The sequence below is a fragment of the Nocardioides zeae genome (assembly GCF_010686755.1).
Classification (GTDB): domain Bacteria; phylum Actinomycetota; class Actinomycetes; order Propionibacteriales; family Nocardioidaceae; genus Nocardioides; species Nocardioides zeae.
In genome coordinates, this window is sequence record NZ_JAAGXA010000012.1 from 1 (window position 1) to 46474 (window position 46474).

A 46474-nucleotide genomic window follows, 5' to 3' on the forward strand; every position below is an offset into this window, starting at 1 on the left:
GCTCGGGCTGGTCGGGCTGGTCGGACCCGGCGGGCGGGGCCCACGGATCGCCCGAGGGCGCCTCGGCCCGGGGCTCGGCCCGCGGGGCCGGGGCGCTCGCGCCGTCGGAGTCGGTGGCCGGGGGCTGCGCGGGGCGCGGCGGGGTGGTGCCGCCCGACGCGCCCGGGTCCACGATCGCCTCGATGCGCCAGTCGAACCCGAAGGTGCGGACCGTCGCCTCCTGCACGACCTCGATGCTGCCGCCGGACTCGAACGACGAGCGGGCTCCGGCGTTGGCGAACCCGAGCGTCAGGACGCCGTCGGAGAACGCCACGACCTGGGCGTTCTTCGACAGGTGGATCCAGGTGACCCTCCTCATCGACTTCGTGGCCTCGACGACCTCGGGCCACAACCGGCGTACGTCGGCGAGCGTCATGCCACCCGACGACGAACCCGCGCCGGACGGGGCCGGCTCCGGAGCGGCAGGCGCCGGCGCCGGGGCGGCCGGGGACGGGGCGGCCGGGGACGGGGCGGCCGGGGCCACTGGGGTCGCCTGGGCGCCGCCGGGCACGACCGCGGTGGGCCACCCGTCGTCGGTGGTCGGGGCGTCGGCGTACGCCTGCTCGCCGGGACGCTCGCCCGGCCGGTCCGCGGGCGAGCCGGCGGGTGCGGCCGACTCGGTGCGCTCCGGCTCCGCCGGTCGGGGAGACGGCTGGCCGCCGTCGCGCTCCCCGGGGCGGTCGCCGGGACGGTCGCCCGTGGGCGCCCGGGGAGGCACCGGCGGCGGCTGGTCGGCGACGGGACGCGGGTCGCGGCGCTCGGCCGGGCGCTCGGGTGCCGGGCGCCTCGGCCGGGCGCTCGGGTGCCGGGCGCTCGGGTGCCGGGGGCGCGGCAGGGGCCGCGGGCTGGGCCGGCAGCGCGTCCGCGAGCCGCGGGCGCACGGTGCGCGGGGGGGCGGGGGCAGGGGCGGGGACGCCGTCGGCCTCGGCCGCGATCGCGGCACCGCCGGGCATCGCCATCCGCCGCTCGATGCGGTCGAGGCGCGCCATGACGCCATCGCTGGTGGAGTCGGCCGCGGGCAGCAGGACGCGGGCGCAGATGAGCTCGAGGAGCAGCCGGGGCGCGGTGGCCCCGCGCATCTCGGTGAGCCCCGCGGCGACGAGATCGGCGGCGCGGCTCAGCTCGGACGCCCCGAACCGGGCCGCCTGGGCGCTGAGGCGCTCGCCCTGGTCCTCCGCGACCTCGAGCAGGCCGGTCGCCGGGGCGTCGGGGACCGCGGCGATGATGACGAGGTCGCGCAGGCGGCGCAGCAGGTCCTCGGTGAAGCGCCGCGGGTCCTGGCCGACCTCGATGACCTTGTCGACGACGCCGAAGACGCCGGAGCCGTCACCGGCGGCGAAGGCGTCGATGACCTCGTCGAGCAGCGTGTCGGGGGTGTAGCCCAGCAGTCCGGTGGCCAGCGCGTGGGTCACACCGTCGGCTCCCGAGCCACCGATGAGCTGGTCGAGCACGGAGAGCGTGTCGCGGGCCGAGCCGGCGCCGGCCCGCACCACGAGCGGCACCGCCGCGGGCTCGATCGGCACGCCCTCGCGGTCGCACAGCTCCTGCAGGTAGCCCGACAGCAGCTTCGGCGGGATGAGGCGGAACGGGTAGTGGTGGGTGCGCGACCGGATCGTCGGGATGACCTTGTCGGGCTCGGTCGTCGCGAAGATGAACCGGAGGTGGGGCGGCGGCTCCTCCACCAGCTTGAGCAGCGCGTTGAAGCCCTGCGTCGTCACCATGTGGGCCTCGTCGATGACGTAGACCTTGTAGCGGCTGTGGACGGGCGCGAAGAACGCCTTCTCCCGCAGGTCGCGGGCGTCGTCCACGCCACCGTGGGAGGCGGCGTCGATCTCGATGACGTCGATGGAGCCCGGGCCGCCGCGCGCGAGGTCGCGGCACGAGCGGCACTCGCCGCAGGGGTCGGCGATCGGCGCCTGCTCGCAGTTGAGGGCGCGCGCCAGGATGCGGGCGCTCGTCGTCTTGCCGCAGCCACGAGGGCCGGAGAACAGGTAGGCGTGGTTGACCCGGTTGCTCGCCAGGGCGGCGCGCAGCGGCTCGGTGACGTGGTCCTGGCCGATGACCTCGGCGAACGTCTCCGGGCGGTAGCGCCGGTAAAGAGCGAGGGGGGAGTCCACGAGAGGCACCCTAACGAGAGGCGCTGACAAACCTCGACCGCAGCGGTCGGGGGACGAAAAGGCCCCCCGTGCACCCGGCAGAGCTCACTTACCCTTGCTGCCTTCCGGCCCTGGGGGAATTGGGCGAGGTGCCGCCACACGGGGGGTTGGCAGCGAGTGTAGGCGACCCCCCGAGCGAGCGACAACGCGACCACTCCGGACGGCGGAGCGCGGCGGACCGCGCCGTACGGCGGGTGCGTGCGCGCGCACCGGATTTCACCGGTCTCAGGGGAACCAGTACGCTCCTCGGCGGAGGTATCGCCTAGTGGCCTATGGCGCACGGCTGGAATCCGTGTTGGGTTAACGCCCTCGGGGGTTCGAATCCCCCTACCTCCGCCAAATGAGACACGTTCGAACCCTCGCCGAGCATCAGCCCGGCGGGGGTTCTTGCGTCTCCCCCCTCCCCGGTGGCCGAGCCTGTCCTGGCCCTGCCCGTGGGACTCACAGCGGCCCCGTCTCCCAGGACGGCGCCCACGGGCGCGGTGAAGGCCGCGGTGGCCGCCACACGCGCCGACGTGGCCGGGGTTGGCCTCTCCCCCGGCGCGCCCTCGCCCTCGGCGTCGGCTCGGAAGTCGAGGTCGAACGGTCCGAAGACAGCGGAGTTGAGCAGCTCTCGCGCTTCCTCACCCACCGAGGCGTAGAGCCGGTCGGCGTGGGTTAGGAGCGCGATGACCTGCTCCAGACGGGCGAACACCTCGTCGCTGGTGGTCTGTGCGTTGGCGATCAAGCGCTTGGCGTCAGCGATCTCCGCTTCCACCTGCGTCTGACGCTGCTTCAGCACCTCGACCGACACGGCATCGATCATGAAGGCGTCAAGCAGCTTCTGGCGGTGGCGCTCGAGCTCGGCGAGACGGCGGCGTTGGTCGACGATCAGGCGGCTGCGCGACTCAGCAGAGCGATGCAGGTCGCCACGCGCGCGCTTGCTGAACGCCTCGATCTGGTCATCGGAGAACCGGACGACGCTCCACCTGCGCTCGATCGCTTCCTCGACCTCGATCACCGACAGGTACGGCAGGTCGCACTGCGTGCGGCTCGTGTGCCGGGCGATGCAGTAGAAGTAGTCGTACTCCTCCGACTTCCCCTTGGCGGGAGCGAACCCCATCCGTGAGCCACACCGCGCGCAGCGCAGCGCGCCCTTGAGGTAGTGCTGGTGCCTCCAGGACCGGTCCCCCGCGATCCGCCGCGTGGCGAGGATGTCTTGAACACGCTGCCAGGTGACGTCGTCGACCAGCGGTTCGTGCGCACCGGCGTACATCGCCCCGTTGAACAGAACGAACCCCTTGTAGTAGGGGTTCGTCAGCAGTCGGTGGAGCTGGCCGTTGTTGATCGGCTTACCGACGATCTTGCGAGTGGTGCGTGACTTGAAGCCCCGCTCCTCCAGCTCTTTGCGCAGCGATCCGATGGAGTGCTCGCCGGTCGCGTACTGCTCGAACGCCCACTGCACGTGGTGGGCGCGGTCGGGATCGATGCGCACGGTCCGTACCTCGATGCCTTCGACGCGCTCGATCACGTTGAGGTAGCCGAGGGGGCGACTCCGGGTGTCCCGCCGCGGCGGGCCTTCTCGGCCATCCCCTTCTTCGCCTCGAACGAGAGGTTCTTCGAGTAGTGCTCCGCGATCGCGGCCATGATGCCATGCAGCAGCGAGCCGGACGGCGTGTCGTCGATCTGCTCGCTCGCGGAGACCAACGTGGTCCCTGAGAGGTGGAAGATTGTGGCGATCTCGGCATCGTCGATGCGCGAGCGCGCCAACCGGTCCAGCCTCGTTGCTGGTGCGATCGGCGTAGCTGTCGAGTTCCTCGTCGGTCGCGACAAGGAGGCAGCAGAGACGGAGCGGATTAGGTCCGCAATGAAGGAACTGACCACAGAATTTCGCGACGCCGTCATTGAGGGATTCGCCAACTCGCCGGAGGGTATGCGAGGCGTGGCTACTGACCAGACGCTAGACAAGCTCGCAGCTAACGCACTGACGCTTCGGTTGGGCGATGATCAGCTGGCCGGCGAGCTCTAGGCCGAAATTCGCGATCAGGCCATCGGCGCCGAGCGGTGCGGCGGCCGCTTAGCGGCAGCTCCTGATGGGTCTTGTCGATACTAAGAGAAAAACCAAGAATCAGACCGCTCGACGTCAGGGAACTGCCCGGCAGCAGTCTGTTCCAGAGACTCGGGAACTTCGCCTTCCCAGTCATCCTGGAGAACAATTCCCAAGTGTAGGCGACGAGGTGCTCGCCTACGGTTACAGGGTAAACCGGCTCAGTGTTCCGCTGGAGCAGCATGCTCGATGGCAGCGTCTCGGCGAAAGTCACCATTTCGGAGATTCGAATCATTGCAGATAGATTATTGAGCTGTTTTTTGACCATACTGTCTACTTCTTACCAGAATTAAGCCCTAGTAACGCGACCGGTTCAAGATGCCAGAAAGAGGTCCGACACCGTTCTTCTTGTTGTACGGGATTGCTCCATCGTCGTCACGAACTACGACAATGTCACCCCATTCATTGATGCCGACGTGGACCTTCTTCTTCTGGTCTCGTTCACCAATGATCCCAGAGTAGAAATCTGTTTGCATAGTCCCGGTGTCACGACCAAAGCAGAAGCCGTATTTCTCCCATCGCGGGATACGATCGACTATCTCGATATTGCCATTCTTGCCACGGTAAATCTCAGTTGCGCCAACAAGCTCGGGATCATCGCCGACCATCGCAATTACGCCGCCACGTATGACGAGCAGGTCATCTGTGCCATTACCACTTCCATAGAGCACATGCGTGTCATCACGACAGGCAATGTATGGCCAAACTCCCCTCTCCCCCGTGACCCTTCGCTCGACGAACCCATCTGCGTCTCGGTTTGTTAACTTCGCCATCGTGCATCACCTTTTCAGTGAATTAATCATCGGCGAGTTGGACCAAGTAGTCTCTCACAAATTGGGCATCACCGTCCTCCGCACTGACGTCGTGCTGCACCCATACCGCTTCGCCAGTTGCTTCCATCCCCACCCTTTCGGACAGGTCGTGACCGGCGTCGGTGAACTCGTCGAACAACAACCGGTAGCCGAGCTCGGGGTCCTCGCGGTGACGGTCGAAGATCGCGTTCGCGGGGTAGGCCTCCCGAGTTCGCTGTCGGTGACGGATGGCGTCGCCGGCCGCGGTTCATCTAAGGATGAACCGCGTGGGCGTTGCGAAGAAAGGTGACGATCACCTCGAGCGCGGCCCGCACTTCTGGATCCCGAACAGATGACGGCTCGAGAGGGTCGCCCGCCGACGCGATGATGAGGTCGGCTGCGGCACGAATGGGTCGCGACTCCCGGACCCGGCAGACATGCCCCGCGGCCACCACCAAGAGGTACGGACCGCCGCGCGGATCGTCTATGACCTCGAGCAGGCTTGGGTCTCTGAGGACGACCGGTCCCGCGACGCCGACCGCGGTTGATAGCGGGGGCACCACACGAAATCCTCCTGCTGTCGCCCTCCGGACGAGCGAGTGGTCGCCGGACATCTTGTCGCCGCCGTGGTGGAGTGCGCAGTGGAAGCTGAACCCTGGGCGGCCGTCGGAGCGCGCCGCATGCCAGTACGGATGCCTCCACGAGAGGGTGGAGCCCGCGTCCCCCCGCAGTACCGCGGAGGGCGCAGGAAAGACGCTCGGTGCACTTCGGAGATTGTGGTGGGAGCGGACCAGATCCGGCCCGCCGTTCTCCGCTAGGTGCGCCAAGGCATCAAAGTCCCATAGAAGCATCTCTTTAGTGCCGCAGAGGACCTGCATCCACGTGTCCGCCGAGTCCTTATGCACGGACGTGGGCCCATCACGGTACTTTCCCAGCACGACGAAACAGTCCAAGAACTGCCCGTCCCTAATTTGGTCAGTCCCCAGCAGCAGACCTAGCTCCCTCGCCCAGTTGCGCACTTCGGCGAATACTCGCGCGTCGAAGGACTGAACGGAGTTCACAACCAGGCACCATTCGCCCGAGTCTCCGATTCTCGCGTCAATTCTGTCGATGAAGCTGGCGAGTCCGGAGTCCTCGGGTCGAGGCAGGAACGCCTCGACCTCTGGAAGCATGCTCGTTCCCTGGAACAGCTTCCAGTCACCTCGGCGGGCGTGAGGCGCCCCCTGCGCCACCGCCGTGGCGCCCGAGACCAGCGCACTCCACAACTGCTCTGGACTCGCAACGAGCGGCACGTCTCGGCGCGAGAAAAAGGAAGCCGAGTCGCTCATCGGCTGCTCGTCCGGAAGTAAGTCAACGACGAGCTCTCCCGCTCGACTGCGCCCTCGTCGACCATCAGTCTCCGCAATGCAGCGAAGTCATCAAAGTAGAGCGCCAGCAGACTGTTCAGCTCTGGCTCGCCGATCCCCTCTTCCGGCACGAGCGTTGCCGCCAATGCTGCAAGCTCGCTCCGCGCGTGCCGATCCTTCGGCAATGAACCCAGGCGTCCCAGGGTGAACTTGTTCGCAAGTCGCGATCCAGGCTCCAGCCTGGAGTCCAACCCGTGCGAGCGAGCCAATTGCGAGGCAAGCGCGTCCGCGAATCCCAACGTGGCGCGCACGCCTCCCTGGCCGAGGTCGAGCAAGCCCGCTGACTGGAGTCGCGACACATCCTTGACGACGGTCCGGACCGGAACCCCTAGCCGTTCAGCAAGGGCATCGAGGGTGATCCCCGGATCCTGCGAAGCGACGAACAGCACCTGCAGCCTCTGCGGTCGAGACAGAGCATGAAGCACCTCGGCCGCTCTTAGGCACTCGTGGACCATCTTGCCTCCCTTTCACCGGACGATCTCGAACGTGGTCTCGGCAGACCGCTCGATACGACGAGCCACCGCAAGCAACTCCTCTCGACGCACGCCATCGATGCCTCGCAGCAGCTCTTTGAGTTCATCGATCCCGAAGTGCCGCGGCGGATCTGCCAGCCCATGAAGCCCTCCGGCGAAGCTCAGCGCACTGCTCGCGTCGAGCCACGAACGTTGGAGGATGATTCGGGCCACCCCTCTCGCGCGCTCAAGCCGCGGAACCGGCACCTTGTCGACCGTGCTCTCCGACAGAACCTCTCGCACCAGCCCGCGAAGTCGGTCAACGTCACCCGGACCCACTTCGGCCACGACCACGAGCACACCGTCCAGCAACTCAAGGCGGCAGTCCCAAACGTAGGTCATCGCCAGTTGTTCACGCGAGCGTTCTGCAGCCAATGAGCCGTAGGGCCCCAAATATGCAGCGTTCCACAACATGAGCGTCGCCATCTCACCGAACCGCGTACTGCCCAGATCCAGACGACATTGGTAGTGCAGAAGCTCCCCCGTCGCGCCCTCGCTGCGTTCACGACACACGCCGGGCGAAAACCCACCGTCGGCCGACTTCCGCGATGGTTCGATCGACCACCGTTCCGGATCATTGGAGGCGTCGCTCGCCGTCACCGCAGCGAGTTGGCATGGCTCCATCGGGCGGCCCACTGGGTCGTGTGCCTGCACCAAGTGGCGTGTCGTCACGACTCCACCGCATCCCAGCCACGCTGCTAGACGCGCGTGTTGTCGAACATCCATGCGTTTGACCAGGTGCGGCCACTCGTGCGGTTCGACAACCCCGTCACACGCAGATGCGCAGCCGCTCTCGACAAGTTCCACGATGTCATCGAGGGCGCTCGGACAAGCGACGTCGACGTCGATATCCAAAGCCGCGGCGCGGTCGTGCCCAGCCACCGTCACATTCACGCCACGCGGTGCGCACGCCGCGCGAAGTCGGGCATGGCACCGTCTGAGCCAGACGGTCGCCAGCTCGCGATCGTGCGCTGGCCCCGGGGCGAAGTGGAGACGAGCGCGCGTGCGACCGGGGCTCGTGACCTCCACGCCGACAAGTCGGGCCATGATGCTTCACTCACCCGCCTGCGACACTGTCGCCGAGCCGGTCGAAGAACTCATCGGCCTCGCGAACGCTCGGCATCCAGCTCGGTACGCCGTAACCCCGCACGCCGAAAGCCCCGTTCAACGCGCTCGCACGTGCGACGTAGTCCATGCTCCTTGCCCCGCTCGACAGCGGACCCGCCACACGCGACGCCGCGCTCATCTTCCAGACCTGTGCGAGCTGGGCGACGGAGGGCGGCCTGCTGTCCTTTCTCCTAGCCAGGAGAACACCCAACCCCCTCGTGGCCGGGCCAAGTCTCGCACCAGTCCAAACCACTTCTAGGGGCCCACCCGTCGCCCGGGCGACGGACGAGAGCGTGTGCGCGATGCTGACGCCTGCGGGGTCGGTCGCCAGGGGCACGGCCCAGCAGCGCAGCGAGCCGCGGACGGCTTTTCCGCGCCAATCACCCTCCGCCCTTCCTGGGCGGCCATCGAGATCTCGCCGCGCGACGTACCCGGTCAGATCCTCGACCAGACCACGGCAACGATCCCGGGCCTCTCGCACGTGTTGCCGTCCGACGCAGAGCGACAAGGCAACCCCGCCTTCAGTCATTCGCGCCGCGTGGGAGACCACGCTCGCAACATCGGGTGTCCGCGCCGAAGCATGCGACTCTAACGACAGGAACTCGTCGACGATGGCACCGACAGACCATTGCCCCGGGCGCGGCGTCGCACCTCGTGCCTCGAGCCCGATCGCTGCAAAGCAACTTCTCACGGTGGTCGCGTCGATGGACTGACAACGGTCGCGCACCGCGTGGATGATCCGACGCAGGGAGGGCACAAGGTCACGCCATTCGAAGCAGTAATGCCCGATGACGGCGTGGGGGTGCGTCTCACCCCAGTGCACACCAGGCGGCGCGTACGGCGAAGTAAACATCAGGTGCTCCACAAGGTGGGTGAGGCCGTGGACTGGCGGCTCTTCGTCGCCGTATCCGAAGTTGACAGCGACGCAAACCGACACGAGGTCAGCGTCATACGGGTAAGCTTCAACGCTCAGCAGCAAATTCGCCGCCACCCCCGTCCGCCCCAGCGGGAGGCCCCGGCCGACTGATCAGCGCGATACCAGCGGTGGCAAGAGCAACCGTGACAACACCGGCCACCAGAAGAAGGGCCGCCGGGTGGTCTACCGCAATGAGACCCGCCGCCCCATAACCGACGACGAAGCAGCTGTTGACGACAGCACCCACTGCGGCGTGTGCCCGCCCGAGCGCACCATCCGGTACCCGGGTCTGCACCGTTGCCCGGAGCAGGATCGACGTCAGAACACTCCCGACACCAGCCAGTGCGGCGAGGACGACCACGAGGGGGAGCGAGGAGGTCGACCCCCACAAGCCGAGCGAAGCGCCGAGCAGAAGCATCCCGGCTGGAACGAACCGGTGCGGCGGATCCATGTCGACCTTGGACGCCACTACGCCCGCCAGGAGGGCACCGAGGCCCCACGAAGACACGACGAACCCGACCTCCGCTGGACTCCCCCGGAGCACGTCGAGCACGAAGAAAACCAACACGACGTTGACCATGGACGTGACGACGACGGACGCTGCAACTAAGGCCACCACGGCAAGCAGTGTCCTGTCGGCGTAGAGGTGACGGAACCCCGCGAGTGCGCCCTCACGGGCGCTCTGCGAGGCGCGTGTGGGGCTCTGTCGCGGGAGCAACGCAGCGACGAGGACCAACGACAGCGTGCACGCGCCGGCGTAGAACGCCAGGGCGTGGGCGGTGCTGGACACGGAGACGAGAAGGCCCCCCAGCGGTGGCCCTCCAAGTGTGGCACTGCTCCGAGCAAGCTCCAGCGCGGCGTTGGCACGGCTGGCACCGACCCCCGACGCGAGGTCAGGGAGCAGCGCATAGACGACAGGAATCGAGACAGCCTGACAGGACGCCACGACGAGGAGTCCGACTAGCAGTAATATCTCGTGCGAGGCGAAAGCCATGGCCAGAAGCGCAACAACCTGGAGCGAGAGCGCCGTTGACAACGTTCGCGGCGGCGCGAACCGGTCCGCGATTATTCCCGCGAGCGGTGCCAGGAAGATGAAGGGGAGCAACTGCGCGAGCAGCATCGAGGCGACCAGCGAACCCCTACCCGTGCCGGCGAACTCAAGCAGGAGCGCAACACTGGCCACCTCGTCGCCAGCAGCAGCGACCAGGAAGGCCACCCACAGCGCCGCCGGCCGCACGCGCGCCCGACGGCCAGAAGAGATCATGCCGCGCCCACCATCACGTAGTCGCCAGCGCCGCCAATCATCCGGATCTCGCCGAACCCGGCACGCCGCAGGGAGGCTGCCAGGTCCTCCGGCTGCCATACTCGGCGCAGCTGAGTCTCTATCTCTCCCTTCCGCCACTCCGCATCGGCGATCGGTGCCAGCGAGTCGGCGCGGCGACGGACCTGCACGTGCTGACCGCACCGACACCTCGCTCGAGCCTCGAACACCCTCACCTGAAACCCTCGTCTGGGTCCGGAGTCGAGAGTGAGAGTGTGCCGGAGCGACATCGACATGCTCCCGTGATCCTCGCATCGACCAGAAGCACTCAGCGCCACCACTCCCCCGGGTTCCAGGTGCGAGCGGAAGCTGCGCAATGCCTCGCTCGCCGCATCGTCATCGGCGATCAGGCTGAAGCTGTTCAGAGGGCAGTACATCGACGCGTAGCTCCGCAGGCCGGGGGACAACGGTGCGAATTCTCCGAGGTGAACCGGGGCATCCAGACCACGCTCCACCAGCCCCGCTCGACACGCATCGACCATCTCGCTCGAGAGATCGATGCCCTCGACCTTGATCCCGTCTTGCACCAGTTCGATGAGGAGACGGCCATAACCGCAACCCAGCTCCAAGGCCGGCATCGCGGCCACATCGGCGTACGCGCTGAGGACGACCCGGCGGAAGATTCGATCCTCACCGAACTGTCGGCCAGAGGTCTGCTGAACGAAGACATCGCCCAGCAGGCCGCTGTAGAAAGAGTTCACGGACGCTGTGCTCAATAGAGCACTCCTTTGGTGGACGGCTGTGTTGAGGAGTACGTGTGCGCACTCTCGATGTGGGCCGCGTAGGCACTCACGGTTCCTTCGACCACCCCAAACAGTTCATCAGCCTCGTCACGGCTGACCGTTCCTGACTCCGCGATGACGGAAACCGGCAGGTTCGCGTGATCCGCCTCCGTGTCGTCGACCTCGTGATCTCGGAAGCCCTGGAGCACCTCCCCCGGCACCCCGTGCACGTGGTGCAAGCAATCGAGCAAGTCGCGACCACCCTGGAGGTCAAGTCCCGGGGGGAACTGGCTGACCTCTGGTAGCACGAGACTCGCGGCGAACTGATTGACGCCACGACGCGCGTGATACGCGAAGAGCTTCGAGTAGTTCTGAGTCTCAGCAGTACCGCGCTCCGCACGGATGACCTCGACCGGCACGGGCCCCTTGGCCAACCCACCGAGTAGCATCTCCCCGTGGTCCGCCTCGACCCGGTAGAAGTCGGACAGGAGCGCGTGCTGCCGCTCAGTCATCTGGTGATCAAGAACCGCAGAACCCGTCCACGACGCCGACCGGACGACATGGAACGTCTCGATCAACAAGCCGATGGCCAACTCGGGATCTGGCGGTCCGGTGACCAGCCTTTTCAGAACCATCGACTTCCTCACGACGTCGGCGATGAGCCGACGGTATGACGCCACCAGGCGCCAGCCGATGTACTCCGCGTCGAACTGATCCACCTGAGCGTTTCGCGATTCCACCAGCAGGCCGTTCTCCAGGAGGTAGCGCCCAGCCGCGATCGCGCCACCCGGGAACAGGCGGTCAACCGCAGCCCAGAACGAGTCTGCGTCGCGGGTTCCACCGAAGAGCGTGTCCAAGTGGTCCTGCGTTAGCTGCGCCCGAACTTGCACGGTGTGAGAGAAGATCCTGTTGCGCAGCTTGAGGAACGACTTCCCCTCAAGGGTCGACACACTGTCGTCCGTCGTCAGATGCGGTGACAGCAGCCGAAACGCCGCATCCGTCGTCATACTTTCACCCCGATCCTTCCCTGGTTCGAAATTCGTGAGAAGAAGGGTCGAGGTGTCGGCCCCGAGAAGTACTCGTCCACCGCAGCGGTCGGACCGCTTAGTTTCCCGTAGTCATCGATGATCAGGATCCCCCCGGGCCTGAGTCGGGGATAGAGGACCGTGAGCTCCGCCATCGTCGACTCGTAGAAGTCGGTATCGAGCCGTAGGACGGCGATCTCATGGGGTGACTTCGAGGTCAGCTCGTCCTCGACGAAACCTTGGACGGTGTACAGGTTTTCCTCCAACGCACCGCAGGCGAGCATCTTGTTCCGCACATCGACGACACCCGCGCCCCTCATGAAGCAATCGGACACCTCAGCCGGCCGGTAGGAGGCGCCAGGCGCCAGCGTCAAACCGTCTTTGTCGTGTCGCGTCGGCTTCCATGACCACTCGTACGTGTCGTAGAGCCAGAACTCACGAGAGTGGGCTTCACGTCCCGCGGCAAGCGCCATGAGCATGGAGCTACCGCCGCGCCACACGCCGCACTCGGCGAACGCACCGGGAATCCCCGCCCGGACCACGTGCTGCACAGCCGACCAGGTGGCGAACATCGCCGGTGGCGAGGACAGCGTGTCGCCCCGAACCGTGCGGGCGGCCGCAGTGAAATCCGCGTCAGCGTCCAGGTCCGGATAGATACCAACCACCTCAGGCAACTCAGCATGGATGTCCCGGAGTGGTTCGACGTCGCCGATCACGCCGAACTCCCGAAGCTTGTCGAGAGCTGCATCAGACGAACGGTCGCGCTCAACCGCGCCCGTCCTGCCGCTTGCAACATCGCCGATCAACCCGACGACGCTGTGACCGATTCTCAAGGAACAACGAGGCTGGTCGACGTGACCGACGCGATATCCGTCAGACGTGCGAAGCAGATAGGTCCCGACAGCGAGATCCATCATTCTCTCCTACACTCGCTCGATGGCGCCGAATTGATACAGGATGGTGGAGATCGCCCTGACCTCTGCGGCTGAATCACACGCGAGACCGAGATCGCGGGGAACGTCTTCGATAAGTTGCGGACTACGCAAGCGGTCGACGTAGTCCGCGATCGCCGCCGCGTCCAGGTAGCCGTCGACCCGGGCCACGTGACCATTGGCCACCAGAAAGCGGTGACCATCGCGGGCCGTGGTGACGAGGCAACGACTCGGTTCTGTTGCCTGAACTACGTCGGATCCACGGACGCGCCCAGGAATTACGGGCGGGACGACGGAGAAGTTGGACGCGGTCGTGCGTGCAATGCTGCGCAACTCCAGCTTCTGCCGTACCGCATCCGCTGGACCTGGACTAATCAGAAGCTCCAACGCTTGCTCTGACGCGATCCTTTGCGCGGTCTCGTCCTGCGCATACCGAGAGGTACCAAACCTACTCTCACCGATTCGCTGCATCTCGCGAATGATGCTGCGCCAGACGTCAGTGGAGTCGTAGAAGGCGAGGTGCAAAGTTAAGGTATTCGACCAGTCAGATTCAGCGCAGTGCCAGTAGGAGGACGGCCAGAAAAAGACCGAGCCGGGGCCACCCTCCAGGACATGCTCAGCCGGCGGGGCGCTGGCAAGCGTAGGCTCGTCGAGATTGACCTGCGCAAACGAGGCGGCCTCGTCTGGGCGGAACGTCTCCCGTGACCAGAGGTGGAAGCGTTTGAAGCCCGTGACGACGTAGGTGACCACGTCCGCTGTGTCCCGGTGAATACGGGTCGGCGCCTCTCCGTATGCGCTGGCGATGGCGTGGCAGTCCGTTCCGCCCACGGCGCCGTGACCCACCAGGGATGTAAGCGACTCAGCCGTCGCGCGAAGACTCCGCCAGGCCGACCAGTCGAACTGCTGCAGCGAGTTGACAGTTAGCGCGAAGCTGCCTCGGCCACCGGGGTTGATCCGCGCCGCGTAGTCCGCGACATTCCGATCACTACGAGCGGGGAGCGAGGACTGCAGGAAGGAGCCGTTCAGAACCTGGTCGTCCCGGAACATCCGCACATCATTAGGGTCGCGAAGTCCCCGTCTCCGCTCTGAGGCCCGAATCAGTAGCTCGAACACCTGTGACTCGTCGAGAGGACACTCTGCTTCCCACCGTAGGGGAGCCGCCCGCGCGCCTGCGGAACCGGAGCGTCGTGTTTGTGGCGTCGTCAAATGGACTCCTCCACTGCCCGCAGGTATGGCGCAGCGGCAGCATTCTTCGCCACGAGCGTCGCGGCGTGGTCCGCCATGAGCCGGTACGGATCGTCGTACCCCTCGGCGCGACAAAGCGAAACGAAGTCCTCGCCGGTGGCACCGCTCCAGAGCACAGCTGCGAGAAATTGAGCATGTATGTTCGGCACGTACATCCCGGAGAAGACGTCGCGCCGCCTGAACTCGTCCACGACGTCCCGAACCGACTCGATCAATCCATCAGCACGGAGCTCGGACATCCGACGCAGAAGCATCTCCATGTCGGCCTCCGGGATGTCTGCGAGGTCGCGCAGTGCGTGAACGAGAAACGTCGCTGGGGCCTCACGGGCTGCTAAATCCAGTGCATCACGAAACAGCTTCTTGTTTGCACGCAACAGCAACTGCAGTCCCGAGAGCCAGCGCGAGACGGTCGACTCGCTCTGAAAGGCAGCCGGTACGTAACGGAGGCCCGGGACCATGAAGTCGTAAGGGCGGTGCTCGGCATCGGAGGGGTGAGTCCTGCAACGCACCGAGACGGTCACCGCCGGCTTCTCAATCCAGTACAGCTCGTGGGTCAAATTCGGTGATATCTCATGGACGTCCGGCACGCGCATAATCTCACGGAGCTTCTGGGTCAACGTCCCTGTGCTGGTCACGTCGTCCCAGGCCCGCTCGAGGTCGTACTCGTATGCGACGTGAAGACGTCGGCCACGCATCGCTGCGAACGCGCCACACGACACGTGGCTGTGGATCGAGCACGCGTTCTGTAGCCAGTAGATGACGTCGACCCGGAAGTTCTCACTCTCGACCAGAGTGAGTCCCGGGTGACCGAAGTTGTTGTCCCAAGGCTGCGACGGCATGCCTGCCGGGTTGCTGACGATCTCGTGCAGCAGCCTCGCAGGATCCACATTGAGAAGCTCCCGGGACTCTCTCAGCTCGGCAGCAGCGAGGGGTCCGATGTGTCCGCCCTCTCTGGCCTCGGGCTGGGACCGGTCAATCCGTTCTTCAAGTCTTGCAGCGAACTCCTGGAATTGATCGATGAGCATGCCTGTCCTCTCGAGCTGTCAGACCACTATTCCGTCAGTCCATGGGGCACCTAGGAGTGCTCTTCCTCCCCCGTACTCAGCTGGTTCGGGCGCGATCGTCGCGCCGGGTACGAGGACCCGAACTGCATACCAAGCCGGGCCGTTTATCGGGAGATCCACAACGATGACCTCCATTCCTCTTTCTTGAATGCGCCGCGTGATACGAGTCAACTGGGCGCCGGCACTGTCGCTCGTGGCGGCATCAGGTTCGCTGGAGCGCCCGACCGGCTGCGCGTCCAAATACGAACGAATCGCGTCAGTCACCCGCTGACCCGCCCATCGATAGGGGGCGCCGTGCGTCATCGTGCGGACCATCTGCAGATGGATCTGAGACGCTTCGATCACTGATCCGCACGTCGCATCTGCGACAGTTGGGCCGGATCCGCTCCCGCGAGAGAAGGAGTCGTGCTGGGGGTCGTAGATGAAGGAATGCACGCTTTGGACGGGGCAGTCTTCCCAACGGATCGCCCACAACTCCCGTGCACCGAGGTCGATGCCGAGGCGCTCAACGACCCGATTGATGTCGACCCTCACGGCGGGCCGTCGCCACATGAAACCCCTGTAAAAGCTGTCACGCTCCAATACCTCATTCAAGCCGCGGAGCACTGCGTCCTCCCAGCTCGTATGCGCGGCCAGCCCGGTGGTGACCCCTGACGTCGTGGGCACCGCTGCTGTGACCGGCGCGGCAACGACATCGACGGGCACCAGCACGCTCTCGCCCGTTCCGAGGACGACGCCGGGCACGTGAGTTGCGCGTTCTACCCGCGAGTTTCGGTCACTCGAACTAGCGTCGGTCCAGCGAGATCCGTATGGGTGGAAGTCCGCGACGTCGTACACCCTCGTGCCGGTGTCGGCACGACGCAGAGGTCTGCACGTCTGGTTCACCAATAGGGCGGCGCTGCGTTCGACGGCCTCTCCGACCATCGAGATCCGAGCTTCAGCTATTGACACCCCCTTCCCGGAGTTGCCCTCCAGGTGTTCGACTCCCGCCGCCGGCGTACGACAAGAAGCCACGTAAGTTCCTGGAATGGACCCGACATCGAGGCGTGCGTTCCTCAACGCTCCCCAGGTCCAGCTTTGGCGTTCCAGCAGCTGCTGAGGGGAGGAGCGAGACAGCGTGTCGGCCGTTGGAAACTGATGCAGCCGTCCGTCACTGACCGTGACCGCGCTATCGCTGTCTTGGACTGCTGCACGCACCGCACGAGCAACAGCGGCTGGCGCCGCGCGAATGGCGTCGACCATGCCCGTGGGCCTCCGGGTGACACCAAGATCGTCGAGCCTGGTCTCGAATGCCCAGTGCGGACGATCTCCGAATGATCGGCACTGATCTGCGGTGGTAACCAACGGACCGACGTACGCACCCTGCTCAGACGCACCAACGAGAAGGATCCGGAACCGCCGCACCAGCCGCACCATGAGCTCAACATCGCACTCGTTGGTGGAGACGATGAGCAGCATCCTCCGGCGTATCCCACGAGCTGCTGTTGATGATGGAGGTCGGTCGAGCGAGCCCACGCTCGCCGCTTCCCAGTTCAAAGCTTCCGCGAGAGTGACCGCCGCAAATCGGCACGGCGCTTCTGACCAAGCAACGACATCGACGTCGTCACCGACGAGGTCGTCACCGACGAGCGATTCGCTGCAGTCCGCGAGGGGCGGTTTCGACGCTGCGCCAGGTAATTCATCGAGCGGTTCTTCTAACGGCCGTCCGCTCGTCCGCACGAGCCGCATGCCGGGCAGGAGCTCGTACAGCCCGCCACTCACGAGGCGCCCGCTGGCCTCAGTACGGCTTGGGCTGCAGAACAATCGGGTCGTTGTCGAGTTCCACAATCTCGACCTCGAACTCTTCCTTCTCGTCCACCGTCTCGTCTGCCGTGCCCTGGTCGTCACCGGGAATCTCGTCAAACATTCAACTGATCCTCTCGCTTAATGAATGTATGGCCGACGAGGCTAGTTGCCTACGCGCTGGGCGTCAACGATCGAATCCGATGCCGCTTGAGCATGGGCGGGTTTCGACACCGTCCTCCGCACGCACGTCGTACTGCTCCCATACCGCATCGCCAGTCGCTTCCATCCCCACCCTTCGGCGTGCGGCCGAACTGCCTCCGCGATCTGACCGTCGGGACACCGATCTTCGGCTTTCGCAGCCCCACCCCGTTGACATCCAGCCACCGCCGCGCTGTCTCGTGTCGGGAGCCGTACTTCCGACACAGTGCGGCGAGCAGCCGCGACGCCGGCGGAGTTTGCCCCTCACCCAGGCGCCCGTCGGGGATGGCGGTGCGCAACGTCCGCAACTCGACGGTGACGCAAGGGTCTGCTGCACTGATCGGTGACATCTAGCCTGCGTCGATGTGTGTCGGCGCTGGAAGGATGTGCACCATGCCGAGGGCATTCCCCAGAGAGTTCCGCGAGGACGTGATCCGGGTCTTCAAGACCTCGGACGCCTCTATCGCCTAGGTCGCGAAGGACTTCGGCATCTCGCCGTCGCGCCTCAAGCGGTGGCTCACGATCGACGACCGGAACTCGGCCAACCCGTCACCGGTCGCTAGGGCGGCGAACGAGTCCGACGCGCTGCGTGAGGCGAGCAAGCGGATCAAGCTCCTCGAGCAGGAGAACGAGGTCCTGCGCCGCGCCGCCGCCTACCTCTCGCAGGCCAACCTGCGGGGAAAGTGACCTACCCGCTCGTCCGCGAGCTGGCCGCCGACGGCATCCCCGTCGCGGTGACGTGCCGGGTGCTCAAGGTCGCCCGCGAGCCCTACCACCGCTGGCTTCCCTGCCCGGTCACCGAGGCCGATATCGTCGCTGCCTACCGGGCCAACGCCTTGTTCGATGCCCACCGTGACGACCCGGAGTTCGGCCACCGGTTCCTCCTCGACGAAGCAAGAGAAGCCGGCCACGCGATGGCGGAGCGGACGGCGTGGAAGATCTGCTCGCAGCTGGGTTGGTGGTCAGCGTTCGGGAAGAAGCGCGGTCGCAACGGCAAGGAGCCCGGACCGCCGGTCCACGACGACCTCTGCACAGTCGTCGACAAGCACGGCGTGACCCGCCACGAGTTCACCGCCGACGGCCCGAACCGGCTCTGGCTCAGCGACATCACCGAGTACTGGACCAGTGAGGGCAAGCTCTAAGTCTGCGCAATCAAGGACGTCGTCTCGAACCGGATCGTGGGCTACTGCATCGACTCACGGATGAAGTCCCGCATCGCGGTCGCGGCCCTCGACAACGCCGTCGCACGCCGCAACGCCGAAGGTGCGAGTGCGGCTGGCTGTGCCCTGCACGCCGACCGCGGGCCACAATTCCGCAGCCGAAAGCTGGTCCACGCGCTCAACCGGCACCAGATGGTCGGCTCGATGGGCCGCGTGGGCGCGGCCGGCGACAACGCAGCCATGGAAAGCTTCTTCGCACTGCTGCAGAGGAACGTCCTGGACCGCCGACCGTGGGCCACCCGCGGCGCCTTGCGGATCGCAAGCGTGACCTGGGTCGAGAAGACCTACCACCGCCGTCGCCGACAAGCAGCACTCGGCCGATTGACCCCGGTCGAATACGAACTGATCATGCTCCCAACCGCCACCCAGGCGGCCTAACCCAACCTGTCACCAGTTCGTGCAGCAGACCCTGGTCTGTTCATCTACGACGGACTGCCCAGAGTCGTCCAGCCCGCGACCCTGGGCTACACCAGCACCGGGAGGTTGAGCCTCAGAGCCTGTCTAGTCAGCGGTGAGAGCCGGCGTAACTCAATCCCCTGTTGGGAGCTCTACACGGTGGCCAAAATAGAGTCACCGGCGTCAAACGGCGACAGCTTCAGCATGTTCTCGTGCGAGGGCTACACGCGTGGAGACTCCGCGTTCGTAGAGATCATCGCCGAGCCCTAGCCCGCGCTGAGTCCGCCACCAGTGCAGCGATTTGATCTCTGCTCACAACCGGTTCTGCTTATGTCGAAGTTGCGCCGACCGACGTCGCAGACCTCTGGTGTCTCCGGCGCACTAGCTGCCACCACTGCATACTCTCGATCGGAGACATCCTGGTGCCACTGCCGAGTCAGTTGGACCGCCACGTGATCGACGCGAGAACCCCACCGGGGTCGACCCGGCGGGGATTCTCGCGTTCCCGGGGACGTCAGACCGTGATCTCCAGCCGCCGGATGCTGTCGTCGACCATCGTGAAGATCATCCGCAGGTCGACCTCGCCGCCGGGGAAGTTCCCGGACAGGTGCGTGGCCACCTCCCAGACGTCGTCCGCCGGCCGGGTGACCGCGCCCAGCGTCGTCACGACGTCGAACTGCCGTGCCGACTCCTCGAAGACCTCGAGGGTCGCGGCGCGACCCTCGAGGGTGTGGCCGTCGTCGAGGACGGTGACGTCCTCCGCCAGGTAGGTAACGGCCGTGGCGAACTCCTGCGCGACGTGGGCCTCGAGGTAGCGGGCCACCACGTCGGGGAGTGCTGCCTGGTCCAGGTTCGGGATCGTGGTCATGAGTGCCTGCTCTCTGTCGTGCCGCTGGGCGGATGGACGATGCTAGCACCGCTATATGACTTTGCCTAGCACCTTTCTAGCAGCGCTACAGCGTCTAAGGTAACGGCGTGCCCGACTCCGCTGCCGACCTCTCGTCGAAGGACAGGCTGCTCGTCGCGGCCACCAACCTCATGTCGAGCGGGAAGGACTTCTCGACGCGCGAGGTGCTCGCGGCCGCCGACGTCACGGCGCCGACGCTCTACCACCACTTCGGCAACAAGCAGGGCCTGGTCGACGCGGTCGCGCGGCACGGCTTCGCGCAGTACGTGCCGACCACCACCGCTGACGCCGATCCCCTGGAGGCCATCCGCGAGGGGTGGGACCAGCACGTCGCGTACGGCCTCGACCACCCGCGGTTCTACGCGCGGCTCTACGGCAACATCGTGCCCGGCACGCCCTGCGCCGTGACCGGCCCCGCCCTCGACATGATGCTGCTGATCCTCGAACCGGCCGCAGCGGCCGGACGTCTCGCCGTCGACGCGAGGAAGGCGGCCAGCAGGATCCTGGCGGCGAACGTCGGGGTGACCCTGAGCCTGATCGGACAGCCCGAGGGCCAGCGTGACACCGAGCTGTCCCCCGCCGTCCGCGAGGCCCTGCTGCGCGCGACGTTCGTCGAGGGCGACGCCACACCCGCCGCCGACCGCGGCCTGGCCGCCCGGGCCGTCGCGCTCGCGGCAGCCCTCGGGGCGGCCGACGTGCCGTTGAGCGCGGGCGAGCGCGCCATGCTCGGCGAGCTGCTCGACCGCCTCGCGGCGAGCTCCTGAACCGGAACCGGCCGTGCCCTTCGCCGACGAGCTGATCGGCCGTCCCGCCGTCGACGGCCTCGCCGACGTCATGCGCCGCGTCGCGCCGGAACGCGACTGGTCCCCCCTCGAGCTCGCCGCACGCCGACTGGAGGACCTGGGACTGAGCGACCGCGCCCGCGCGGTGGGCGGCGCCCTCCTCGAGGGACTGCCGTCCGACGTGGACGCGGCCGAACTCCTGCTCGACGCCGCACTGGCCGAGGACGACTTCACCGGCTGGGTGATCTGGCCCGTCACCGAGGCCGTCGCCCGGCTCACCAGCAACTCCGAGCCCCGGCGCTTCGACCAGGGGCTCGGGATGCTCATGAGGTTGACCCCGCGCCTGAGCTCGGAGTTCGCGCTGCGCCACTTCCTCAACCACGACCTCGAACGCACCCTCGACCACGCCCTCCGGTGGACCCGGTCCCCGGACGAGCACGTCCGGCGCCTCGCCAGCGAGGGCACGCGTCTGCGGCTGCCGTGGGCGAGGAGCGTGCCGGCGCTGCAGGCCGACCCCGCGGCGACGACCGGCATCCTCGACGCACTTCACCGGGACACGAGCCCCACAGTGCGACGCTCGGTGGCCAACCACCTCAACGACGTCAGCCGGCTCGACCCGGCCCTCGCCGTGGCGACGGCGCGACGCTGGGCAGCGGACCCCGTCGCGACGACCCCGGCGGTCGTCCGCCACGCGATGCGGACCCTGGTCAAGCAGGCCGACCCCGGCGCCCTTGAGCTGCTGGGCTTCGGCACACCGGAGGGGTTGGACGTCACGGGCCCTCGCCTCGGGCGCGACCGGGTGGCACTCGGCGAGGTCCTCGACTTCGCCGTCACGGTCACCAACCGCACGGAGGCCGAGACCCGGGGTGGCGATCGACTACGTCGTCCACCTCCGCCTACGCCGACTTCGTGGACCTGCTCGCCACGGGCAACGGCATCACGGACCGGGAGGCCGAGCAGGGCATCCTCGACTCGCTCGGCGGGGTGCCGCTGGGACGCTTCGCGACGCCCGAGGAGGTCGCCGACCTCGTGGGGTTCCTCGTCTCGGATCGCGCCGCGGCGATCATCGGCGCCGAGTACGTGATCGACGGCGGGACCGTCCGCACGGTCTGATCGCGTGGGGCGCGAGATTCGGACGGGCCGACCGCGGGAAGGTCGGGACCCATGACGGACGACCAGACCACACCCCTGCCTCCACCCTCGTGGTGGGTGCTCCTCGCCGTCGGCCTGGTCGCGATCGCGGGGATGGTGTACCTCGCGTTCGTGCCCACGACGGTCCACCAGACCGTCGACGACGACGACCACCCCGGCTACACGACGACGTGCGCCTCGCTGGTCGCGACCGGGTGGCCCGGCGACGTACACCCGAGCGAGCGCCTGACCTCGCGCGGCATCACGGAGACCGACACCTCCGAACCGCCGTACGACGCCTGCCACGCCCGCCGCACCCTCGCCGCCGCCGGCATCGGCGCGTTGGCGGCTCCCGCGAGCGCGCTCGTCTACCTCGTGGCCGTCGGCCGTCGACGTACGCCGCGGGTCGACGCCCCGGCCTGACGCCCACGCCTCACGGGCAGGCGGTCTCCCGCTGCTGCACGTCGCTGCCACCGATGCGGCCCAGCGGCGTACCGGGGGAAGCGGTGGACGGCGCGAGGTAGCAGCTGTAGTCGCTGCGGTTGAAGCCCTCGAGGTGGAGGTGGGGGCCGGTCCAGCAGCTCTCGTCGTAGGCGATGTCGCCCCCGACCACGCCCAGGACCGTGTCGGTGTCGACGCTGTCGCCCTCGGCGACGCGCACGTCCTCGAGGTGGAGGTAGGCGACCCGGCCGATCTCGGCGCCGCCCTCGCTGACGGAGACCTGCACCCCGTCTCCCCCGCCGCCGTTCGAGCACGAGGGGGCGACCTTGACGACGGTGAGCGTGAGGCCGTGCGGGCCGCTCAGCCGCGGACGTACCGGGGTCCCGGCGGCGACGCCGTAGTCAGCCGACCAGTCGCCGGGGTAGCCCGTCTCGGCGTCCTCGAAGTTCACGGCGGTGTGGTGGCCGTCGGGATGACTGGTGAGGGTCGCGTCGTAGTCGGCCTCGATCGTCACCTCCGAGCCGCCCGCGTGGGCGGGTGGAGCGAGGAGGGCGGTCGAGGCGGCGGTGGTCGCCGTGGTGGCGGCGAGCGTGAGGGCAGCAGCGGCTGCGGTGTGGAGGCGCACGTTGTTCTCCCGAGAGTCGACGTTCGGTCCACCTTCCACGCTACGTCGACGAGCCTCGGTGTCAAGGCCCCCGAGCGGCGTCCGCGGCTCAGTGCCAGTTCTGCGAGCCGCGGGTCGACGTCACCAGGAGCGGACGGTCGCCGAGCAGCCCGGACCACCGCACCGCGAGGGCGAGCGCGTGCCAGAGCAGCGTGCTCGTCCCGGCCGAGAGCGGCTTGCCGTCGTCGTCGACGGTCGTCACGCCGTACGTCGCCGCCGTGCGCCCGGGCCAGAGTCGCGCCACCTGGCCCGAGGCCACGACGGCGCGCTTCTCGAGCAGGTCGAGGCTGGTGTAGCCCATCGGCACGTTCGCCAGCAACGCCTCGTCGGCGAAGTCCGCGAGGTCCCCGCAGCGGGACAGCCCGTGGTTGGTGCGCACGAGGTGGAGCAGCTCGTCGTGCCCGGTCGCCGTCGCCGCGGGACGGCCCGCCAGCCACCCGGACGGGCCCGGGGCGCGGAACTCCTGACGCCCCACCCGCACCGAGCGGTCGTGCCACGCATCGGCGTCGGTGACCATGGGGATGTTCAGCGGTCGCACGTCCCCTCCTCGCTCGCCCGGACCGGTGCCGGAGCTCGGCCGAGGCTAGCGGGAGCGACGCCACCGCCCGGAAGTCGGTGGCGCGCCCGACCCCTCGTCGGTCAGCCTGGTGCGGTGACCTGGACGACGACGACCCTCCGCGCAGCACTCCGTGCCGACCTCGTGGTGGCGTTGCGCGCTCGCGACCGCACCGCGGTCAGCGCCCTGCGCACCACCATCGCCGCGATCGACAACGCCGAGGCGCTGCCCGTCGACGTGGCGGTCCCGTCGACCTCCGGCCCCGTCGCCGGAGCGGTGTCCGGGCTGGGGGCGACGGAGGCGGTACGGCGCGACCTGACCTCCGCCGACCTCGCCGCGCTCCTCACGACCCAGGTCGAGGAGCGGCGCACGGCCGCGGACGAGGTGGAGCGGCACGGACGCGACGCCGACGCCGCCCGACTGCGGCGCGAGGCGGACGTCGTGACGGCGTACCGCGACCGGGCCTGACGGTCGGGGCACTTCGCTGCGGCGACCTCAGGCTCTCCTCGCCTCCCGCGGACCCCGGGCGATGTAGGAGGCGCACGCCCCGAGGAGCAGCGCCACCCAGACCCCCGCGGGCACCTGGGCGAGCGCCGTGCTGAAGGGTCGGTCGATCGCGCCGTCGGCCACCACCGCCAGACCTCCGATGGCGACCGGCACGACCCACGCGGCGTCGCCGATCGCGACCACCGCGACGTACCCGGTCACCAGCAGGAGGCACACCAGTCGCGTCGTGTCGGGGACCCCGTACGCCGCGGGCCACGCCGCGATGACGACGGCCCCGAGCGAACCGGCGAGCTGCACCGCGCGCCAGCTGGTGGTCCGCACGAGGGTGGCCTCCAGACCACCGACGGCTGAGTAGAGCGGCAACAGGCCCGCGCCGGCTCCCGCGAGGGCGAGGACCAGCGGGACGGCGACCGGCCAGTCCACCAGGGGCACGTCGATGACCGACCCGTCCTGCCAGGTCGCGACGACGAGGAGCGCGACCGCGAGCGGGAGGGCGATGTGCCAACGGCCCACGCGGAGGAGCACGAGGACCACACCCATCACCCCACCACGAGAACAGGACCGAGGTCGGGCTCGCAGTCGCTGAGCATCGCGTACGCCGCGACCACCTCGTCGGGAGCAGGACCGTCAACCCCGCCGTCGAGGCGGGCGTTCACCCACTCGGCGACAACGGCCTGGGCATTGAGGAGGTCCTCCGGCGGCTCGTTCGCCGCGTAGGCGAGGCACCGGCGCGGCACGACCAGGGTCTCCAGCACGTCCGCGCGGGACAGGCCCCCACTCGCGACCTGTCCCGGGTCCGCGCTCAGGACACCCGTGTCGTCAGGCATGCGGTTGTCAGGCAGGCCGCGGTCGAACACGTACCGGTCCTGGAGCGGGAGCCCCGAGTCCGACAGCTGGGCGTAGGTCTCCGCCAGCGACGCCTGGGCGGCGTCGACCAGGTGCGGCATCCGCGCGGGCCCACACACCTCGGGGCGGTTCCCGGCGCACGACGTCGCCTCTTCCACCAGGATCCGACTGCCGCTCTCCTTGAGCTGGTGGAAGACCACGAGGGTGGCGATGACGAGGACGAGAGCGAGGCCGACCGTCCCGCGGCGCAGGGTGAACGTGCCACCGCGCAACGCGCCCCCCACGAGCGCGCCGCCCGCGGCGAGCCCGAGGTGGGCCACCACGTGTCCCAGAGTCCAGGCCGGGGAGATCGCGACGCCCGCGAGCGTGCCCAGGCTGCCGCCGGCTTGGAAGAGCCCCATCAGCTCCGCCCGTGGCGACAGCGCGAAGACCGCGTAGACGGCGAGTGCAGCGACCGGGCCGGCCGCTCTGTTCCTGAGCGACGAACCCAGCGCGAACCCGACGAAGGCCGCAGCCACGAGCACGGCGACCACCGACGCCACGACCGGCAGCACGACGTCCGATCGTGGCGCGACGGCGTCGTGACGCAACAGGCGGATGCCCGCAGGCACCATGCCGACCAGCCAGGCCGAGACACCGAGCGCCGCTGCCGCGGCTGGCAGTGCCATTCCCGCTCGCTGGCCTCGTGGCGACGTGTGCTCCAACAGCGTCAGCGTCGGCGCTTGCCTCCACGCGCGGTCGTGCGCGACGAGTCCGGCGACGACCGGTCCCAGCAGGATGGTCGCACTGGCGCCCCAGCTCACGGCCCAGTCCCACTCGGTCTGCCAGCCATCGCGCGACCACGTCGCGAGGACGACGAGCAGCACCAGGCCCGGCCACGCCAGAGCAACAGTGGAGCGACGGCCCCACAGCAGGATCGCGCGGATCACGCCGCGCGGCCCTCGAGGCACACCGACAGGAAGCCGGCCTCGAGCCGACGATGCTCCGTCGTGCCCGCCGGTGCACGGTCCGCGAGGGCCGATGGGGTGCCGTCGAAGCGCACGAGACCCTCGTGCAGCGCGATGATCCGCTCAGCCAGGTCGGCCACGTCCTCCATGACGTGGCTGCTGATGAGCACCGTGCCGGGCAGGGTCTGCAGCAGGTCCACCATGCTGCGGCGCTGGTGCGGGTCGAGACCCGTGCTGGGCTCGTCCAGCAGCAGCACGTCGACCTCGCCCGCGAGCGCCTGCGCGAGAGCGACCCGCCGCAGCATGCCGCCGGACAGCGAGCCGAGCTTGCTCGACCGCCGCGCTTCGAGGCCGACCCGTTCCAGCGCGTCATCGGCAGCCTGTCCTGCCCGCCCGCTGGGGAGCCCCCGCATCCATGCCAGGTAGGCCACGACCTCGCGCGCCGTCAGGTTGGACGGGAAGCGCGGCAGCTGTGGCACGAGTGCCACCCGTCGCAGGGCGGGGCGACGGGTCCGACGTCCGTAGACGTCGTGCCCCGCCACCTCCACGCTGCCTGCCGTGGGTCGGCGACCGCCCGCCACCGCCGTCAGCAGGGTGGACTTGCCGGCCCCGTTGGCGCCGATGAGCGCCGTGATCCCCTCCCCGAGCGCGAACGAGACATCGTCGAGGGCGCGCACCGCGCCGTACTCCTGGACGAGGCCGCGCACGACGGCCCGCGAGGTCATCTCCCGGCCGCTACTCGAGGTCACCTGGCAACCTGGACGTCAGAAGTTCCCGGACTTGCTCCTCTTGCAGGGATCCGTCGCCCATGCACGATCCATGCAGACATCGACGGTCGACCACACATTTGCGGTAGAGCTCCCTGCATACGCGGTGCGCGTCGAGAGGGTGACCCAGCTGCTCTTGCCATCACCTCGTCGCCCGGACTGGACCTTCGCGCGGTTGTTCGTGTTGCCCTCGATGTAGGCCTGCATGTCGTCGACGCGGAAGTCACGCAGGGTCGGCTCGAGGCGAGCACCGTCCCAGCCGACCCCGTAGAAGGACCCCTTTCCAGCGCCGCGGTCCACCCCGTCGTAGGAGACCGTCGTCGGCCCGGACGAGTACGCCTGGGCGGCCCCCGTGCCGAGCAGGCCGAGCATCACCGTGAGTGCCGCTCCGTACATTCCTCGCTTCATAGCTCCCCCGTTGGTAGTAGCCGCTAGTCGGCTCACCCACAGGGGTGGACCACAAGGAAGAATTCACGAGGGTCAGAATCCTGTCAATTGTTGAAACGCGAAGATCGACGCTCAGCGCCGCCGCCACCGACTCGTCGCCGGCCGCAGCACGAGCGCGAGGGCCAGGGCCGCCCCGGCGAGCAGCCCCCACCACAGGAACTCCGAGCGCGACACCCCGAGGTGGTCCTCGGGCGCGCGTGGCGCGCGGGCCTCGACGGTCTCGCCGGGCACCGACGTGCTCGTCGTGACCGTGCCGTCGGGCGCCACCTGCAGCACGCGTGTCAGCGCCTCGACGGGCTGCACGACCCCCGCCCCGCCGTACGCGTTCGGCGCGTCCGTCACCCCGCCCGCCGTCGCCTTGATCCGGGCGGCCACCTGGGGCGCCGTCCACCCGTTGCCCGAGCTGAACATGACCGCCGCGAGGCCGCTGACGACGGCGGCGGCGTACGACGACGACGCCGGCACCTCGCACGCCCCGCCGGGCAGGAGCGTGAACGCGCCGCCGCTCGGGGCGACCACGTCCGTCCAGTAGGAGGGCCGCGTCCACGACGACGCCGGAGCGCCGAGCTCCGGCATCGAGGCGACGCCGAGCACGTTGGGGAGCTCGTACGCCGCGGGGTAGGCCACCGCGTCCGACGGGTCCTCCTGCGGACGGTTGCCGAGGCTCGGCGGGTCGCCGCCCTCGACGTTGAGGTTCGCGGCGACGACCAGCACGTCCAGCTGGCCCAGCTGCTGGACCAGCGAGCCGATCTGCGGCGACTGCGACGCGTCGACGGTCATGGACACGTTGACGACCTTGATGTTCCGGGGGGCGTGGTTGGAGACGACCCACCGGAGCCCCTCGGCCAGGCCGGCGACCGACGGCTCGACGAGCCCGTCCTGACCGCCCTCGTCGGTGTTGACGTCGGCGACCTGCACCGAGTAGATCGTCGCAGCCGGCGCGACCCCGACCCCCGGGCCGCCGCCGCGTCCCGCGATGATCCCCGCCACCTTCGTGCCGTGGTAGGACTCCGTCGCCGCCGTCGTGCCCCGGAGCTGGACCGACTCCTGCACGGGGAGGGCTCCGCTGGCCGCCACCCCCGTGTCGATGACCGCGACCCCCACGCCCTCGCCGCGCGCGATGCGGTGCAGCGAGGCGTAGTCGAGGTCGGCCGCCAACGGGGACGTGCCCTCGGTGCTCAGCGGCTCCTCGTTCTGCGACGGTCCCGCCGGGCACTCCACGGCCGCTGCCGGTGCGGTGGCCCCGGGCAGCAGCGTCACGAGCGTCGCCGCGGCCGTCAGCCCCAGCGCCGGTACGACGCGACCCACCGCTCGACGGGTCACCCGCCCGCTCCCGCCTCGGCCTCGGCGCCCTCCTCGGCGGGCGCCTCCTCGCCCGGGGCGACGGGCGTGCACGTGCGGTCCGCCTGCGCGCTCGAGCCGATCGGTCGGAGCGCCTCCTCGCGGGTGAGCGTGACTCCGCACCCGAAGTGCTCGATCCAGGCGGTCGGCACGACGGGGGCGTCGTCGATCCCGTAGCCGAGCTGCGTGAGGGCGTCGCCGGGCAGCGCGTAGCGCACGCCCTGGGAGTCGACCAGGAACGCGTCGCCGACGCGGGTGTCGGTGAACCCGCCGACCCGCACCACGGCGCCGCTGCCGCGCTCGACGAAGGTCCGCACCTCGTCGGCACCGACGCCCTCGGCGGCCGCGGGCGCGGACGGCCGGAACGCGAGGGACACCGTCGGGGGCACGTCGTCGTGGGTGCTGAGCACGACGCACGGCTGCTGGGCCGTCGCGTCCTGCCGGAGCTCCGGACGGTCGGTGGGCCACACGTCGTTGGGCGCCGGGTCGGCGTACCGGTCACCGATGTCCCCCGTGACCTGCGACGGCTCCCCGATGTTGGGCAGCGTGCGGTAGACCGCCGCACCGAAGTCGGACATCTCGCGGTAGCCGTCGGCGGTCAGCACGACCTCGTCGCCGTTGCGGTCGAGCACGAGCATGCCGGTGAGCGCGGCGTTGCCGTTGGAGAGGGTGAGGCCCTCGATGCCCTGACCGGGCTGGTCGAGCTGGCCCTCGAAGTCGAAGGCGTCGATGCCCAGCGGGGGCGCCGCCGGGAAGAGGTCGACCCAGTCGCGCGGCACCTCGACGACGTCCTCGGGCACCGGGCCCTCGAGCACCTCGAGCAGCTCGGCCGCGGCCTCGGCCGACGGGATCTCCATGCGGAAGACCCGGGGCGTGCCGTTCGCGTCGGGCTGGCCGGGGGCCAGCAGGAAGTAGGCGCCGCCGCTGCTCACCACCATCGCCGCCTGCTCGTCCACCTCGACCGACGGATCGGAGGCCACCGCGACCTGGAACCCGCCACCGTTCGTCGTGCACCCGGTCCACCCGGTGCGGACCAGTGCGTCGCCGCCCGGCATCGCGACCGGCGCCTCGGGGATGCCGATGGCGTCGGCCTGCTCGTACTTGTTGATCTCCTCCTCCGGCACCGTCGTCGGGTTGAGGTCGGAGCCGAGGATGAGCCGCGCCGAGGTCGCGTTGACGATCGGCACCAGCACGGTGTCCTCGCCGTTCTCGCCGACCTGCACGAGGTAGAGCTGCACCGAGTCCTCGGCGAGCACCACGCCCTCGCTGTCGGCCCACCCGGCGTTGGGACGCGGCTTGAGGAACCCGAGCACCGCAGCGGCGGCGAGGACGAGCACCGTGATGGCGATGCCGCCGATGATGGCGCGGCCGGGCCGGCTCGGCTCGACCTCGCGGCCGCCCGGGGCGCCCGAGACGAAGGCGGTCACGAGCCGCCGGCGGCTGAAGGAGTAGGCCTCGACGAGGTCCCGCTTGGTGGCCACGTCAGCGCGCGATCAGGTCGGGGACGCCCACGGCGAGGGCGAGCAGCGGGAAGAGGGCCACGAGCGCGATCGTCTCGGCGATGTCGCCGAGGCGCGCGCGACGCACGGAGGTGCCACCCGGCACGAGGGTCGTCAGCAGCACGAGGCCGCCCGCGACCGCCAGCGCGACGGCGGCGCTGGGACGCCAGTCCGGGTGGAGCACGAGCACGCTCACGGCCGTCACGAGCAACCCGAGGATGCCCGTGCCGAGGCCCACGAGCACCTCGAGGCCGGTGCGGTACTGGCGCGTCCGCATCATCACCACGACGCAGCACAGGGCGGCCAGGACCGTGCCGGAGAGTCCCAGGCCCACCGCCAGCGGCGCGACCAGCACGACCAGCAGGCCCACCGCGGAGGTGATGCCCACGAGGATCTCGTGGGCGGTGCGGGCGTCGGCCAGCACCCGTTCGGGATCGATGTCGTCGGGGTCGTTCTGGATGTCGTCGACCGTGGCCAGCTGGTCGACCCGGGTCGACGTCGCGCTGAGCGCGAGCCAGGGGAACACGCTGCCCGCCACGACCACGAAGACGAGCACGGCGGTGAGGACCGCGCTCGGGTCCCAGTCGGTGACCCCGAACAGCCACCCGCCGACCGCCATCAGCCCGCCGAGCAGGACCGGCGCCGCGAGGAGCGGACGCCCGTCCTCCAGGCCCACCACGACGACGAGCGCCACGGCCAGGACGCCGAGACCGACCGCGGTGAGCACCGGCACGTCCCACTCCACGGCGGCCAGGTAGCCCGCCACCCCGCCGTACGCCGCGCCGAGGAGCCCGACGACGACCGCGGCCTGCCGCTCGTGCTGCACCCGGGAGAGCACGACGGCCCCGGCGCCCAGCACCAGGGCGATCACGGCGGCACCGACACCGGCCAGGAGGGAGTCGCTCTGGATCAGCAGGGACCAGGCACCGACCCCGAGGAGCAGGGCCGCGGCCCCCAGCGCCGTACGCCGACCCGCGGCCGGCTCCCACGGCTTGAGCTCGCGCTCCACGACGTCCGTCATGGCCTCGACGACGTCGTCGTACACCCGCGGCGGGTCGTCGTCGACGCCCGCGCTGACGGTGAGGAGCCCGCCGTCCTCGACGCCCTGGATCATCAGGCCCGCGTCGTGCGCCAGGGTGCGGCCGTCGTGGGTCACCACGCGGTAGCCGCCGTGCACCGTCGCGGCATCGAGGAGGCCCACGCTGCGGGCCAGCTCGGGCACCAGCTCCGCGACCGGGACGGCCGACGGGAGGACGAGGTCGACACGCCGCCGCCCGGACGCCACGGTCACACGCACCAGACCCGACGTACCGACCTGTGCCTGGCTCATCGTGGGGCCCCTCCTCGGGCTCGGCGGGTCACGCGCCCGGAGGGCGGCCCGCAGGGGGAGGTGCGGCCCGACGGCCGCACCCGGACACACGAGCCGCCCCGACCATCACTGGTCGGGGCGGCTCGTCGACGACTCAGACCGGGAAGCGGTCAGCACCGCGGAGGTCTGCGGCACGGTACTCCTGGTTGGAGGCCTGCACCGCGTTGCCGGTGCTCTCCAGCAGCGCGATCATCTCCGCGATCGCGGTGTCCCACTGCGCCTTGGCGGTGAGGTAGGCCTGCTGCGCCTGACCCTCCCACTCGCTGCGCAGCGGCGAGAGCTCGCTCTCGAGCTGGTCGAGGCGCCCCTCGATGTCGCGGGCGGTGCTCACGAGGTCCTGCGAGGCGGCCTCGAGGCTGCCGTGGTTGACGCGGATTCCGCTCATGATTCTCTCCTGCTCCTCGGGCCCGGCTCAGCCGAGGCGGTTGAACTGCGACTGGAAGGTGTCGGCCTGCGTCGTGTCCGTCGAGACCGCGTCGGTCTCGGTGTCGCGCAGGGAGGCCTCGAAGTTGTTGAGGGCGTTGGTGATCGTCTGCTGCTTCTCCTGCCAGGCCGTGTGCAGCTGGTGGAAGGCGGCGGCACCCTGGCCGCCCCACTGCGCACCGATGCCCTGGATCTTGCTGGAGAGCGTCTGGCTCTTGCGGTCGAGGTCGATCTTCGCCTCGGCGACCAGCTGGGCCGCGCTGGAGAGACTGCCCTCTCCGATCTGAACGTTCGACATGCTCATCTCCTTCTCCCCCGAGCGGTTCCGAGACGCGCGAGGAGCTGACCGTGTGGTTCGGACTCGCCGGGCGAGGTCGCTGCCCACCCGGACGGTGGCGTGTGGTACCCGGGGCCTCCCCCGGTAAACACCTCAGCCCACGATTTCCCAGATTCTGCGGAAAACTCCGACGGTCACGACGAAGGCCGGGACCGCGAACGCGACGGACAGCGCCTCGGCGATCTCGGCGCGGCGTCCCCACCACACCGAGCGCCACCCCCGACCCAGCGCGACGGCCGCGGCGACCACCGCCACGCCGACCACCACGGCGGCCAGTCCGACGCGCCCCGACCACGACTGCTCGGCGACCACGGCCACCAGCACGCACCCCAGGCACCACAGCCCGGCGAGACGGAGGGCGACCCGGGCGGCGGGGTGGCGGTAGCTGCGCGCGACCAGCAGCTGGGTGCAGCCCACCAACGACACGAGCAGCGGCGCGCCCACCTCGTCGAGCGGCAGGCGGGTCGTGGAGAGCACGAGGGGCGCGGCCACGAGCGAGACGGCGAGCACCGCCATCGCCGCCGACCCGACGAGCCGGGCGCCGCGCTCGACGACGTCCTCGACCGCCGTGCGCCGGATGATCGTGCGGGTACGTCGGCTCGTCGTGCGGTCCCGCGCCGACCAGGCCGAGACGGCCAGCCGTTCGAGGTCGACGAGGGTCTGGTCGGGCACGTCGACGGCCACGCCGGGCACGAAGCGCCCCGCCACGAGGCAGAGCAGGAGGAGCGTCGCCCACACCACGCGCTCGTGGAGGCCGAGCACGGCGGCGAGGCCGGCGACGACGAACACGGCGCTCCCCGCCCACATCCACACGCGCAGCTGCTCGTCGGACGCCCCCGTCGCCGCGCGCGCCACCGCTGCCGTGACCGCCGCTCCGAGGGCCGCGATGCCGACGACCATGGGGAGCCGCGCGGACGCAGGGTCCCAGACGGCGACGAGTGCCGCCGTACCCCCGAAGACGGGAGCGACGAGCACCCGCAGCTCGACGAGCCGCCCCAGCGGGAGGACGCCGACGAACGCCCCCGCGAGCAGCAGCCCGACCAGCAGCCGCCGGTCGTCCTCGCTGCCGCCGGCCAGCACGCCGAGGCCCGCCAGCAGCGCCGCCCCGGCCGCGAGGGCGACGAGGCAGCGGGCGACGGGCCCGGGGCCGTCGACCGCGTCCGGTCGTCGGTCGCCCCGCGCGCGGTCGGGTGCGGCGGGGGGTGCGCCGTACGTCGCCACGACGACGCTGCCCGAGCGGATGCCGGCGTCGGCCAGCGTGGCCCGGGCCGGCAGCTCGGTGCCGCGGTGGTCGCAGAGGCGCGCGGGCGTGCGCTCGCCGGTCTGCTTGGCGTACTCGCGGAGCACGTCCACGGCGGACGCACCCTCGGGGACGAGGAGGTCCAGCACGCCGGAGCGGCCGTGCACGGAGAGCGCGAGCGTGCCCGTCGTGCTGCCGGCAGCCGCACCGGCCACGGTCTCGGTCATCCGACCCCTCTCTCGTCAGGGCACGCCGGTGGCGCACGAGGGAGGCTAGTTCCCCTCCCGTGACCGGACTACCCGTCCTGATCGGGTCGGGTTTCGACGGGCCCCGCCGACCCGCTCTCCACAACGTGCGCGACAGGGGTTTCGCGAGGGGGTCCGACGGGGCACCAAGGCGCCGGTGCGGCCTGCCCTGGCGCGTACCGTGAGGGCCCGACCGGGCCGACGAGGGGAGCCGTGTGAGCACCACGCTGCGCAGCAGCCACCGCATCGACGCACCCGAGGTGCCGACCGGGCAGATCGTGCTGCAGCCGCCGCCCCAGATCCAGGAGCACGAGGGCGCCAGCGGCGTGCTCATGAACGCGATCCCGATGCTGGGCAGCATCGGCTCGATCGTCGTCATCGCCTCGCTCTCCAGCCAGGGCGGCACGACCGGCGGACGCTCCATGCTGGCCGCGGGCATGTTCCTGTTCGCGACCCTCGGCTTCGTCGCCGTGCAGATCGACCGGCAGCGCAAGCAGCGCAACCAGCAGGTGACGGGGTCGCGCACGGAGTACCTGCGCTACCTCGCCGGCATCCGCCAGGCCGCGCGTGACTCGGCCGACCGCCAGCGCGAGGCGCTCACCTGGCACCACCCCTCCCCCGATGCCCTGCCCGCCGTGGCCGAGGACCGCACCCGGCTGTGGGAGCGCGCGTCCGGCGACCCCCACTTCCTGCAGGTGCGCTGGGGCGTCTGCCCGCAGCCGCTCTCCGTGGAGCTGGTGCCCCCGGAGAGCGCCCCCATCGACCAGGTCGACCCCGCGGCCGCCTCGGCCCTCCACCGCCTCCTCGTCGTGCACCGCGTGCAGCCCGGCCTGCCGGCGTCGGTCGACCTGCGGGCCTTCGACCGCGTCGAGGTCTGCGGCCCCGAGGAGCAGGCGCGCTCGCTCGCACGGGCGATGCTCACCAGCGCGGTCGCCTTCCACGGCCCCGAGCAGGTCGTCGTCGCGGTGCTCAGCTCGGAGGCCAACCTCGAGCACTGGGACTGGCTGAAGTGGCTGCCGCACGCGCAGAGCGCGCAGCAGTCCGACGCCGTCGGCCCCATGCGGATGGTGAGCACCTCCATCGACGACCTCGGTGCGCTCCTGCCGCCCGACCTCGCCGAGCGTCCCCGCTTCGGCGCGGACGAGCGCGCGGCCACGCCCCACGTGGTGCTCGTCGTCGACGGCGGCATCCTGCCGCCCGGCAACCACGTCATCCCGCCGGACGGCCTCCACGGCGTCACGGTGATCGACCTGCCCGCGCGGTGGGAGGAGCTCGAGGACCCGACCCGCCTGCGCCTCGAGGTCGTCGGCGAGGAGTCCGACGGCCGCCCGCGCATCGACGCCATCCGCGTGCGCACCGAGATCGTGCACGGCACCGGCGACCAGTGCTCCATCGCGAGCGCCGAGGCCCTGGCCCGACGGCTCACCCCGCTGCACACGGTCGCGAGCGGCGACACCGGCGAGGGCAGCAACCCCGCGGAGATGTCCGGCCCCACCGACTTCATGGACATGCTCGGCCTCGGCGACGTGCACGGCTACGACCCCGCGGGCGCGTGGCGTCCCCGCCCGGCCCGCGACCGCCTGCGCGTGCCGATCGGCACCGGTGACGGCGGGCTCGTCCACCTCGACATCAAGGAGTCCGCCCAGCAGGGCATGGGCCCCCACGGCCTCGTCATCGGCGCGACCGGCTCCGGCAAGTCGGAGTTCCTGCGCACCCTGGTGCTCGGCCTCGCCATGACGCACTCCTCCGAGCAGCTCAACATGGTGCTCGTCGACTTCAAGGGCGGCGCCACCTTCGCCGGCATGTCGGAGATGCCGCACGTCTCGGCCGTCATCACCAACCTCAGCCAGGAGCTCACCCTCGTCGACCGCATGCAGGACGCGCTGTCCGGCGAGATGGTGCGGCGCCAGGAGCTCCTGCGCGAGGCGGGCAACTACGCCTCGATCCGCGACTACGAGCGGGCACGCGCCGGCGGCGAGGACCTCGCGCCCCTGCCGTCCCTGTTCATCGTGGTCGACGAGTTCTCCGAGATGCTCACGGCCAAGCCCGAGTTCATCGACCTGTTCGTCGCCATCGGTCGCCTCGGCCGGTCGCTCGGGCTCCACCTGCTGCTCGCCTCCCAGCGCCTGGAGGAGGGCCGTCTCCGCGGCCTCGAGTCCCACCTGTCCTACCGGGTCGGCCTCCGCACCTTCTCGGCCGGCGAGTCCCGCGCCGTCCTCGGCGTGCCGGACGCCTACGAGCTGCCCGCGGTGCCGGGCCTCGGCTACCTCAAGCCCGACCAGTCCACGCTGCTGCGCTTCAAGGCGGCGTACGTCTCCGGTCCCCCGCCCGCGAGCTCGCGCGCCACGGTGCGCCGCGACGAGGGCGGCAACGTGCGCGGCATCCTCCCGTTCACGATCTCCGAGGTGCAGACCCTCGAGCCGCTCGAGGACGAGGTGGCGCCGGTGCAGGAGGTGCGCCCGGCCGCGCAGGGCGAGCAGCCCTCGCTCCTCGACATCGCCGTCGACCGCATGCACGGCAAGGGTCCCTCCGCCCACTCGGTGTGGCTCCCGCCGCTCGACGTGCCCGACACCCTCGACCAGCTCATGCCGGACCTGACGACCACGCCCGACGCGGGACTCGTCTCCCCCCACTGGCGCAGCATGGGCGGCCTCGTGGTCCCCCTCGGCACGGTCGACCGGCCGCGGGAGCAGCGGCGCGACACCCTCACCATCGACATGGCCGGCGCCGGCGGTCACGTCGCGGTGGTCGGCGGTCCCCGCAGCGGCAAGAGCACGCTGCTGCGCACCATCGTCACCAGCACGGCGCTCACCACGACCCCGCTCGAGTCCCAGTTCTTCGTGCTCGACTTCGGCGGCGGCACCTTCGCGCCGCTGGCCCGGCTCCCGCACGTCGCGGGCGTGGGCACGCGGGCCGAGCCCGACGTCGTACGCCGGATCATCGCCGAGGTGCAGGGCATCGTCGACCGTCGCGAGGCCTACTTCCGCAACCAGGGCATCGACTCCATCGAGACCTACCGGACGCGCCGTCGGCAGGGGCGCGCCGACGACGGGTACGGCGACGTGTTCCTCGTCGTCGACGGCTGGAGCACCCTCCGCTCCGACTTCGACGACATCGAGATGTCGCTGCAGCAGCTCGCGGGACGGGGCCTCACCTTCGGTCTCCACATCGTCGTGGGCGCCTCGCGCTGGCCCGACTTCCGCGCCGCGATGCGCGACGTCTTCGGCACGCGGCTCGAGCTGCGGCTCGGCGACCCCATCGACTCCGAGATCGACCGCAAGATCGCCGCACTGGTGCCGACCGGCCGGCCCGGCCGGGGCCTCGTGCCCGGCAAGCTGCACTTCCTCGGCGCCCTCCCCCGCGTCGACACCACGCCCGACCCGGCCACCATCGGGGACGGGGTCGACGACCTCGTGCGCCGCGTCACCGAGGCGTGGACCGGGCCGACCGGACCGAAGCTGCGGCTGCTCCCCGAGCAGATCGAGGCGGACCGGGTGCTCGCCCAGGCCGCCGAGACCCCGCTCGACGGCGGCCGGACCCTGGCCGACAGCGGCCGCATCCTCCTCGGCGTCAACGAGAAGGAGCTGGCCCCGATCGGGCTCGACGTCGATGCCGAGCCCCACCTGCTCGTCTTCGGCGACGGCCGCTCCGGGAAGAGCGCGCTGCTGCGGTCCTACGTGCGGGAGGTCATGCGCACCCGCACGCCGAAGCAGGCACAGGTCGTGGTCGTCGACTACCGACGGTCGCTGCTCGGCGAGGTGCCGGACGAGTACCAGCTCAACTACCTGACGAGCGCCGCCCAGGCGACGCCGCTGCTGCGGGACCTGGCGAAGTACCTCGAGAACCGCATCCCCGGCCCCGACGTCACCCCCGACCAGCTGCGCAACCGCTCGTGGTGGCAGGGGTCGGAGGTGTTCGTGGTGATCGACGACTACGACCTCGTCTCGACCGGTCAGAACTCGCCCGTCCAGCCGCTGCAGCCGCTGCTCGCCCAGGCCCGCGACGTCGGTCTGCACGTCGTGCTCGCCCGCCGCTCGGGTGGTGCGTCGCGGGCGCTGTACGAGCCGGTGATCCAGTCCCTGCGCGACCTGGCGATGCCCGGCATCGTGCTGTCGGGCTCGCCCGACGAGGGTGCGCTGATCGGCAACGTGCGTCCCCAGAAGGCTCCGCCCGGACGCGGCCGGCTGGTGACGCGGGACCGTGGCACGGAGGTCGTGCAGCTGTCCTGGTCGCCGCCGACGGACCTCTGACCTGCGGTGGAGCCGCGCCGACGGGAGCACGTGCGCGCCCGTCGGCGTCCCTCCGTCCGTATGATCGCCGGGTGATCTTCAAGCGGGTGGGCAGCGGGCGCCCCTACCCGGCCCACGGCCTCGACGCCAAGGGCTGGGCGGCGGTGCCACCTCGGCAGGTGCGGCTCGACCAGCTGGTGACCACGAAGGACACCCTCCAGCTGGCGGCGCTGCTCGACGAGGACTCGACGTTCTTCGGCGACCTCTTCGCCCACGTCGTCGTCTGGCGCGGCGAGCTGTTCCTCGAGGACGGCCTCCACCGCGCGCTGCGGGCCGCCCTGCAGCAGCGCAACGTGCTCCACGCGCGGGTCGTGGTGATCGACTCGTGAGCGACGCCATCGACAGCCGGGTCCGCACCGCGATCACGATGACCGTGCTCGTGGTCCTCCTCCTGGCCGCGGCCATCTGGGGGTGGACCCGCCTGACCGCGCCCGTCCCGGCCCCCGAGCTGGGCACGGCGAGCAGCGGCGTCTGCACGCCGCGCGACTACGAGGCCGGCGCGACGCTGACGGCCGCCGACGTCGTCGTCAACGTCTACAACGCGAGCGGCCGCTCCGGCCTCGCCCAGCAGACGATGACGGCCCTGACGGGCCGCGGCTTCACCGCCGGGAACACCGGCAACGCCCCCGAGGGCGCCGAGGTCGCGCGGGTGGAGATCCGCACCAACAACATCTCGTCGACGGCCGTCGGCATCCTGCGGGCCAACCTCGGCGACCCGGTGGTCGTCACGCTCGACGAGGACGTCGACGCCGTGACGCTCTACGTCGGGCCCGGCTGGGACGACCTCAAGGGCGAGGAGGGCTCGCGCACCGTGCCGGTCGCCGAGACCATCTGCGGGCCCAACGACGTGCCGCTGCCCTGATCTGGGCTGGGCTGGGCTGGTCTGGGCGCACAGTTCCGGGCCTCCCCGGCGCGCCCGCCCCCTCGCCGTACCCGCGACGTCATGCACCCCGGCGTCCCGGGCCGGCGGTTCGCACGACGCCCGCGAGGTGGTTCAGGCCTTGCGCCCCCACCGCGCCAGGCGGCCGTGGCGGGACACGAGGCGCAGGCGCTCCTCCGTGCTCTCGCGGAGCCCCCGCGGGGTGACGATGATGAGGTCGTCGCCGCGGCGGAGCGCCGTCGTGGGCTCCGGCACGAGCACCGAGTCGCCCCGCACGACCAGCGAGATCGAGGCGCCGACGGGCAGCCGCAGCTCGCCGACCTCCACGCCGTGGAGGTGGGACTCCTCCGCGATGCGCACCTGGAGCAGGTCGGCCGCGACCCGCTCGAGCGGGGCGGCCTCCACCTCGAGGTCCCGCAGCTCCTGGCCGTCGACCAGGCCGAGCCAGCGCGCCACCCACGGCAGCGTGGGGCCGGTGAGCAGCGTGTAGGCGACCACCAGCACGAACACGATGTCGAAGAGCTGGGTCGCCCCCGGCACCCCCGCGGCGAGGGGGATGGTGGCGAAGACGATGGGTACGGCGCCGCGCAGGCCCGCCCACGACAGGAACGCCTGGTCGCGCCAGGGGGCACGTTGCACCAGCGAGCTGACCGCCACCGACAGCGGACGCGCGACGGCGGTGAGGATGAACCCGGCGACGAGCGCGATCCCGATCGTGTGCCAGGTCAGCCGCTCGGGCGTCAGCAGCAGGCCCAGCATGATGAAGAGGCCGATCTGCGCCAGCCAGGCGACCCCCTCGACGAACGACCGGGTCGCCGCCCGGTGGGGCAGGTCGGCGTTGCCGAGCACGAGGGCCGCGACGTACACGGCGGCGAAGCCGGACGCGTGCGCGAGCGCGCCGAGACCGTAGGCGAGGACGGTCAGGCAGACCACCGCGAGGGGGTAGAGGCCGGAGGACGGGAGCGCGGCCCGCCGCATCGTCCAGGCGCCGGCCCACCCCACGGCCAGCCCGACGGCCAGCCCCACGACGAGCTCGTAGAGGATCTCCAGCCCCATCGCCAGCACCCCGTGCTCGAGGGCTCCGCCGGCGCTCACGAGCACCACGAGCACCACGGTCGGGGCGTCGTTGAGGCCCGACTCGGCCTCGAGGACGCCGGTGATGCGCCGGGGCAGCGGCACGACGCGCAGCACCGAGAAGACGGCGGCGGCGTCGGTCGCCGACGTGGCAGCGCCGAGGAGCACCGCGATCTGCCACGGCAGCCCGAGGAGGTAGTGCACCCCGACCGCGACGACGGTCACCGAGACGGCCATCCCGATCGTGGCCAGGGCGAGACCCAGGGGCATGCTGGGCCGGATCTCGCGCCAGTCGGTGGTGAGTCCGCCCTCCGCGAGGATGACGACGAGCGCGCCGAAGCCGATGGCGTGGGCGAGGGAGGCGTCGGAGAACTCGATGCCCAGGCCCGACGAGCCGAGGACGACCCCCATCAGCAGGTAGAGGATGAGGCTGGGCAGCCCGGCGCGCGAGGAGACGCGCACGGCCAGGATGGCGAGGAGCGTGACGGCCGACCCGACGAGGAGGAAGACGTCGAGGTCGTGCGCGTCGAACGTCACGGGCTCACCTCGGGGATCGGCATCGGGCTGATTCTACGAAAGCGACGACGGAGCGCGCGGGCGAACGCCGGTGACGTGCCTGGGGACCGGGAGGGGGCCGGGCCCGTCGTCCGTCCCCAACCCGCCGGAGGCGCTCCGTGTTCCCCAGGTACGCCGCGGGCCCACCCACGCGCGTCCGACCTGCGGTTCGCTTCTCGTGGGTCGCGGACCGCGGCCGCGAAGGAGAGGGGGACCACCGTGCTGCTGCCGGACACGGCCGCGCTCCGGGCGCTGGCCACGACCTACCACGACCGCTCGGCCGATCTCCGCGACGAGGCGGCCGCCCTCGTCGCGAGGGCCACGTCGGCGCCCTGGCAGGGCGTCGCCGCGGAGGCCATGCGAGCCGCGGCCCGCGCCGCGGCCGACCGCCTGCGGGCGACGGCCGACGAGCACGCCGACGCCGGAGCGGCGCTGGCGCAGCACGCGGCGCAGGTGGAGGCCACGCTCGAGCTCATCGCGGGCCTGCGGCAGCGGTTCCTCGAGCTCGCGGCCTCCGTCGGCGCGACGCTCGTCGACGTGGCGGGCGACGTGCTCGACGCCGCCGGTGCGCTCGGGGACGCCGTGGGCGCCGTGGGCAATGCCGTCGGCGGGCTCGGGGACCTGGTCGGCATCGGCGGCGACGACGCAGCGGCCGAGCTCCGCGACCGGCTCTCGCGCATCCGGGTCCCGGCGCCGGGCGACCCCGCCTGGCTCGACCTCGACGTCCCGGGCCTCCGGTGAGCGGCGACGACCGCCTCCCGTCGCTCACCACGACGGGCGGCGCGGGTGGCTTCGACGCCCAGCTGGAGGCGGTGCGGGGGCTCGCGGCGGAGTACGACGCGGCCGCCGGGCGGCTCGTCCGCCTCGGGGGCGGCGCCGCGGCGACGCTCGTCGACCCGACGCTGGTCGGCAGCGCGCCCTGGTCCCCGGCCACCTTCGCCGCGGCCGAGGCGTGCGTCGCGGACCTCAACACGGGACCGACCGGGCTCCCCGCCGGGGCAGCCGGGTGGTGGGCGCAGGCGGCCGCGGTGCGCGCGGCAGCCAGCCTGCTCGAGGAGGCCGACGCGCTCGTGGCCGACCTCCACCACGACCTGCGGCACCTGGCGGCGTACCAGTCGGGCTGGCTCCTCGGCACGCTCGGCCGCGCCGTCGGGCTCGACGCCGACGCCCTGCGTCCGGACGGGTCCGCCGCCGACCTGCGCGGCCTGGCGGCACGACTCTCGGGGTCGGGCGGGGAGGGACACGACGCAGGCGCAGCGCTGGAGGCCTGGGCGATGGCCGAACCGGAGCAGGTCGAGACCCTCGTGGCGTGGGCACCCGGGCTCCTCGAGGGCGCCTGGGACTCGGGTGACGCGCTGCCGACGCCGTTCGGCGGTCGGTGGTACCTCCCGAGCGTCGGGGTCGCGGCCGGCGTCCTGGGCCTCTGGTACGTCGACGGTCGCGCCCACGTCGAGCGCGTCGCCGCCACGACGAGCCGTGCCCCGGCCGACCTCGCCGGCGGGGTCGCGGCCCTCGACCGGGTCAACGAGCTGTCCACCGCCGAGCGCCCCGGGGGCAACGGCACGATCGAGGTCCAGCGCATCGGCTCCGGTGAGCGGGCCCGGTGGGTGGTCCTGCTGCCGGGCACCGACGACCCCGCGACCCGCCCGGGGGAGCAGGACGACGACGTCCGCGACCTCGGCACCAACCTGCGGGCGATGGCGGGGCAGTCCACGGCCTACCAGCGCGGCATCGAGGCGGCGATGACCGACGCGGGCATCGGGCCCGACGACCCGGTGACGATCTGGGGTCACTCCCAGGGCGGCATGGCGGCGGTCCAGGTCGCCAGCGGCGGCCGCTTCGCGGTGGAGGACGTCATCACGCTGGGATCACCGGTCGGAGCGATGCCGCCCGTCCCGGACGGCGTGCGCGTCACCTCGCTGGAGAACGAGCGGGACGTCCTCGTGCTCCTCGACGGCTTGCCCAACCCCGACCGCGTCGAGCACCTCACGGTGCGCTTCGCCGGAGGCGGCACGACGCTCGGGGAGGCGCACTCCCTGGCGGAGTACGCCCGGGGCGCGGCGGCGGTGGACGCCGCGACCGACCCGGTCGTGCGGCACCGCGTGGAGGAGCTGCGCGCCTCGGGGGCGCTCGGGGCCGGGGAGCCTGCGGTCTCGTGGACCTACCGGATCACCCGCGAGGGAGTCGGATGACCCACCGCTCAGGGATAGCCGCTCGGGTTCTGCGACTGCCAGCGCCACACGTCGGCGACCATGTCCTGGAGGGACCGGCGGGCCTGCCACCCCAGCTCCTCCGCCGCCCGGGTCGTGTCGGCCCAGTAGGCGGGCAGGTCCCCGGCGCGACGCCCGACCACCTCGTGGGGCAGCTCGCGGCCGACGACCGCGCAGAAGGCGTCGAAGAGCTCGCGCACGCTCGTGCCCCGGCCACCGCCGAGGTTGAACGCGCGCACGGGGGTGACCTGCCGGTCGAGGTGCTCGAGCGCGGCGACGTGGCCCTCGGCCAGGTCCACGACGTGGATGTAGTCCCGCAGGCAGGTCCCGTCGGGGGTGTCGTAGTCGTCACCGAAGATGGCGAGGCGCTCCCGACGCCCGACGGCGACCTGCGCGACGAAGGGCATCAGGTTGTTGGGCACGCCCTGCGGGTCCTCGCCCATCCGTCCGGACGGGTGCGCTCCCACGGGGTTGAAGTACCGCAGCAGCGCCACCCGCAGGCCCGGCGTGGCGGCGGCGTGGTCGGTCAGCACCTGCTCGGTCATCACCTTGGTGCGCCCGTAGGGGCTGGCGGCGGCGAGCGGGGCGTAGGTCTCGACGTACGGCACGGGGGCGTGGTCGCCGTAGACGGTGGCGGAGGAGGAGAAGACGAACCGGTCGACGCCGTGGCGTCCCATGGCCTCGAGGAGCGAGAAGGTCGCGTCGAGGTTGGTGCGGTAGTAGCGCAGCGGCTGAGCGGCGCTCTCGCCGACCGCCTTGAGGCCGGCGAAGTGGATGACGGCATCGGGCCGGTGCTCGGCCACGAGGTCGTCGGTGCGGCCCGCGTCCGTCAGGTCGACCTCCGCGAACGGCACCGCGACGCCCGCGAGCTCGCGCATCCGGTCGAGCACCGCCGGCCGGGCGTTGGAGAAGTCGTCGGCCACCACCACCTCGTGGCCGGCCCCGAGCAACGACAGCACCGTGTGGGAGCCGATGTAGCCGGCGCCGCCGGCGACCAGGATGCGCACCCGGTCATCGTAGGGACGCCCGCCCGGTGGGGTGGGGTGATCGGCCTCGCGGGCGCTGTGATGTTTCGCGGTAGGACGAGGGGGAAGGCAGGACCACCGACGTCGGGGGATGGACGCAGAAGAGTGCGGCACACGACGAAAGGGCGACGGAGATGTATGGCGATGCGGCAGTGATCCGCAGACGCGCGTCGGAGCTGGACGAGCAGGCGGTCGACATCCGCGCCTTGGCGGACCGGTTGGTCGCGGGCGCCGACTCGGTCGGCTGGACCGGACGCGCGGCCGACGACCTGCGGCTGCGCATGCGTGACCGGGCCGCCCAGCTGCGCGACGTCGCCGGGCAGCACCAGGAGGCCGGGCAGGCCCTGGCCAAGCACGCCGGGGCGGTCGGCGACGTGAAGGACGCGATCGCGGGCATCGAGCGCCGGGCGCACTCGCTGGTCGCCGACGCCCGCAACCGGCAGGCCGAGCTGGCGACCTTCGACGACGCGGTGGGCGTGCAGCGCACCCTGAGCCCCGCCGACCAGCAGCTGGTCGACTTCGACCCCCCGCCGCCGGGCCACAAGGACTGGCTCTCCGTCTCCCTCCCGGGACTGTGAGGAAGCAACCATGACGACGATCGATCTCGGCGTTCCGAGTCCCACCCCCACCCACCTCTTCGACCGGCTGCCCCGCCGTGTGGCCCTCACGCTGCCCGAGCTGCGGTTCTGCGCGCAGCGCGCCGGCGACGCCCCGCTCCCCTTCGTCGACGTCCCTGCCGACACCGCTGCCGCTCGCGCGGACGGTGCGGTCCCGGACGCCCTCGCCGACCGCCTCGGCGTGCGGCCCGCGGACGACGACGCGACGGCGTACGCGGAGGCGGTCGCCTCCCTCGGCGACCCGTCCGCGTCGCTGACCCGCCGCGGCCTGCTGACGGACGCCGGCGTCGACGCCGGGATCATCGGCGCCATCGGCCTGCTGGCCACTCCCCGCATCGGGGTCGACATCGACGTGGTCGTCGCCGGCGGAGCACGGGCCAAGGCGTGGCACCGCCAGGCCGACGGCGCCGTCGCCAGCCTCGCCACCGCCGACGGCCTCGTGTTCGAGCTCGCCTGGTTCGACAGCGAGGCCTGGCCCGACGAGCTGCGGCGCGTCGCCGCCGTGCCCGAGGACGTGCCGTTGGCCCCGTCGTCGGTGCCGGAGGCCGTCGACCTGCCGTACGAGCTGGTGGACGCCGCCGGCGAGGCGCTCCGGAGCAACCGCTCCGACGTGCTGCCCGCCCTCGTGGCGCAGCACTCCGGCGAGGTGCAGGACGCCGAGGGTCGCGTGCTGTCGGACGGCGAGGTCCTCACCCTCGTCCGCGCGCTCCACGACGAGACCCAGGGCCGCGTCCGCGCGATGGTGGCCGACGTCGGCACCGGGAGCACCACCGTGGGGATCGTCTCGTGGGTGCTGCTCGCCGACGGCTGGCACGGCCTGCGCCCCCACCGTGACGGCGACCGCCAGCGAGTGGACGTGCACCGGGTGGAGCCCGGCGACTTCCCCGCGGCGCTCGCGCCCGTGCTCGCGGAGGTGGCGGGATGACGACACGACCAGCCGGCCCCGCACGACCGGACGACTCGGAGGAACCGGTGGACCAGGTGACGCACACCGACGACGACGCCCACGACGCGCACGACCCCCGGGAGACGAGCGCGGCGGCGCGCGCGGCGGTGCAGCAGGACACGTACGACCAGATGCTCGCCCTCGCCGACCTCTTCGACGCCACGGGTGACGACCTCCGTGCACGCGCCCGCCTCGGCGAGGCGATCCTCGTCGACGACGACGTCACGGCCTCCGCCCCGCTCTCGCCCCGCACCTGGGAGGACGCGGAGGCGGAGATCCGCGCGGCGACGCTCGGCAAGCACGGGCTGCTGAACCGCTCGCTCGAGCTCGACGCGGACGCGCTCGCCGTGCGGGCCACCGTGCTCACCTACCGCTGGATCGACGAGCTGCAGGACGTCGCCTACCGCACGCTCGGGTCGGTCGCCGGCCGGGCGATCGGCTACCTGGCGCCCGAGGTCGCGCTGGGCGGCGCGATCGTGTCGGCCGGGCTGATCGAGACCGATGCGATGGAGCGGGACGGGCTGGCGGCGTACCTCGGCGAGCTCGCCGAGCAGAACCCCGAGCTCCTCGACCACGTCACCAGCGGCGGCGGCGGTCTCGTCGAGAGCCTCCAGCTGCGGTCGCTGCTGACGGCGAGCTACCTCGCCGGCGAGCGCGGCGCGGCTGCCGGGCGGGCCGGGCTGGAGACCGTCGGGGCCAGCACCTTCGCCTCCGACGCGGGCGCCGCCTTCCGCGACATCGCCGTCGCGCTCGTGGACGACGAGACCGACGACGCCACGACCGCCGACGCCGGCACCGCGACCGTCGACGACCTGCGCGCCCCCCGCTCCATCGAGGAGCTCATGAGCGCGCTGGCGGCGACCACGCGTCGCGTCCAGGTGCAGCGGGTCGGCGCCGACCGCTACATCGCCTACCTGCCGGGGCCGGACGCGCACACCCCGGCGCGGCTGCGCCTCGTCGGCGGTGACCACGGGGCGTACGGCGCGGAGGTCGTCGCCGCGGTCGAGCAGGCTGTCGGTGACACGACCGGCGCACGCGTCATGCTCGTCGGCTCCGCCCAGGGCGGTCTCGCGGCCGCCGAGGTCGCGGCCGAGGCGTCGTCCGACAAGTTCACGATCGAGCAGGTCGTCACCGCCGGAGCCCCGTCGTCGCAGGTCACCCGGGTGCCGGAGCCGATCCGCGTGCTGTCGCTCGAGGACCGCGGCGACCCCGTGGCCCTGCTCGGGTCGCTCATCAACCAGGGCGTCGGCAACCGCGTGACCGTCGTCTTCGACGGGGACGACGCGCGGCGAGCCGGCGGGCAGGACCTGTACGTCGCGGGCGGACGCGCGGCCGACGCCTCGAGCCACCCGGCGCTCCGGGCCGAGATCGACCGCCTCACGGAGCTGGGCTACCTGGCGGTCTGACCACCGTCTCGGGGGTCGTGGGGGGGGGGGCGGGGGGGGGGGGGGGGGGGGCCCCCCCCCCCCCCCCCCGGGGGGGGGGGGGGGCAGGAGGCGGGGGGAGCC

42 protein-coding genes, 1 tRNA gene, 1 other RNA gene and 3 pseudogenes are annotated in these 46474 nt (G+C 70.8%); 16 read left to right on the plus strand and 31 right to left on the minus strand.

What is annotated here, in order from left to right; translation table 11 throughout:
* Together G3T38_RS21830 and ffs are read right to left on the minus strand one after the other, a co-directional pair.
* A pseudogene (locus tag G3T38_RS21830) lies at positions 1 to 2159 on the minus strand (DNA polymerase III subunit gamma and tau); the annotation flags it as partial.
* 54 nt (positions 2160 to 2213) lie between these two features.
* Positions 2214 to 2304, minus strand: an RNA gene (ffs, locus tag G3T38_RS15970) — signal recognition particle sRNA small type.
* Between the two features lie 142 nt (positions 2305 to 2446).
* Between ffs and G3T38_RS15975 the strand changes: the two genes are divergently transcribed.
* Together G3T38_RS15975 and G3T38_RS15980 are read left to right on the plus strand one after the other, a co-directional pair.
* Positions 2447 to 2534, plus strand: a tRNA-Ser gene (locus G3T38_RS15975).
* A gap of 490 nt (positions 2535 to 3024) precedes the next feature.
* Entirely contained in the window at positions 3025 to 3303 is a 279-nt protein-coding gene (locus G3T38_RS15980; RefSeq protein ID WP_163773324.1) for a hypothetical protein, read from the plus strand.
* Here the strand turns inward: G3T38_RS15980 and G3T38_RS22900 are convergent.
* A pseudogene (locus tag G3T38_RS22900) lies at positions 3223 to 3705 on the minus strand (recombinase family protein); the annotation flags it as partial. The gene G3T38_RS15980 and the pseudogene G3T38_RS22900 sit on opposite strands and share 81 nt — an antisense overlap.
* Entirely contained in the window at positions 3702 to 4007 is a 306-nt protein-coding gene (locus tag G3T38_RS21835) for a recombinase family protein (RefSeq protein WP_338037704.1), read from the minus strand. The gene G3T38_RS21835 and the pseudogene G3T38_RS22900, both read right to left, overlap by 4 nt.
* On the opposite strand from G3T38_RS21835, the gene G3T38_RS22775 reads away from it, so the two are divergent.
* On the plus strand, positions 3907 to 4203 hold the full coding sequence (locus G3T38_RS22775) for a hypothetical protein (RefSeq protein ID WP_163773323.1): 297 nt from the start codon (positions 3907 to 3909) through the stop codon (positions 4201 to 4203). The two genes, G3T38_RS21835 and G3T38_RS22775, sit on opposite strands and share 101 nt — an antisense overlap.
* Positions 4204 to 4577: 374 nt before the next feature.
* Here G3T38_RS22775 and G3T38_RS16000 read toward each other — a convergent pair whose 3' ends face one another.
* From G3T38_RS16000 to G3T38_RS22305, 12 genes are all read right to left on the minus strand, one after another.
* The gene (locus G3T38_RS16000) at positions 4578 to 4952 is read right to left on the minus strand and encodes a hypothetical protein (protein ID WP_163773326.1); all 375 of its coding nucleotides are present in this window, start codon (positions 4950 to 4952) and stop codon (positions 4578 to 4580) included.
* Positions 4953 to 5344: 392 nt separating this feature from the next.
* On the minus strand, positions 5345 to 6400 hold the full coding sequence (locus G3T38_RS16005) for a hypothetical protein (protein WP_163773327.1): 1056 nt from the start codon (positions 6398 to 6400) through the stop codon (positions 5345 to 5347).
* Entirely contained in the window at positions 6397 to 6867 is a 471-nt protein-coding gene (locus G3T38_RS16010; RefSeq protein WP_163773452.1) for a DUF2087 domain-containing protein, read from the minus strand. Before G3T38_RS16010 ends, G3T38_RS16005 begins: the two co-directional genes overlap by 4 nt.
* Positions 6868 to 6945: 78 nt before the next feature.
* Positions 6946 to 7872 (minus strand): peptidase M16 family protein, encoded by a 927-nt coding sequence (locus tag G3T38_RS16015; protein ID WP_163773328.1) that lies wholly within the window; start codon positions 7870 to 7872, stop codon positions 6946 to 6948.
* Positions 7873 to 9059: 1187 nt separating this feature from the next.
* Positions 9060 to 10277 (minus strand): MFS transporter, encoded by a 1218-nt coding sequence (locus tag G3T38_RS16020; RefSeq protein ID WP_163773329.1) that lies wholly within the window; start codon positions 10275 to 10277, stop codon positions 9060 to 9062.
* On the minus strand, positions 10274 to 11035 hold the full coding sequence (locus G3T38_RS16025) for a methyltransferase domain-containing protein (RefSeq protein WP_163773330.1): 762 nt from the start codon (positions 11033 to 11035) through the stop codon (positions 10274 to 10276). The genes G3T38_RS16020 and G3T38_RS16025 overlap by 4 nt, the downstream gene beginning before the upstream one ends.
* 11 nt (positions 11036 to 11046) lie before the next feature.
* Positions 11047 to 12063 (minus strand): hypothetical protein, encoded by a 1017-nt coding sequence (locus G3T38_RS16030; RefSeq protein ID WP_163773331.1) that lies wholly within the window; start codon positions 12061 to 12063, stop codon positions 11047 to 11049.
* Positions 12060 to 12995, minus strand: a complete 936-nt coding sequence (locus tag G3T38_RS16035) for a TylF/MycF/NovP-related O-methyltransferase (protein ID WP_163773332.1) — start codon at positions 12993 to 12995, stop codon at positions 12060 to 12062. Before G3T38_RS16035 ends, G3T38_RS16030 begins: the two co-directional genes overlap by 4 nt.
* Before the next feature lie 9 nt (positions 12996 to 13004).
* A complete protein-coding gene (locus G3T38_RS16040) occupies positions 13005 to 14060 on the minus strand; it encodes a cupin domain-containing protein (RefSeq protein WP_163773333.1) in 1056 nt (351 codons plus the stop codon).
* Between the two features lie 155 nt (positions 14061 to 14215).
* Positions 14216 to 15283, minus strand: coding sequence for a hypothetical protein (locus tag G3T38_RS16045; RefSeq protein ID WP_163773334.1), 1068 nt, complete (start codon positions 15281 to 15283; stop codon positions 14216 to 14218).
* 18 nt (positions 15284 to 15301) lie between these two features.
* Positions 15302 to 16780 carry a YcaO-like family protein gene (locus G3T38_RS16050; RefSeq protein WP_163773335.1) on the minus strand — a complete coding sequence of 493 codons (1479 nt, stop codon included), beginning with the start codon at positions 16778 to 16780 and terminating at the stop codon, positions 15302 to 15304.
* A gap of 319 nt (positions 16781 to 17099) precedes the next feature.
* Positions 17100 to 17228, minus strand: coding sequence for a hypothetical protein (locus tag G3T38_RS22305; protein WP_275940943.1), 129 nt, complete (start codon positions 17226 to 17228; stop codon positions 17100 to 17102).
* Positions 17229 to 17698: 470 nt separating this feature from the next.
* Here G3T38_RS22305 and G3T38_RS16055 point away from each other — a divergent pair.
* Positions 17699 to 18903 (plus strand): annotated as a pseudogene (locus G3T38_RS16055) (IS3 family transposase).
* A gap of 532 nt (positions 18904 to 19435) precedes the next feature.
* Here G3T38_RS16055 and G3T38_RS16060 read toward each other — a convergent pair.
* Positions 19436 to 19789, minus strand: a complete 354-nt coding sequence (locus G3T38_RS16060; protein ID WP_163773336.1) for a nuclear transport factor 2 family protein — start codon at positions 19787 to 19789, stop codon at positions 19436 to 19438.
* A 107-nt stretch (positions 19790 to 19896) separates the two neighbouring features.
* Between G3T38_RS16060 and G3T38_RS16065 the strand changes: the two genes are divergently transcribed.
* From G3T38_RS16065 to G3T38_RS16075, 3 genes are all read left to right on the plus strand, one after another.
* Positions 19897 to 20592 (plus strand): TetR family transcriptional regulator, encoded by a 696-nt coding sequence (locus tag G3T38_RS16065; protein ID WP_206675900.1) that lies wholly within the window; start codon positions 19897 to 19899, stop codon positions 20590 to 20592.
* A gap of 1047 nt (positions 20593 to 21639) precedes the next feature.
* On the plus strand, positions 21640 to 21723 hold the full coding sequence (locus G3T38_RS21840) for a hypothetical protein (RefSeq protein ID WP_338037724.1): 84 nt from the start codon (positions 21640 to 21642) through the stop codon (positions 21721 to 21723).
* A 51-nt stretch (positions 21724 to 21774) separates the two neighbouring features.
* Positions 21775 to 22164 carry a hypothetical protein gene (locus tag G3T38_RS16075; RefSeq protein ID WP_163773338.1) on the plus strand — a complete coding sequence of 130 codons (390 nt, stop codon included), beginning with the start codon at positions 21775 to 21777 and terminating at the stop codon, positions 22162 to 22164.
* A gap of 10 nt (positions 22165 to 22174) precedes the next feature.
* On the opposite strand, the gene G3T38_RS16080 is transcribed toward G3T38_RS16075, so the two are convergent.
* A complete protein-coding gene (locus tag G3T38_RS16080; RefSeq protein WP_163773339.1) occupies positions 22175 to 22807 on the minus strand; it encodes a M23 family metallopeptidase in 633 nt (210 codons plus the stop codon).
* An 88-nt stretch (positions 22808 to 22895) separates the two neighbouring features.
* Positions 22896 to 23384, minus strand: a complete 489-nt coding sequence (locus tag G3T38_RS16085) for a hypothetical protein (protein WP_163773340.1) — start codon at positions 23382 to 23384, stop codon at positions 22896 to 22898.
* A gap of 114 nt (positions 23385 to 23498) precedes the next feature.
* Between G3T38_RS16085 and G3T38_RS16090 the strand changes: the two genes are divergently transcribed.
* A complete protein-coding gene (locus tag G3T38_RS16090; protein ID WP_163773341.1) occupies positions 23499 to 23870 on the plus strand; it encodes a GatB/YqeY domain-containing protein in 372 nt (123 codons plus the stop codon).
* 27 nt (positions 23871 to 23897) lie between these two features.
* On the opposite strand, the gene G3T38_RS16095 is transcribed toward G3T38_RS16090, so the two are convergent.
* The 10 genes from G3T38_RS16095 to G3T38_RS16140 all read right to left on the minus strand — a co-directional run bounded on the left by G3T38_RS16095 (position 23898) and on the right by G3T38_RS16140 (position 33352).
* The gene (locus G3T38_RS16095; RefSeq protein WP_163773342.1) at positions 23898 to 24449 is read right to left on the minus strand and encodes a hypothetical protein; all 552 of its coding nucleotides are present in this window, start codon (positions 24447 to 24449) and stop codon (positions 23898 to 23900) included.
* Positions 24449 to 25684, minus strand: a complete 1236-nt coding sequence (locus G3T38_RS16100) for a hypothetical protein (RefSeq protein ID WP_163773343.1) — start codon at positions 25682 to 25684, stop codon at positions 24449 to 24451. The genes G3T38_RS16095 and G3T38_RS16100 overlap by 1 nt, the downstream gene beginning before the upstream one ends.
* Entirely contained in the window at positions 25681 to 26451 is a 771-nt protein-coding gene (locus G3T38_RS16105; protein WP_163773344.1) for an ATP-binding cassette domain-containing protein, read from the minus strand. The genes G3T38_RS16100 and G3T38_RS16105 overlap by 4 nt, the downstream gene beginning before the upstream one ends.
* Positions 26452 to 26466: 15 nt before the next feature.
* The gene (locus G3T38_RS16110) at positions 26467 to 26877 is read right to left on the minus strand and encodes a hypothetical protein (protein ID WP_163773345.1); all 411 of its coding nucleotides are present in this window, start codon (positions 26875 to 26877) and stop codon (positions 26467 to 26469) included.
* Between the two features lie 111 nt (positions 26878 to 26988).
* Positions 26989 to 28239: a S8 family serine peptidase gene (locus G3T38_RS16115; RefSeq protein WP_163773346.1), complete on the minus strand. Its 1251-nt coding sequence runs from the start codon at positions 28237 to 28239 to the stop codon at positions 26989 to 26991.
* A complete protein-coding gene (gene eccB, locus G3T38_RS16120; protein ID WP_163773347.1) occupies positions 28236 to 29738 on the minus strand; it encodes a type VII secretion protein EccB in 1503 nt (500 codons plus the stop codon). Before eccB ends, G3T38_RS16115 begins: the two co-directional genes overlap by 4 nt.
* 1 nt (position 29739) lies before the next feature.
* A complete protein-coding gene (gene eccD / locus G3T38_RS16125; protein WP_163773348.1) occupies positions 29740 to 31086 on the minus strand; it encodes a type VII secretion integral membrane protein EccD in 1347 nt (448 codons plus the stop codon).
* 133 nt (positions 31087 to 31219) lie between these two features.
* Complete coding sequence (locus G3T38_RS16130) at positions 31220 to 31510, minus strand: WXG100 family type VII secretion target (RefSeq protein ID WP_163773349.1); 291 nt, start codon at positions 31508 to 31510, stop codon at positions 31220 to 31222.
* 27 nt (positions 31511 to 31537) lie between these two features.
* The gene (locus tag G3T38_RS16135) at positions 31538 to 31846 is read right to left on the minus strand and encodes a WXG100 family type VII secretion target (RefSeq protein ID WP_163773350.1); all 309 of its coding nucleotides are present in this window, start codon (positions 31844 to 31846) and stop codon (positions 31538 to 31540) included.
* A gap of 132 nt (positions 31847 to 31978) precedes the next feature.
* Positions 31979 to 33352 (minus strand): hypothetical protein, encoded by a 1374-nt coding sequence (locus G3T38_RS16140; protein ID WP_163773351.1) that lies wholly within the window; start codon positions 33350 to 33352, stop codon positions 31979 to 31981.
* A gap of 233 nt (positions 33353 to 33585) precedes the next feature.
* On the opposite strand from G3T38_RS16140, the gene eccCa reads away from it, so the two are divergent.
* From eccCa to G3T38_RS22310, 3 genes are all read left to right on the plus strand, one after another.
* Positions 33586 to 37620 carry a type VII secretion protein EccCa gene (gene eccCa, locus G3T38_RS16145; RefSeq protein ID WP_163773352.1) on the plus strand — a complete coding sequence of 1345 codons (4035 nt, stop codon included), beginning with the start codon at positions 33586 to 33588 and terminating at the stop codon, positions 37618 to 37620.
* A 71-nt stretch (positions 37621 to 37691) separates the two neighbouring features.
* Positions 37692 to 37988 (plus strand): type II toxin-antitoxin system VapB family antitoxin, encoded by a 297-nt coding sequence (locus G3T38_RS16150; RefSeq protein ID WP_163773353.1) that lies wholly within the window; start codon positions 37692 to 37694, stop codon positions 37986 to 37988.
* A complete protein-coding gene (locus tag G3T38_RS22310; RefSeq protein ID WP_163773354.1) occupies positions 37985 to 38521 on the plus strand; it encodes a LytR C-terminal domain-containing protein in 537 nt (178 codons plus the stop codon). The genes G3T38_RS16150 and G3T38_RS22310 overlap by 4 nt, the downstream gene beginning before the upstream one ends.
* 132 nt (positions 38522 to 38653) lie before the next feature.
* Here G3T38_RS22310 and G3T38_RS16160 read toward each other — a convergent pair whose 3' ends face one another.
* Positions 38654 to 40150 carry a potassium/proton antiporter gene (locus tag G3T38_RS16160; protein ID WP_163773355.1) on the minus strand — a complete coding sequence of 499 codons (1497 nt, stop codon included), beginning with the start codon at positions 40148 to 40150 and terminating at the stop codon, positions 38654 to 38656.
* A gap of 237 nt (positions 40151 to 40387) precedes the next feature.
* Here G3T38_RS16160 and G3T38_RS16165 point away from each other — a divergent pair, with 237 nt between their 5' ends.
* A complete protein-coding gene (locus G3T38_RS16165) occupies positions 40388 to 40909 on the plus strand; it encodes a hypothetical protein (protein ID WP_163773356.1) in 522 nt (173 codons plus the stop codon).
* Positions 40906 to 42360 (plus strand): hypothetical protein, encoded by a 1455-nt coding sequence (locus G3T38_RS16170; RefSeq protein WP_163773357.1) that lies wholly within the window; start codon positions 40906 to 40908, stop codon positions 42358 to 42360. Before G3T38_RS16165 ends, G3T38_RS16170 begins: the two co-directional genes overlap by 4 nt.
* A gap of 8 nt (positions 42361 to 42368) precedes the next feature.
* Here the strand turns inward: G3T38_RS16170 and galE are convergent, their stop codons facing one another.
* Positions 42369 to 43385, minus strand: coding sequence for a UDP-glucose 4-epimerase GalE (galE, locus tag G3T38_RS16175; RefSeq protein WP_163773358.1), 1017 nt, complete (start codon positions 43383 to 43385; stop codon positions 42369 to 42371).
* Positions 43386 to 43555: 170 nt separating this feature from the next.
* On the opposite strand from galE, the gene G3T38_RS16180 reads away from it, so the two are divergent.
* From G3T38_RS16180 to G3T38_RS16190, 3 genes are read left to right on the plus strand one after another with little or no spacing between them, the layout of a single operon-like run.
* Entirely contained in the window at positions 43556 to 43981 is a 426-nt protein-coding gene (locus G3T38_RS16180; protein WP_338037708.1) for a hypothetical protein, read from the plus strand.
* A 10-nt stretch (positions 43982 to 43991) separates the two neighbouring features.
* Positions 43992 to 44945, plus strand: coding sequence for a hypothetical protein (locus G3T38_RS16185; protein WP_163773360.1), 954 nt, complete (start codon positions 43992 to 43994; stop codon positions 44943 to 44945).
* The gene (locus G3T38_RS16190) at positions 44942 to 46372 is read left to right on the plus strand and encodes a hypothetical protein (RefSeq protein WP_163773361.1); all 1431 of its coding nucleotides are present in this window, start codon (positions 44942 to 44944) and stop codon (positions 46370 to 46372) included. The genes G3T38_RS16185 and G3T38_RS16190 overlap by 4 nt, the downstream gene beginning before the upstream one ends.
* Positions 46373 to 46474 lie beyond the last annotated feature (102 nt).

Bases quoted from the DNA above. Each gene is read 5' to 3' on its own strand.
- G3T38_RS16030 (WP_163773331.1), bottom strand. From the start codon at position 12,063: ATGACGACGGATGCGGCGTTTCGGCTGCTGTCACCGCATCTGACGACG.
- G3T38_RS16060 (WP_163773336.1), bottom strand. From the start codon at position 19,789: ATGACCACGATCCCGAACCTGGACCAGGCAGCACTCCCCGACGTGGTG.
- G3T38_RS16185 (WP_163773360.1), top strand. From the start codon at position 43,992: ATGACGACGATCGATCTCGGCGTTCCGAGTCCCACCCCCACCCACCTC.
- G3T38_RS16050 (WP_163773335.1), bottom strand. From the start codon at position 16,780: ATGCTGCTCATCGTCTCCACCAACGAGTGCGATGTTGAGCTCATGGTG.
- G3T38_RS16130 (WP_163773349.1), bottom strand. From the start codon at position 31,510: ATGAGCGGAATCCGCGTCAACCACGGCAGCCTCGAGGCCGCCTCGCAG.
- eccD (WP_163773348.1), bottom strand. From the start codon at position 31,086: ATGAGCCAGGCACAGGTCGGTACGTCGGGTCTGGTGCGTGTGACCGTG.
- G3T38_RS16005 (WP_163773327.1), bottom strand. From the start codon at position 6,400: ATGAGCGACTCGGCTTCCTTTTTCTCGCGCCGAGACGTGCCGCTCGTT.
- G3T38_RS16110 (WP_163773345.1), bottom strand. From the start codon at position 26,877: ATGAAGCGAGGAATGTACGGAGCGGCACTCACGGTGATGCTCGGCCTG.
- G3T38_RS16020 (WP_163773329.1), bottom strand. From the start codon at position 10,277: ATGATCTCTTCTGGCCGTCGGGCGCGCGTGCGGCCGGCGGCGCTGTGG.
- G3T38_RS16140 (WP_163773351.1), bottom strand. From the start codon at position 33,352: ATGACCGAGACCGTGGCCGGTGCGGCTGCCGGCAGCACGACGGGCACG.
- G3T38_RS16035 (WP_163773332.1), bottom strand. From the start codon at position 12,995: ATGGATCTCGCTGTCGGGACCTATCTGCTTCGCACGTCTGACGGATAT.
- G3T38_RS16045 (WP_163773334.1), bottom strand. From the start codon at position 15,283: ATGCTCATCGATCAATTCCAGGAGTTCGCTGCAAGACTTGAAGAACGG.
- G3T38_RS22305 (WP_275940943.1), bottom strand. From the start codon at position 17,228: ATGTTTGACGAGATTCCCGGTGACGACCAGGGCACGGCAGACGAGACG.
- G3T38_RS16075 (WP_163773338.1), top strand. From the start codon at position 21,775: ATGACGGACGACCAGACCACACCCCTGCCTCCACCCTCGTGGTGGGTG.
- G3T38_RS16190 (WP_163773361.1), top strand. From the start codon at position 44,942: ATGACGACACGACCAGCCGGCCCCGCACGACCGGACGACTCGGAGGAA.
- G3T38_RS16135 (WP_163773350.1), bottom strand. From the start codon at position 31,846: ATGTCGAACGTTCAGATCGGAGAGGGCAGTCTCTCCAGCGCGGCCCAG.
- G3T38_RS16040 (WP_163773333.1), bottom strand. From the start codon at position 14,060: ATGTTCCGGGACGACCAGGTTCTGAACGGCTCCTTCCTGCAGTCCTCG.
- G3T38_RS16095 (WP_163773342.1), bottom strand. From the start codon at position 24,449: ATGGGTGTGGTCCTCGTGCTCCTCCGCGTGGGCCGTTGGCACATCGCC.